Below are 48,540 nucleotides of genomic sequence, written 5' to 3' on the forward strand. Positions count from 1 at the left end.
GTGGGGCGACGAAACGGCCATCAAGCCGGAATGCCATTTTCGAAGAAGCTTCTCGCCCAAAGGAGTCACTCCAGTCGTACGCCAATCGGCCAAACGTTTCCATTCGAGCCTCATCAGCGCCATCAACAACCAAGGAAAAATGCAGTGGATGCCGCTGAAGGAGGCGATCAACTCCGAGACCTTCCTGAAGTTCCTCCGGCAACTGGTTAAGTTCAGGAAGCGTAAGATCATCCTGATCGTCGATAACCTGCGGGTCCACCACAGCAAGCCCGTCAAGGAGTGGTTGGAGCAAAACACCCATCGCATCGAACTCGTATTCCTTCCAGCCTACAGCCCCGAGCTCAACCCGGACGAATACCTGAACAACTACTTGAAGCAGACCGTGACCGCAGAAGAAAGGCTCACCGACAAAGTCGAACTCGATGCAACCGTGAAGGTGAAAATGTTCCTGCTCGGGATCAGAAAACATCTCGTAAAATCCTTCTTCCGTCATCCTGCGGTCCAATATGCAGGCCTATCACCTATTTGATTAGCCGAGTAATAAGCTGAACCGGGAACTCGAGAGATATAGATATCTTTTTACGATTTACGGTTAGGGTGACGACAAGCAGATCGTTTTCCCAAGGCATCATTCTTTGCGAAATTAGAGCCGATCGGCCAATGCTTCCGATGCCTTTCGACGTGCTCAAGATCTGAAACAAGCAAGGGATGAGTCTAACTTGAGGAAGAAGGTTCCGGGGGAATCCCTGCCACCACTCCAAAGGGACCTCCGTGCCTAGAGCACGAGCCGTAGCACTGCTTCTTCGACTGCCTCCACCGAAACATTCTTGAGATCGCCTTGCTCTCCCCGGATGGAGACATTCTCTGGTTTATCGAAGGGATATGGGCCGTAGAGTTTGGGGTCCGTCGGACCAAAGACGGCGATGACGTGACGATCCATGGCGGCGGCGAGATGCATTGGGCCACTATCGTTTGCCACGACGACTGCGGCCTCACGCATCACAGACGGCAGAGAGGCCAAGGGCACTTTCCCGCGGTAGTCGACGACTGTTTCCGGGAAATCTCCCTTTTCCGCCAGCGGTTCTTTCCCGGTGCCAAGCCAGCCGATCGTGCGATCTGGAAACCTTTTCGCCAGGGATTGAGCAAGGTCAGCAAAGCCCTGCCACTCTTTTTCCGCCCGTCGGCTTTCGGGGAACAAGAGGATAGATCCCGGAGGTGGACCCTCGGGCAGCTTCGGACTGTTTGGAAAACTCAGAGCTTCCGGATCCAAGTCGTAGAGGCCTAATGGGCGTTGGAACTGCCGGAGAATCTCTACCGCGTGGTATGGCGGTGGACCCGGCGGAATAGGCACCTTGACCCGATAGAAAAACTTCGATCCCTCACGGGCATCATAGCGCCCGATCTTCATCTTGGAACGCGAGAAAAAGGTCATGATCCCGCTCCGGGCCAAGCCCTGCATGTCCAGAGTGACGTCGTAAATCTCCTTCCGCATTTCCCGACAGACTCTAAGAAATCCGCCCGGACTCCGCTCGAAGCGAAGAACTTTCCGAGCCAGACCCGAGGCTTCGACCATTCCGGCAAAAATATCACGGGCGACCCAATCGATCTCCACATCCGGAATCTGGGTTCGAATTCGATCCACCACCAGCAGAGCGTGAACGATGTCGCCAAAAGAGGAGGGCTTAATAATGAGAATCCGCACGAACTTTCTCAATTTGAGGAGCACCCGGGGATTCGGCAACGAATAATATTCACAGCTTTGGCTCGGGGATCGAAGAACCTAAGCTGACCGTGCAATGAGGCTGCCCCTCCGACGAATGCCCAACTGTCAAAATTTAGGTTGGAGAGGCGGACGGGTTCAGGTTGGATAGCGACAATGTTTCTCCTCGTCCGAGTCTTATCTTTTCTTGTTCGCATTCTTCCTGATTTTATCCTTCAGGGGATCTGTCTGGGGCTCGGCATGTTCCTCTATCTCCTCAAATCGAAGAGGAGGATCGTCATGTCCAACTTGGCGCACATCTATCCGGATCTCTCGGAGAAGGAACTTCGCCGCCTGGCCCGAAAGAATTGCATTTTGACAATCGAGATGGGTCTCTTCGCCCTCGCCTCGCCCGGGTTCGACTCCACCAGCATCCACAAACGCTTGAAGTTCGGAGAGGACTTTGAGGAAAACTACCACCGAGTCGCCGGGACCTCACCGATGCTCATCCTCCTCCCCCACAACTATCTCAACGAGATGGTCATTTTCACCCCCAACATGCTGGGCTTGGAGAAAAAGAAAGCGGCCGCGATCTTCCGTCCCATGGATGATCCGAAGCTCGACGACTGGATCCGCCAGACCCGCGAACGGGGCGGACTGAAACTGCTCTCCCGTCGCGGCGGACTCGAAGCGGCAATTGGCCACCTCCGGGCCTGCGGCCACCTTGCGATTCTCGCCGACCAGAGCGCCGGCGATTCCGGCATTCTCGGGCGCGTCGGCGGCCGAACCGCTTCCCTCTCCCCTTTTCCCGATCTTCTGGTCCGGAAGTTTCCGGTTCAACTCGCTTTCGTCTACATTGAGCGCACTGGATTCTTCCGCGGAACCCTCCATATGGGGACTCCCAAGGATCGCGACCGTGAGCCTTCCGTTCTTTTCGCGGAATGGATGACCGAGAAACTTCAGAACTCCGAAGGCTGGGAAACGAACTGGCTCTGGATGCACCGTCGGTGGAAGACCCAGCGTAAACCCGAGAAACGGCTTCGCCTCGAGCAAAAGCGCGGCATCTCCTCCGACTTCTACCCAATCCCCGACGACCGCTCCCGCGCCGACCGTTTCTACCTTCGCCTACCCAACTGGCTGGGCGACATCGTTATGCTCACTCCGCTGATTCGGGCGATTCGCAAGGCCCGGCCCGATGTCCGACTCACCCTCGTCTACCGTCCTCAATTTGAATCCCTGATCGATCTTCTTCAAATTCCCTGCGACGATCGCCTCCCCGCCGACAGCCGCAATGCTGAAGGTCGCAAGCTCTTAAAAGACAGACGTCACGACTACCCCGATACGGCCATCCTTTTCACCAACTCATTCCGCGGAGACAAGGAAATGTGGACGACCCGCGCCGAACAGAGGTTTGGGATCAATCGTCCCGGCAAACCACGCCCTCTTCTCACTCACTCGTGGGAGATGCCGGCGGACCTCGACGAACAGTCAATCCATCAAACCGAACTCTGGAACCGCTTCCTGCAACACTTCGGTCTACTCGAAGAACCGGATACCCAACCGCTGAACGGCGACCCCGTTTCGCCAGACTCCTTCCGTATCGGTCTATTCTCCGGCTCGGAAAACTCGCCGGAGAAACGCTGGGCCCCTGAGAAATGGATCAGCCTCGTCGAGAAACTCCTTGCTGAATATCCATCCGCGGACATCGAACTCTACGGCACCCAGGGAGACCGTGAAATTACCGAAAAGATTCTCTCCGCAGCCAATAACCCACGGTTAACCGATTACGCCGGAAAGACGAACTTGGCCGAGCTCGGTGAACGGGTGAGAAACTGCCGTTTCGCCATCGGCAACGATTCCGGAGGCATGCACTTGGCCAATGCTTTGGGCTGCCCCGGTGTGGTCCTGTTCGGACCAACCAACCCCGTTCGTACACGCCCCGTTTTCGATGATCCCTTGGAGATTGTTCAGGCTCCCGATGCCTCTCCGACCGGGGGAGGGACCATGGAGGCCATTGAGGTCGGTGAAGTTCTGGCGGCGACGCGGAAGCTCGTGGACGTCCCGGGAAACTGAGAAATTTCTGCTTAGTGACGACGCACCTGCAAAAGGCAAAGAGCCGCCAACCCGAGAGGCAGCAAAATGCTAAAATTTGACACCGTCCAGGCCAAGGGAACCAAGATACAAATAAAGATGGTCCATTAATAAAGCTTATTCGCCCAAGACAGCAATCCCCTCCCACGCCTAACGACGGCCCCCTCTCCTTGTCTTTCGCCTATCTCAAGACCGAGTGGCAAGCAAAGGGAGGAGTCTGGTTTAAGATGCCCTCGGTACTCCGACTCCCATCCTTCCAAAGATAACCTTAAGCATATCTATCTAATTTCGATAAGAATGTACGGGAAAGGCTTTGCTGGAGCGCGGAATTGATTCATCTCCGCATGCCGCTCAGTTTTCTCACCTTGGGATCCGAAAAGGAGACCGTTCCAACGCAACCTTTCCAACGGGGCGGAATCAATTCCGCGCTCCATCTAAGACCCGCGTCAGCGGGGGGTTCGAATGCCCCCCAAATCTTCAAATCGACCCACTAAGAGCCGATCGCTCTCTAAAGCTCTTCGACGCTCACGTCGTGACTCGTGCCGTTGATCGCCACCTTCATGCGGGAGAACCGTCCAGAACCAACCGGAGTAGCCGGGGCAGGAGCGGCCCCTTGAGGAGCGGCTGCGGCCGCAGGCTTTGCGGCGGCCGCGGGAGCCTCCCCTTCAGCCTTTTTCTTATAAAGGTTCTCAATCCCCTGCGGGAACATGGCCCAGATGACGCAGTGCTCTTCGTCGTCCGGATACCCTTTTTCGCGGAGTTCGGCGGCGAGCTGTTCCATGCGTGGCTTCTGCAGATCTGCAGGACGGCAGGTGATCGGGTCTTTGCCGGTCTTCTTGGCGGCCAAGTCCCGAACCTCCTGATTCACGGGCGCAGGAGTCTGGCCGTAGTAACCAAGAGCGATATCCATGGCTTGCGGGGAGAAGTTCTTCCAGCGACCAAATTTAACGTTCAGCATGGCCTGCACCCCAACAATCTGAGACGTCGGTGTGACAAGGGGAATCCAGCCGAGCGCTTCGCGGACCACCGGGATCTCGGCAAAGACCTCGTCGAACTTGTCCTCCATCTTCTGCTCTTTGAGCTGATTGCGGAAGTTGCTGAGCATCCCCCCCGGAACTTGGTAGAGCAGCGTATCACTATCAACGACCTCATTTTTGTGAGCGGTGAAGTCGGAAAGCTCTCCGTACACAGTTTCGAAATATTTCCGAAGCTCGGTCAACTTCTCCATCTTTTCTTTGGAGTCATAGTCGGGCTTGCGATCAAAGCCGGCGAGAAGCGCCATCATCCGAACGGTATCGGGCTGCCCCGTTCCATTGGCGAAAGGAACGATCGAAGTATCGACCGCATCGACGCCTGCCTCAATGGCGGCCATGTAGGTCGAGGCGCCCAAGCCTGCGGTGTCGTGAGTGTGAATCCAAACCGGAATCTTTAGGCGCTTTTTCAGGCCGGAAACAATCTGACTGGTCACATGCGGAGGGATCAGACCCGCCATATCCTTGATGACAATGGCATCGCAGCCCATATCGGCCAACTCTTCCCCCAGGCGGATGAAGGCTTCAACATCATGGACGGGGCTGGTCGTGTAACAGATAGTCCCATGAGCCTGCTTGCCAGCACTCTTGGCGGCCTCAATCGCGCAACGCATGTTCCGGGGATCGTTCAGGGCGTCAAAGATGCGGAAAATATCCATCCCATGTTTCGCCGAGTTCTTGACGAAAGCCGTGACGACATCATCCGGGAAGTTCTGGTATTGGACAATGTTCTGCCCCCGCAAAAGCATCATGTGAGGGGTCTTCGGAGCCGCCTTCTTCACCGCGTCGAGGCGGTCAAAGGGGAACTCACCGAGGAAACGCAGCCCGGCATCAATTGTGGCTCCGCCCCAAGTCTCAAGCGCTCCGAATCCGAGAGAATCCAGTATCGGGGCGGCGGGCAGCATCTGCTCTGTGCGCATCCGGGTAGCCGCGAGCGATTGGTGACCATCCCGAAGAACAGTATTGTTGAAAATAACGGGTGTTTTGTTTGCCATAGTGAGTGGAATTTAGGGGAGATTATGCAATAAAGTCGGAATATATCTAGAAAAAAATCTTAACCCAAACTGATTTCAGCAGAAATTTTACTTATCATAGACACGCATCGCGGCGCTTAGCATGCGGGCCCATCTGAAGTCTATTAAGGCTAATTTGGACCTTGAAACCCTACAGGAAACGCCAACGATCATAACATCTAGAAAATGGAACGTAAAAACAACTCACTTCTCCCCTTTCGCCTCCCTCTTGGCCTCATTTCACTGGCCAGTTTATTTCTCCTTTGCTCTTGCGCCACCACGGCACCCAATGAGCCCGAGACGGCTCCCGGTCCAGACCGGGCTGAAATGGCCAAGCGTTCCGAAATCAAAAGTGAACTGAACAAGGTGTTTGAACCGATCGATGAAAAATCGGAACTCCTTGAATCTCGATAACCTCCTATTTCATCTCGCATGCGCAAAATTTTCCCATTCGCTCTTCTTCTCCTCACCCTCGCCTCCTCCGCTTTCGCGGCGGCCTCCGCTCAGGACATGCGCGATGCCCGCGAACGCATCATCGAGCGCCTGCCCGAGCTAGAGAACCTCTGGAACCGCGGCCTGACCGGTGAAAGCAACGAAGGCTACATCGTCGCCCGCTCATCCCTGAACAGCACCCAGATCGGGTGGATCCAGGCCGAAAACCGCGATAGGGTCATCCTCTACTCGTACGTTGCCGAACGAACCGGAAGCGATCTCTTTGAAGTCTCCCGCGAACGCGCCGCCCTGATTGCCGAAATGGCCAAAGGTGGCCTGTGGATCCAAGACGATTTCGGAAACTGGAAACGGAAGTAAGCGAGCTTTCGATTTTGCCACCGGGATTACACCGGACAAGGCTGCGATGCCGTTACTGGTGTAAACATACGGTGACCCCTCAAGAATATATCCCCCGCCACGCGGTAGGCTTCACTTCCGAGTCGAAAGGGTTCTAGTTGTTACACGGCTCACGCTTGTGGTTCAGCAACTATGGCAAGGGGTTCGGATTGACCGGAGGGGTAACCCGCCCCGCGAAGCGCCCCCCCTCCTACGAGCACATCCTTACGCACAAATTCCTAGACCAACGTTGTCCTGTAGGAGTATGCCAAAAATGGAGTGCGTTTTCGAGACCGTCCAGAGCCATAGGCTTGTGTGTAAGGATATGCCTGCGAGTAGGAGAGGAGTTTTCGATGAGCTGTTAAATCCTGACGAGCTATCCAACCTAAAACTCTTCCCCTGCTTGCAGGGGAAGTGCTTCCATCGGAAGCGGAGGGGTTCTGACCGCAACACGGGCTCTTCACTGAATTCAGCAACTATAGACTGTAAGTACAGACCTTCGGGGGGAACCTCCCCACCAGCTGACGCTGGTCCCCCCCCTCCTACTCGTAGGAGGGGAGTTTTCGATGGGCTGTTAAATCCTGACGAGCTATCCAACCTAAAACTCCTCCCCTGCTTGCAGGGGAAGTGCTTCCATCGGAAGCGGAGGGGTTCTGACCGCAACACGGGCTCTTCACTGAATTCAGCAACTATAGACTGTAAGTACAGACCTTCGGGGGGAACCTCCCCACCAGCTGACGCTGGTCCCCCCCTCCTACTCGTAGGAGGGGAGTTTTCGATGAGCTGTTAAATCCTGACGAGCAATCCAACCTAAAACTCCTCCCCTGCTTGCAGGGGAGGTGCTTCCATCGGAAGCGGAGGGGTTCTGACCGCAACACGGGCTCTTCACTGGATTCAGCAACTATGACTGTAAGTACAGACCTTCGGGGGGAACCTCCCCACCAGCTGACGCTGGTCCCCCCCTCCTACTTGCAGGAGGGAAGTTTTGGAAGGGAAAAGCAGAAAAACCCAGTCAGTCCAGACGGCAACGCAACTCCCATCTCCCAACTCCAATCTACCATTCTCCATATCCCATCCCCCATCTTCTATCTCCCATTCTCCCCTCTCGCCGAAAGGCTGATCCTAAAACAACCTGCCCCCCCAAAAAAAGAATGCCTCCCCTGCGAACAAGGGAGACATTCTCGGGAAAGTATAAAAAGCGGGTTTAGCGCGAACGACGGCCCTTGGCCAATCGTTGAGCGACCGCGAAACGGAGACTTCCTTGGATTTGGTCCAGCTCGTGTGGATCGAGATCGGGCTTTCCTTCGGCTTCAGCCAGGTAACGACGGGCGCGCTCTTCAGCCTTACTCACGGCTTCAAGATCGATTTCCTCGACGTCAATGGCCGCCTCGGTGAGAACGCGAATCTTGTCTTCGCTCACTTCAGCAAATCCCTTATCGACCGCCAGAAACTGCTTTTGCCCTTGATGCTCGACTTGAACATCACCGGCACGCAGGAGAGTCACCAGCGGAAGGTGTCCGGGAAGGATGCCGATCTCCCCTTCAACCGTGTTGAGAACGACTGAGTCGGCCTCGCCGTCGAAGGCGGTTCTTTCGGGGGTAATGATCGTCAGTTTCATGCGGAACTTTCCGTTCGAAGCTTACTTGGCCTTCTCGACAGACTCGAGGACCTCGTCAATGGAACCCTTGTAGGAGAAATCGTTCTCAGAAAGGTGATCGAGCTCGCCGTCGAGAATCATCTTGAACCCACGGATCGTCTCCGAGACGGCAACATATTTACCGGCAAATCCGGTAAACACCTCCGCCACGTGGAAGGGCTGGGAGAGATACTTCTGGATCTTACGAGCGCGGAAAACGGTCTTCTTGTCTTCTTCGGAAAGCTCATCAATCCCGAGAATGGCAATGATGTCCTGCAGGTCCTTGTAACGCTGAAGAACGTCCTGCACCCCACGGGCAACGCGGAAGTGCTCCTCTCCGACAATCGAAGGATCGAGCGCGTTCGAAGTCGAAGCGAGCGGGTCGACAGCCGGGTAGATCCCGAGCTCAGCGATCCGACGTTCGAGAACGATGGTCGAGTCAAGGTGGGCAAAGGTGTTGGCCGGAGCCGGGTCAGTCAAGTCATCCGCCGGGACGTAAACCGCCTGGAATGAAGTAATCGAACCTTGCTTGGTCGAAGTGATTCGCTCCTGCAGGTTCCCCATTTCTGCGGAAAGGGTTGGCTGGTAACCCACAGCGGAAGGTGCGCGGCCGAGAAGAGCCGAGACCTCAGAACCTGCTTGGGAGAAACGGAAGATGTTGTCGACGAAGAGCAACACGTCCTGATTTTCCTCATCACGGAAGTATTCCGCCATGGTCAAACCACTCAGACCGACGCGCATACGAGCGCCGGGAGGCTCATTCATCTGACCGTAAACGAGGGCAACCTTGGAGTTTTCGATGTTCTCCTGGTCGATAACCCCCGAATCGGACATTTCGTGGTAAAGGTCATTCCCCTCACGAGAGCGTTCCCCCACCCCGCAGAACACGGAGAAACCACCGTGCGCCTTGGCGATGTTGTTGATGAGCTCCATGATGACGACGGTCTTACCCACACCGGCACCCCCGAAGGCACCCACTTTACCCCCCTTAATGAAGGGGCAGATCAGGTCGATAACCTTGATCCCGGTTTCGAGAATGTTGGCTTCCACGTCTTGGTCGACCAATGCTGGCGGCTGACGGTGGATGGGGCTGCGCTTGGTATAAGTGACTTCGCCCCGCTCGTCGACTGGGTCACCGGTGACGTTAAAGATGCGACCGAGAACTCCACGTCCCACGGGAACCGTGATGGCGTCTCCGGTATCGACTGCGTCGAGCCCACGGACAAGGCCTTCCGTGGAGGACATAGCAACTGCTCGGACCACTCCTTCTCCGAGGTGCTGTTGCACTTCGAGAACAACCTTCTGTTTTTCGCCACCCACTTCGAATGAAGTGGACAGAGCTTGATAAATCTTCGGCACATTGTCTTCGTCAAACTTCACGTCGACGACAGGGCCGATCACTTGCACGATCTTTCCGATATTTTCCATGGGAGGGTCAGTGATTACTAATTTTAATTGAAGAAGGTAGCGGCGGAAATTTCGAGAATCTCCTGCGTAATGGCGGCCTGACGGGCCTTGTTGTATTCGAGAGTGAGGTCGTCGACGAGGCTCTTAGCGTTGTCCGTAGCCGACTTCATGGCGACCATCCGGGCACTGTGCTCGGAGGCCTTCGCGCCGAGGATCCGTTGGTAGATCGCCTTGCGAATGAAAAGATCGAGAATCGTCGAAACGACTTCTTCCGGGCTCGGCTCGAAAAGCATTTCCCGATCGTCCTTGGAAGGTTCTCCGAACTCACTTGCGTGCTCGGCGATGAACTCCCGAAGGCTGGTCAGGGGAACCAATGGAGTGAGCCGGGGCTCCTGCGCCAAGGTGTTGATGAACTGGGGAGCGAGGATCTCGATCGTATCGATCTCTCCCTTGCGGAATTGTTCATCCATGGCGTCGATGATCGGACGCACCTCTGCAAAAGTGGCGTTATCCGAAACGGTAAAATCAGCGGCGAGATCGCGTTGCGTGCGAGTCAGGAATTGGCGCCCTTTCCGCCCGATGTTGAACCAGCGAATCGGAGTCGTCTCGTCCAGAGTCAGAATCTTCCGGAAGAGGTTCGAATTGAGCGGGCCGCAAAGGCCGCGGTCCGAGGTGACGAGGAGAATCCCGCGTCGCTTAATTTCCCGATTTTCGAGATACGGGTGCCAGGATTGCTGCTCTTCAAATCGGGAGCACAGGTTGACCAGAACGGATAGAAGCCCCCGGCCGTAATCACGACCTTTGAGGGCCACGTCCTGGGCCTTTTTCATCTTGGACGCCGCGACAAGCTGCATCGCCCGTGTAATCTGGGCGGTGTTCTTGACACTCTTAATCCGGTTCCGGATGTCGCGCGTGTTAGCCATACCGATTTAGTTCTCGATCTCGAGGATTAGGTTCAAGCGAAAGTGCGTTTCCACTCTTCCACGGCAACTTTGAGCTCTGCCGTCACCTCGTCAGTGAGCTTCGCTTCCGTGCGGATTTTAGTGAGGACGTCGGCCTTCCGATCAGTAAGGTATTCCTCAAGGCTCGCGGTTCCTTCTTGGACCTTGTTGACCTCGACGTCGTCGAAGAAAGCGTTCTCCACCGACCAGAGGATCGCCACCTGCACTTCAATGGGCTTCGGCGAGAAGGCGGGCTGTTTAAAGACTTCCACCAAGCGGGCACCGCGGTCGAGCTGACTCTTGGTCTTGGCATCGAGGTCGGAACCAAACTGGGCAAAGGCTGCGAGTTCGCGATACTGGGCGAGTTGCAGCTTCACCTTACCAGCGACCTGCTTCGCCGCCTTGATCTGGGCTGCGGATCCCACACGGGAAACGGACAGACCGACCGAAATTGCGGGACGAACACCTTGATTAAAGAGGTCCGTTTCGAGAAAGACCTGACCGTCGGTGATGGAAATCACGTTGGTCGGGATGTAAGCCGAAACGTCACCGGCTTGGGTTTCAATGATTGGCAGAGCGGTCAACGAACCATTTCCGTATTTCTCTCCGAGACGAGCCGAACGCTCGAGGAGCCGGCTGTGGAGGTAGAAAACGTCACCCGGATACGCTTCACGACCGGAGGGGCGCTTCAGAATCAGAGACATCTGGCGATAAGCCACGGCGTGCTTGGAGAGGTCATCATAAACGATGAGCGCGTCCATGCCGTTCTGCATGAAGTATTCTCCCATTGCCGCGCCCGAGAAAGGAGCGAGGTATTGGTTGGCAGGGTTATCGCCAGCCGGAGCGGTAACGATGGTGGTGAACTCAAGAGCGCCAGCCTTTTCAAGGGCATTGATCGTGCGGGCCACGTTCGAGTTCTTCTGCCCGACCGCAACGTAAATCGAGTAAACGGGGCGGAAGTCGGGATCTCCGGATTCCATTCCCACGCGGTTGATGTTCGCCTGATTGATGATGGTATCGATGGCGATCGTGGTCTTCCCGGTCTGGCGGTCACCGATGATGAGCTCGCGCTGTCCACGACCGATCGGAATCATCGAGTCAATGGCCATGATCCCGGTCTGCAGCGGTTGGTCAACCGACTTACGGGAGATGATCCCAGGAGCGATCTTCTCAACCGGATAAGTCGTTTCAGATTCGATGTTGCCCTTGCCGTCGACCGGATTCCCGATGGCGTCGACTACGCGTCCCAGAAGAGCTTTGCCGACCGGGACGGAAAGAAGGCGCCCCGTCGTTTTGACGGTGTCCCCTTCACGGATGTTGGCCACATCCCCGAGGATGACGGCACCGACTTCATCTTCCTCCAAGTTCAACGCGATCCCGTAAATTCCGCCGGGGAATTCGATCATCTCGTTATACATCACCTTCGAGAGGCCGCTTACGCGGGCCACGCCGTCGGCGGTGGAGAGGACGGAACCGACGTTCGACTCCTGAGTCGAGGTTTCCAGATTGGAAATCTCTTTTTCGATCTGTTCGACAATGCTGCTCATGATGGGAAGTGGGAAAAATTGAAAAGGAGTGGTATTTACAAGGGCTCAGCTACCAACCGCTGCAAGCCTGGATGGAATGGAAATTTCGTAAACGTCGTCACCGACTTGAACACGGGTTCCGGCGATCATGGAAGGATCTTCATGATTTTCGACGGTAATCGATCGGCCGTATTTGGCCGAGAAACGGGAGCGGATGCTCTCGATCGAGCTTTCGCTCAACGCCTTCCCCGAAGTGACCCGGGCGGTCGATGCGGCAATCTCACGCTCGGCGAGGAAAGCCAGATAGTGGAGAACGTCGCGGTAATCCCGCGGCGGCTTGGCGTGCAGGGCAGCCAGCACTTCCCCTACCTTATCGGCAGACAAAAGCCCCTCGTCATCGCGGCAAATTGCCAACAACCGGGTCGCCAGTTTTCTCGCTCGAGGATTTTTGCGCATCGTTCGGAGTTATCGGAGAGATTCGGTAAGTTCGGAGGCGGCGCGATCGCTGAAGGAGGATTTCTCCGCGTCGGATAGTTCGCGGTCCAGCACCTTGCGGGTGGTTGCCACGACCAAGCGGGTCACTTCTTCGTGAACCTCGTCGAGCATCTTCTTGCGCTCGGCGGTGAGAGATTCCTCGCCACGGCGGATGATGTCTTCGGCCTTGGTGCGGGCTTCCTCGGTCTTGGTTTCGATGAGGGCCGCAGCCTGGGCCTTGGCTTCCTTCAAAATATTTTGTGCTTCAACCGATGCCTTACGAAGGGTCTCTTCGTGACTCTTTTCGGCTTCAGCGAGCTTCGCCTTCATCTCTTCCGAGTAGCGGAGGCCGTCTTCGATCTTCGTCTGGCGCTCGGAGACCGTGCGCAGGATCGGCCGGAATGCGAGGAAGTAAAGCAGCGCAGCGACGATCAGGAAGTTGATCGTCTGCCCAAAGAAAAAGCCAGTATCCAGGCCGAAGTGTTGGACGATCGTTTGGATCGGTCCACCGGATTCACCTTCGACAGCCGGTGCGGCGGCGAGGGTGAGCTGAGTCAGGAATTGGGTGAGCATGAGAGGAAAAGGGATGACGGCCGGACGAAGCCGAAGCAAGGTCCGACCGTCAAATTCGATTCAATCGTGTGTGACAGGGAGTTTAGCCCTGGTACAGGAACAACGAGTAGAAGGCAACCGCCTCAGCGAGCGCCATACCGATGATGCTCTGCACGAGGATCGCGGTGGCAGCACCTGGGTTACGGCCGACGGCTTCAACCGCCTTCGTTCCAACGAGACCCACACCGAGGGCTGCAGCGAAGCAACCTAATCCAGCGGTGAGGCCGGCTCCAAGATCGCCAGAGAGTTCTGCAAGGATGTTCAACATAGTATTTTTGGTTTTTTAGTTAGCGTTTTTCCCGACGCCCGGCACTCGGTGAGGATTGGTTACCTCTGGCACCGGTCCCGCCGGAGAAAGTGATGAGAGGATCAATGTCCGTGTTCTTCGTCTCCGTGGTTACAGATGAGGCCGATGTAGACGGCTACGAGAAGCGTGAAAACGAGGGCTTGGACGAATCCAATGATGACCTCAAGAAAGTAGAATGGGATCGGGAGGAGGAAGGCAAAGATCCCGTGCATGCTGGTGAGCAGGTTCTCTCCCCCGAACATGTTCCCGAAGAGACGGAAAGACAGTGAAACCGGACGGAAGAGGATCGAAATGATTTCGATAAACCCTACCCCGATAAAGATAATGGTCAGGAGATAATAGACCGGCATCGGAACATTCTCCTTATCCGCCTTGTTCCCGAAAATATCCTTCACGACGCCCCTGGGACCGACGTAAACGAAGATATAATAAAGCCACGCCACCATCGAGACCGCGGCAAGGGCGAAGGTCATGTTCAAATCCGCGTTGGCCGGACGAATCACATAGCGGAAGTGATCGTGGACCTGACCTTCCTTGCGCAATTCTTTGATCATGTCCTCCCGCTCCTCAGAACCTTCGGGGAGGCTGTTGAAAGCATTCTGCTGTTCAACCGAGTCGAAATGGATCTGGACCGTATCGTGACCGATGGTCCCGACGCCCGGAAGGAGTCCGCTCCAATTCGAAATGAGAATAAAGGTGAAGAGTCCACCGAGGAGCCAGAAAGTCGGTCCCACCATTCTCTTCCCGACGATCGGAGAGATCAAATCCCGCACACCGATGACAAGAGTCTCGATGACCACCTGCCCCTTCGAGGGAACCAGGGAGATTTTTCCAACCATCAAACGGATGACGAGGATGAGGATCAGGGAAATGACCCAACTGGTCACCATCGAATTGGTAATCGCGATCCCAAAGATTTCGCCGATCTCGTAAGCGTGAGGAGATACCGCGCCATCCGCCGCAGACGCCGCGGAAGCAGACGCCAATAGGCCAGTAGCAACGAGTAGATTTCGTAATTTCATCGAGAAGAGGAAGGGGGGAAAGGTCTAAGTTATCGGAAACCTTCGACAGTCGGGTCAACTCTCAAAGGCAAATAATTCAGAAACTTTGCCGATTCTAGGAATTTTCGTCGTCGCGGACGGGTTCTACGTTGCGAATGAAGAGATCTCGGAGCTGTTTCTCGCTGACCGGAGACGGCGAGCTAGCCATGAGATCCTGGCCTTTCTGCGTCTTCGGGAAGGCGATGACGTCGCGAATACTCGGGCGGTTGGCGAGGATCGCGGTAAGGCGGTCGAGTCCAAAGGCAATCCCCCCGTGCGGAGGCGCTCCGTAGGAAAAGGCTTCGAGCATGTAGCCAAAACGTTCCTGGACCACGTCCTTCGGCAAGCCGAGAACGTCTTCGAACACTTTCTTCTGCAAATCCGGTTGGTGGATACGAATGCTCCCTCCGCCGAGCTCCACCCCATTGAGGACGAGGTCGTAGTGCTGGCCACGGACGGCCTTGGGATCAGAATCGAGAAGTTCAAGGTCTTCGGGAACCGGAGAAGTAAACGGATGGTGAGCTGCCGTGTAACGACCGGCTTCTTCATCAAAGAGCATGAGCGGAAACTCGATGACCCAGAGGAACCGATAGTCCGCCGGATCGCGGGTGATCTTTCCGCGCTTTTCAAGCAGCTTGGCCGAATCCAGGCGCACACGTCCAAGAATCGTGCAGGCCGATTCCCATTCGCCAGCGGCAAAGAAGACGACGTCGCCGTCTTCGACATTCAAGCGCTCGCGCAAAGCCTGTTGCTCTTCCTCGGAGAGGAACTTGAGGATCGGTGACTTCCACTCCCCTTTCTCCGCCTTGATGAAGGCGAGCCCCTTGGCCCCGAGAGAACGGGCGGCTTCTTCCAGCCCCTTGAGTTCGCCCTGAGTCAGATCGGCGAGCCCCTTGGCGTTGATAGCCTTGACGACCCCACCATTGGCGATCGTGCCGGCAAACACCTTGAAGCCGGACTCGGCGAAGGTGTCGGAGAAGTCGGTGATCTCCATGTCAAACCGGGTGTCGGGCTTATCGCTGCCGAACCGGTTCATGACCTCATCGTAGGAAAGACGGGGGAACGGAGTCGGAACATCGACCCCGACCGCATCCTTCCAGACCCGCTTCATCAGGCCTTCGACCAAGGCATACATATCCTCACGGTCAATGAAGGACATCTCGAGGTCGATCTGGGTGAACTCGGGTTGACGGTCGGCACGCAGGTCCTCGTCGCGGAAGCAACGGGCGATCTGGAAATACTTCTCCACGCCGGCCACCATCAGCATTTGCTTATACTGCTGCGGAGACTGAACGAGTGCGTAATACTCATTGGGGTTCAGGCGACTCGGCACCAAAAACTCACGAGCCCCCTCCGGCGTACTCTTAAAAAGAGAGGGAGTTTCGATTTCGAGGAATCCAACTTCGTCGAGATATTGGCGCACGGCCTGCGTCGCACGGTGGCGCAAGCGGAGAACCTCCAGATTGCGCGGACGGCGCAAGTCCATGTAGCGAAAACGCAGGCGCAGGTCCTCGTTCACCTTGTCCGCCTTCTCATCGTCCATGGGGAACGGCGGGGTCTTCGAGCGGTTCAAGAGCTCGACCGAAGTCGCCGAGACCTCAATCTCACCGGTCTTCATCCGCGGGTTAATCGTTTCCGGCTCGCGGAGGACGACCTCCCCTTCCACCTCGAGGACGGACTCGGTCTTAAAATGGGCAAGAGCCTCGTCAATCGTCTGATTTCCCGGGTGTACGACGACTTGGGTCAACCCTTCGCGGTCCCGCAAATCGACAAAAAGAACTCCTCCGTGGTCACGGACCGAATCAATCCAGCCGGCGAGTACTACCTGGTTTCCGGCAGCCTCTTTTCTCAGCTCTCCGCAGTTGTGTGTGCGCTTCTTCATGGCAAAAAGGAAAAAGAAAACCTGACTGCCCACTACGGCACAAGCGCAAACCTCGAAAATGCGAGGATCGAGGACGGAAGATGGAAAATTCGGGCCGCTCCAACAAATTCTCGAGGCCGAGTCTACTCCAACCCATTGCCTCTCACAAAGAGCACAAAGCTCACAGAGGTTTTTCTTGAAATGTCCGAATGGGGCCCATCCGGAAACCGGAGGCCTCACCTCACCGATTTCCTCTACTAAAAACCAAGAACTCACCAGGAGCGCTGACCTTTAGGCGATTGGCACTAGATTAAGGGCGAACCCAAATTGGGAAATCGTAATTTTTGCGTAGCCACTTGGCAAAGCGAATAATCGCAGCTTTAACCTCAGGATCTCCTCTATGTCCGCAAATTCTTAGTCCCGATCGTCTCACCATTAAAATTTCCCATACGTAATGCAGGATCACGAAGTGAGTGGCAGCGAACGGATTTGGTCACTGCATCTGGAAAGATGCTCACTCGGCAAGGAGATCAGTGCGAATCTCACTCAGAGGCGTCGTCGGGGCATCGCCTTCCGAATTCTTGGCTTCTCTCAGATCTTTCAGATCCTCGTAATTCTCAAGATTCTCCTTCATCGCCAAAAACTCCTCATAAGGTAGCACGACAAATTCCTTTTTGCCTTCTTTTTCAATGACTTGTGGATGAATACTCATAAATATGCCTCCTTTCGATGTAATACACGGTAGACCACAATTTTCCCTTCTTCAATCTCGAATAATACTCGGTAATTGCCACTGCGCATCCGATATTCCGGGGGGTGATTCGTCAATTTTTTCACATCTCCCTCCAGATTGTCCTCTATCCGCTCGATGCGTCCCACAATTCTTTCCCGCTCCTTAAGCGGGATTGATTTGAGGTCTTTGATCGCCTTGGGCTTTAGCTCAGAGGTGTATTTCATTCGTTTGCATATCAGTTGGCATCTCCTTCTCTGAGTGAAGAGATCAACCATGTTCAAATTCAGCAATTTATTGGGGCTTCCGAGGCTAGGTCTTACAGAAGAATCTGAGGTTAGAAAAGAACTCACATACTGTTTCGGAGCAATCCGAATTTCCGGAAAAACATGCTCTGGTTAATTTAATGCCTGAATTGAGAGAGAGAAACCTCCGGGACTCCCCATCGAACCCCAGTACTAGGGTCCAATCCTGCCCATTGCCTCTCACAAAGAGCACAGAGCTCACGGAGAATATTTCACGGTGCATACTGAAGGGGGTCTGATCTGAAAACCAAAAGCCTTCCCTCGCCGATTTCTTCTACTAAAAACCAAGAACCCACCAAGAGCGCTGGCCTCTAGGCGAATGGCACTGGATTAAGGACGAACCCGAACTGCTGAACCTCCCCACCAGCTGGCGCTGGTCCTCCCCTCCTACGAGTAGGAGGGGAGGGAGTTATATTGATTGGTTTCAACTCCTCCCCTGCTTGTTTAAACCTTGAGCTTGTCGATAGGCGCGGGAGGGGTTCAGGTTCAGTCCTATTATCTGCAACCAAGCTTCGTAAGACGGCTCAAACCAATGTCATTCGACCTTTAGGCTGCGCCCACCCTGCCTTTCGGCAATCTTTGTGCCCCCTCTGAGGGAAGAATCTCCACACGGCGACTGAGGACCGTCGCCCTCCCACTCTATTCTGACCGATTTACGCAAACACCCAGACGAGGGCACCGGTGGAAATTAGCAGGAGCACCGACCAGAGCCGGTAACTCTGCCACCAAGGCATCTCGGCCAGCTCCCGACTCTCGGCCCGGTAGAACTCCTTGGTCCAGACTAGGGCTTGTTTTTCTTCTGTGGGTGGTGGGCCGCTGCGACTCACGATGACGAGCACGGCCATGGAGATGACAAAGAGGATCGGCCCCACGTAGAGGAAGTGCAGATCAATCCAACCCGTCACTCCCACGAATAGGAAAAGAACCAGACCAGCACCCGTGCCCCAAAGAACGCCCATCCAGGCGCCGCGCGCATTGGCCCCTTTCCAGAAGGCTCCGGCCACATAGGCGGCCACGATCGGCGGAACGGTATAGGAGAGCACCATCTGGAGGTACTGAAAAAGCGAGGCAAAGTTCTCGATCATCGGAGCCCAGAGGGCCGCCAGCACCATAAAGCCCCCGGTCACCCAGCGACCGACCTTCATCAAGGTTGCCCCGTCGAGGTCTGGCTTCCATCGGCGGACGAAATCCATGGTGACCAAGGTTGAAGCCGCATTGAGAGTCGAATCGATTTGCGACATCAAGGCCGCGACAAACCCAGCCATCACCAGCCCCAAAAGTCCGGCTGGCAGAAGCTCGAACATCAAGGTCGGATAAACGAGATTGGGGTCCGGCAAACCGGGAAAAAGATGAATCGCCATCGTCCCCGGCAAAACCATGAGGAAGAGAACCGGGAGTTTGAGAAAGGCGGCAAAAATCACCCCCCATCGTCCGTGATTCACGTTTTTTGCGCTCAGAACGCGCTGGGCCATGAATTGGTTCGTGCACCAAAAATAGAATCCCAACAACGGCACCCCGGTCAGCAATCCAAGCCAGGGCACCCCCGGATCTCCGAGAGGACGGATGAGGCTGAGCTGCGCCGAATCAATGCCCTCGGTCATCCCCGACCATCCACCCACCTCCTGGAAGGCGGTAACGGAAATAACCACCGCCCCAATGAGGAGGAGAATGGTTTGCAGCGCGTCGGTATAGATGACTGCCGCCAGTCCCCCGGCAATCGTATAGAGCCCGGCCACTACCGCGAGGACGGCTATGGTCACCGCAATATCGAGCTCGGGAAAAACCAGCTTCATCAGCAAGGCTCCCGCGAACAGGCTTCCGGCCGTATCGACAATGATGTTCAGGAAGAGAGTCAGCCCTGAAAAGTAGAGCCGCAGGCGTCCATCAAAACGCTTCTCCAGGAATTCCGGGAGAGTGAAGACTTGGGACCGCAGAATGAACGGAAGAATAAAAAAGGCGAAGATGACCAAGACCACCGAGGCCATCCACTCATAGTTAAAAACCGAAATTCCCTTGTCGTAGGCATCGCCGGCCAAGCCAATGAGGGTCGTCGAGGAAATATTGGAGGCGAAGAGCGAGACCCCGATCAACGGCCAGATCATCCCCCGCCCCGCCAAAAAATAATCCTCCGCCGAATGATTCTTCCCCGCCAACCGAATCCCGATGCCGAGAACAACGAGAAAATAAACGCCGATCAAAACCAGATCAATGGTCGCGAGCTCATAATGGGGTGGTTCGCTCATATAACTATAAGAGGCTCAAGCGATGGAAGATGGCAAAAGGTTTTTGAATGGGGAGAGCTACGTAGGTGGGTGAAGGGAGTTCGGGCTTGAATCAAAGGTGAACCTTTGTTCACTTAATCATGTTTACGATTCGATGGTTATGAGGATTCAAAACGGTTCTGATTGGATGCGCGTACCACAGGCTGCCAGCCTGTGCACCGATCCTACGCGAACAGGCAAGCTGCCTGTTCTACACTTCCGTTCAAACGTACCACAGGCAGCTAGCCTGTGCACCGATCCTGCGCGAACAGGCAAGCTGCCTGTTCTACATTCCCGTTCAAACGTACCACAGGCTGCCAGCCTGTGTTCTCCCATCAAAAACTCTCCCGCTCCAAAACCTCCACCTAACGACGGCTATTTCAATCCCCGCCAAGAGATTGCTGTTTCCCGGCGAAATTTGCCGCATTGGCGGCAGGAAGACTCTTGGTATTTTCTTACCTACTGTCTCGCCGATTCCCTTCCGCGACACGTTCTGTCTTCACTGAAAAGCCAACGGGAGCGCTGGCTGAAGGCACATCCGAGACCTTGGACCGCGGAAGAGGCCGCGGAATACGGAAATCGCTTCGGCAACCGAATCGATGAACTGCTCGATGCGGGTTCCGGTGCGTGCTGGCTGCGACGCAGCGAAATCCAATCCGTGATTGAGGAATCACTCCACTACTTTGAAAACCAGCGATACACCCTTGATCGCTGGGTAGTGATGCCCAACCACGTCCACGTTCTCGCCAAACCTCAGGGTCAATCCGAGATCGAAAAGATCCTCCACACCTGAAAGTCGTATACCGCGACACGGATCAACCAAATCCTTCGTCTTTCCGGACCTTTCTGGCAGGACGAAACCTACGACCACTTGGTGCGCAATCGCAGTGCGTTCTGGAGAATCCGGGAATACATTCGGCAGAACCCAGTCAAAGCCGGTTTGCGGGAAGGGGAATGCTTGACGTCTTCGGAGGGAGATTGAAGCGCAGATGCGGCCTTTCATGGCTAGAGGGGAAACAGGCTGGCAGCCTGTTCTACTTTTGCGGAATCCGCCCGTACCACATGCTGCTAGCCTGTGTGTCTTCGGTTTATGCAAGGGGAACGCACTTATCCAACGTGCAAACAGGCTGGCAGCCTGTTCTACTTTTACGGTATCCGCCTCGTACCACAGGCTGCCAGTCTGTGTGTCTTCCATTCGCACGCGAACCGCACTTGCCAAACGCGCAAACAGGCAAGCTGCCTGTTCTACACTTCCGCTCAAACGTACCACAGGCTGCTAGCCTGTGATTTTCCTCCTTTCCTGCCCTTCCCTCTATCCGGAGTTTCGGATTTTTCGGACTTGGTCGGTTAGGCGTTTTTGGTCGTTACTTTGCCTGACAGCCATGGCGTAGGCATCGGGGTCGCCGACGAAGAAGACTGCGCGCTTGCCCCGGGTCAGGGCGGTGTAGACTAGGTTTCTTCGCAGGAGAAGGAAGTGCTGTTTCATGAGGGGGAGGACGAGAACCGGGTACTCGCTCCCTTGGCTTTTGTGAACCGTGATCGCATAGGCCAATGAGAGGTCGCCGAGATGACCTTTGTCCACCGTGACCCGATTTCCAGTGAAATCGATTTCTAAGGCACCGTTGCCCAGATCGGTTCGGAGGACAATGCCGAGGTCTCCATTATAAATCCCGAGGTCGTAGTTATTACGGGTCTGGATCACTTTGTCGCCAACCGCAAACAAGCCGCCCTCCCCGGCCCGCTGGCCATTGAGACGCTCCTTGATCCGCTGATTTAGATTGGCCACTCCGATTGTGCCTTTGTGCAAGGGACAGATGACCTGAATGTCACGCACTGGATCGATTCCCGGCATGGCCTTGGGGATGTAATCCATCAAGCGCAAGACGCGGTCGAGGCAGGTATCCGGATCCTCGCCGAGCACCCACTGCACATCCCCATCGATCTCGGGGCGCGCAGGTGCGTTGCCCTTGGCGAAGGGAAAGGCCGGATTGCCGCCCAACACCTGATAGGCCAAATCGACGATTCGGCTTCCTCCCTCCTGGCGGAAGACCCGATTGAGCCGAACGACCGGGAAGCGCTCGGATTCGATCAGATTGCGCAAGACATCCCCGGGCCCGACGGAGGGCAATTGGTCCGCATCGCCCACGAGGAGAACGCTGGCCCCCGGCGCAATCGCGGCGAAGAGCGATGCGGCCAGACGCACATCGAGCATACTCACCTCATCGACGATGACAAAGTCCAACGGGAGCGTCTTCTTCTCGTGGTGAACGAAGCCTCCGGTGGCATGATCATGTTCGAGGAGGCGATGAATCGTCTTCGCGGGAGCTCCCGTTGCCTCACTCATCCGCTGGGCGGCACGGCCTGTCGGCGAAGCCAGCCCCACCCGGACTTTCTTGGCCTGGAGGATCGAGACAAGGGCACTGAGAATCGTGGTTTTTCCAGTCCCAGGACCGCCAGTGAGAATCGTCATTCTCCCTTTCAGCGCGGTCTTCAATGCTTCGACCTGCTCGGGGGCAAAGGCGAAGCCTGCACGTTCGGCGGCCCACTCGACCGCTTTCTCCACTTGGATTTTCGGCAGCGCCGAGTTGGCCCAGACCAGATTCAGAAGAGACTTCGACAAGCGAGCCTCCGCACGAAAGAGATCCGGACGTTGAATCAAAGTATCCGATTCGATCCCCACGAGTTGCTCATCTTTGAGCGCCCGCTGCAGGACCGGCTCTACCGAATCTCCGGGCAGGCCGAGGATTTCGGAAGATCGTGCGAGGAGATCTCCCCGGACCAAAACGGTATGCCCCTCCTCCGATGCCGCCTGGAGCGAATACGACAGGGCGGCCATAATGCGGTCCGGCCCGTCGCTCGGTAGGCCGAGATTGACCGCGATCTGATCGGCCGTGCGAAATCCGATGCCCTCGATCTCATCGGCAAGGCGATAAGGGTTGGCCCGAAGGATCTTCTCCGTGCTCTCTCCGTAGCGTTTGACGAGACGCAGACATTTCGCCGCCGACACGCCGTAGGTCTGGAGAAAAATCATCACCGAGCGAAAGGTGCGATGCTCCTCCCAGCCTTCTTTAATCTTCCGCGCCCGCTCCTTCCCAATGCCCGGCACCTCCCGCAAGCGCGAGGATTTCGTCGAGATCACGTCGAGGGTTTCCTTCCCAAAATGATCGACGATCTTCGCGGCGTAGGTCTTCCCAATACCGGGAATGAGACCACTGCCGAGATACTTTCGGATCCCATGGACTGACGAGGGCAGGTGCGATTGAAAATCCGAAACCCGAAACTGCTTCCCGTGCCGCGGGTGACTCACCCACTCTCCCCGCAGGATCAACGATTCGCCGCATTGCACTCCGGGCAAGACCCCGGTCACGGTCACCTTCTGTCGGCTGTCTTCCGGTGAAAATTCAGCGACCAGATACTGCTTCTCCTCATTCGAGAAGACGATGCGCTCAACGGTCCCCTTGAGCTGATCGGCCATTACGGAGAGGACGGGCCGGCCGCCATTTCCTCGCCAAACAATTCTCTGCCCAGAGCCGCCATATCGGTGAAGACCCAGTCTGCCGGGGTTTCCTGAAGCTGCTCACTCGTGTGACTCCCCGTCGCCACAACCGCGACCCAAAGGCCTCGCACTTTGCCCCCCTCGACGTCGAACGGCGAATCACCGATCATCAAAGTCTCTGCAGCCTCCGAACCGACCGTTTCCAATACGTGATCGGTGAACTCGGGCTCGGGCTTGCGAAAGGCTGTATCTCCCGCACCGACGATGGCCTGAAAATAGCGGGCCAGATCAATGTGCTCAAGAACCGCCCGGGCGTGCTCCCCTTTTTTATTTGTGAATACCGAGACCGGGACTCCCTGCGAAGTCAGGGCCTCCAGCAGATCCCGCACCCCCGGAAGGATGGAAACTTTCTCCAGCATCACTTCGGAAAAACGCTGGTCGAACAATTCCAGCGCCTTCTCGTAAGTTTCGTCAGAGGCATCGTCCCCGATCAATCGACGCATGGTCACCGGAACCGAGCCGCCCACCGTCGCCTTCACCTTTTCCAGACTCGCGGGCGGAAGCCCCAAGGTGTTCTGGGCAAAGTTGTAGGCTTCGTGAATCGCCTCAAAGTGATCGATGAGGGTTCCATCCAAATCGAACAGAATGTGGGAAAATGACTTCTTCATGTGGACTCGGTTTCGCTCTCGGATTCAGATTGGAAATGCGGAACTTCGTCCAGAAGCACCAACTCGTTGCGGTGGACCACTTCGTATTGCTTTCGGTCGGGAAGAAGCTCGCGGAGCTCCTCCGAGCGGCGGCCAGAGACCTGGTTCAACTCCTCGGGAGAGTAGGCAATGACTCCGTGGGCGAAGGTGTGGTCGTCCTCATCCCGGATTTCAATGACCGAGCCTTCTTCAAACTTTCCGCCGCAACTGGTCACCCCACTGGCGAGTAGACTCGTCCCCTTCTCACAAACAGCCTCGGTTGCCCCTGCATCGATCTGAATCCAGCCAGTGGGTCGATCAAAGAAAGCGAGCCAGCGCTTGCGGGAGGTCAGTGTTTCCTCCCCGGGGAGAAAGAGGGTCCCGGAAACGTCGGTCCCGGAGAAACGCCGGAGGAGCTTGGGGTTGGTCCCACTGCCGATAATCACGCCGCACCCGGAGCGATTGGCAATCCGGGCGGCCCGTATCTTGGTCACCATCCCGCCGACCGCAGTCGGGCTGTTCGTTCCGCGGGCCATCGCCTCAATTTCCGGAGTGATCGAACGGATGACCGGCTGCAATTCTCCGGTATCCAGATTCAGGAGACCCGGAGCCGTGGAGAGGATAAAAAGAAGATCGGCCTTGATGAGCGAGGAGACCAACGCACTGAGAACATCATTGTCCCCAAAGCGAATCTCTTCAGTGCTGAGGCAGTCGTTCTCGTTGACGATCGGAACCACACCGAGGGCGAATAACCGCTCCATCGTGTCCTTCACGGCCACGTGACGGCGACGGCCCCGGAGATCTTCCCGGGTGAGAAGGATCTGAGCCACCTTGTGCCCAAATGGATCCATGCACTCCTGCCAAGTCTGGGTCAGAATGCTCTGACCGACGGCCGCGCACGATTGCAACGTCGGCAGATCGGTAGGACGCCGTGAAAACCCCAAGTGCTTCATCCCGAGGCCAACGGCCCCGGAGCTCACCACGCAGACATCGACGCCGGCTTTCCGGGCATCGTCGACCTCACGGCAAATGGAGGAGATGCGGGCGCGATCTACCCCACCCTCGGCATCCGTCAAAATGCCGGTGCCGAGTTTGACGACGATTCTACGGAAGGACCGGGCGAGAAATTCCTCGGGCATATTCCGTGCGGGTCGCTCGCGGATCCTTAGACCCGGAGGAGCTCCTTTTCCTTGTGCGTAACGGCCTCGTTGATCTTCTCAACGAAATCGTCGGTCGTTTTCTGAATCTCCTTTTCCACGCGCTTCACGTCGTCTTCGGAGAGACTCTCTTCCTTCTCGGCAATCTTCAAAGCGTCCATCGCATTGCGGCGAGCCTGACGCACACTGATGCGGCCATCCTCTGCATGCTTGTGGGCGACCTTTACCAGTTCCTGACGACGCTCTTTACTGAGCTCGGGGATGTTGAGGCGGACTAGGGCTCCGTCGACCACCGGATTGATGCCGAGGTTCGCCTTCTGCAAGGCCTTCTCCACGTCCTTGATCACCGTTTTGTCCCACGGTTGAATCTGAATCGTGCGGGCATCCGGGGTGGTGATGGCGGCAATATCGCGGAGCGGCATCGAAGAGCCATATGACGAAACCTCAATGACGATCCCTTCGACCATGGCCGGAGACGCCTTCCCCGTGTGGAGGGAATTGAATTCCGCCAGAGTGTGTTCAAGGGCCTTTTGGGTTTCGGCAACCTGCTTCTTTTGAATCGTGTCGGTGTCCATGCCCAACAATGTAGCGCGGGTTTCCACGGACTGACGAGAGGTTTTTTTACAAAAGAACCTCTTCAAATCCCCCATTGCCAGAGCAGTATGGTTGCTGTAACTTATTTTTAGCAAGATGGCGAAATTCTCTACAACCCGCCTCGTTCGCGAAAATGGCCCCCTCCTTCTCGCTCTGGCCCTGAGCGCTGTCTTTTGGTTGATTACCTCACTATCGAAGGAAACATTTTATCAAAACGAGCAGGTACCTCCAGCCCTGCGAGTCGGGGGAATTGCCGCAATTTTATTTTTCGGAGTCATCCTCCAGGTCATCCTGCGGTCTCTGAGTCAGAGCAGAGCCGATCTCCGAGACGAACTCGGGTTTTTCAGCACTATTTTTGCGGAGGGCCCCACTCCCGGGCTGGTTATCGATGGAGAAAGCGGAAAGATCATCGACGCAAATCAAGCGGCGTCCCGTTTATACGGATGGTCGATCGAAAGTCTGCGGCAAAAAAACATGATGGACCTTGCCGTCGTCAACGAGGAGGCAGTCAAAAACCGGCTTCTCGAAATATCGCAGCATAGAAGCCTCCGATTCCGGACAAAAAATTATCTCCAAAGCGGGCGAATCTGCCCTGTTGAAATTGATGCAACCTTTCTGGATCTCAGTTCACGTAAAACTCTCGTATGCTTGGTTCGAGATTTAAGTACAGAAGAGGAGGTCCAACGTTCCCTTGAGGAGCAAAGGCTGATCACCGAAAGCCTCTTCGAATCGGCCCGGGTCGGTTACTGGGACTGGAATCTTACCACTCAACGAGTTTATCTCAGCCAACAGTTGCTGCAAATGATCGGCATCTCCGAGAACAGCGAGAAACCGCTCCCGGCCAACTGGGAAGACCTGGTCATGGAACAAGATCTACCCAAAATGATGTCCGAATACCAAAGCCACATCGATAGCCGGGGAGAATACCCGTTTTTCTGCGAGATTCGGTACCATCAAAAAAGTGGCAATCCGATTTGGATGATCTGCACGGGAAAAGTCATCGAGTGGGATACCGACGACCAGCCTGTTCGCATGGTCGGGTGCAACATAGACATCTCCGAGCGCAAGACCAACGAGCAGCACCTTTTTCTCGCGAACCGCGCTCTTAACTCAATTCGCGCGGGCGTCACCATTTCCAGGGCGGCGAACGACTACCCCATCCGATACATAAACCGATCCTTCGAAAACCTTACGGGCTATACTCATGATGAGGTTATCGGGAAAAATTGCCGCTTTCTCCTCCGGGATGACTACGACCAAGAGGCCTTGACAACGGTCAGAAAGGCTCTTCGGGAGAAAACCAACTGCCAGGTCGTTCTCAGAAACTATCGCAAGGACGGCTCCCTTTTCTGGAATCGCCTCACCATCTCACCGGTCTTCGACCACAATGGCGAATTGACCCACTTTGTAGGGACCCAAGAGGATGTCTCGAAAGAAATCGCGGCCCAACAAGAGCTCGTGCTAGCGAAAGAATCGGCCGAGCGCGCCAACCACGTCCGAGACGAGTTTTTGGCGATGATGAGCCATGAACTCCGCACGCCCTTGAATCCAATCATCGGGCTCGGTACTTTCCTACTCGATGAAACCGACGATCCCGATAAGAAGGACATGCTCAAGACGATCGTCGAATCGGGCTACCGCCAGCTCGGTTTGGTCGAAAACCTACTGTCCATCTCAGACCTCGCCAGCATGCGCCCGACGGAGAGACAACAGTCCCTCGACATTCAGGACCTGTTGGATGCGGTCATCGCGACAAACCATCGCAAGCTGAAGCCCGGAGTGAAGATCCAGACGGATATGGATCATTGCGATCCGGAGGTCTGGATCCGCGGCACCGAAAAACACCTCGAGCAGATGCTCGATCATCTGGTCGAAAACGCCTGCAAATTCAGCGAACACGGAGTCATCACCCTCCGGGCCTACACCGATCGACCCACCCAAGAGAATCGCAATCTGTATTTTGAAATCCAAGACCAGGGGGTCGGCATCTCGGAAGATGCCCTAGAGCGAATCTTTCGCCCCTTCGAGCAGGAGGACTCCTCCTCAAAACGAAAATTCCAAGGAGCGGGACTCGGCCTGGCGATCGCCAAAAAGATCGCCCTCATTCTCGGAGGAGACATCACCGTCTCCAGCGAAGTAGGAGCAGGATCCCGCTTTCTCTGCCGGATCCCACTGATTGAGAAGCCGACCGACGTCGCACCTCTGCCAGAGCCGATTCAGCCCAAGCCTCGGCCCAATTCAGCGGAGACGGGACGGCCCACCATTCTCATTGTCGAAGATCAGGAGTCCAATGCCTTTTTTGTCCAAAGCTTTTTGAAGCGGAAGGAAATGTCGACGATCCTCGCCGTCGACGGAGAGATGGCTGTCGCCGAGTTCGCGAAGAACGACTGTTCCGCAATCATTCTCGATCTTCACATCCCGGTGCTGGACGGATACGAAGTCCTCAAACGCATACGGGCCACCGAAAAAGGGGAAAACACCCCAGTCATCGTGGTCACTGCCGATGTGAATCCTGAGATCCCCGTCCGCTGCCGCGAACTCGGGGTCACCGCTTGTTTGACCAAACCGTTCGACATCAAGGAATTCTACAAAATTCTTCAGGATTCCCTCGGCGAACGACCCGATCAAAGCGAAACTCCGGAGCCCTCTCGTTCGCAACTCAAGGAGTAATCCGGCGCCCTACTTCTCTTGGGGAAGCAAGCCAAAGTGCCGGCACCCCTCTAGCACTCCGCTGGTGGCGAAAGCCTTCGCCGCATAAAACCGCTCTGAAGCCCCATTGGCCTTCATCTCTTGGGCAACCTTCTCCACCAGCTCGGAAGCGGCGTTTCCTACTGCAATCGACCGAAATCCAGCCACGAGCGCCGCATAATCATTCCCGGAATCCCCGGAAAAGACCAGCTCCTCCGGTCGAAAATCCGCGTGGGTCGCGAGCCAAATCAGGGCGTAGGCTTTCGAAACTCCAGCCGGGAGGAGATCGAGCAATCCATTCTGATTAAAAGGATCGACGCTTCCCATCGCCAAAAAGGGAAGCCCCTTTTCTTCGCAAGCGCGTCCCATTTCCCGAACCAACTCATCTACGCGCGAGTTGTCGGCAAAGTAGCTAATCTTAAAGGGACCTTGGCTTTCTGCCCCCTGCAACTCCAATCCATCGATCCCCGAAACCGCCTCCTCGACATCAGTGCGGTCGATCCCTCCCGACTTTTCGGAGAGGTGGTCGACATAGGGCTGGTAAAGCTCATAGCCGCCCCCCTTCGCCCGATAGATCGAAGTGCCGACATCGCAAATCAACCATTGAGGCTGCGGGAGGCCGAACTCCTCAATCGCCTCTAAAACCGACTCGAAATGGCGGCCGGTGGCAAAGACGACTTCTCTGCCCCCACTCTCGAGGCCCTTCTTCAGGATTTCCAGGTCTTCTCGATTCTCCGGACAATCCGGTAAAGGGATCAGAGTCCCGTCGAGGTCCGTGCCGAGAACTCGCACATCCAAATTAGATTCAAGGTTGAAAAGATTCATTCGACACAGAATAGTGAATGAGCGTTCCCTTCGGAACCTCTAAATTACCACTATGAGCCAGAAAAAAGGAATTCGAATCGCACTTCTCAGTCTCCACGGTCTGATCCGTGGCGAAAATCTCGAGCTGGGACGTGACGAGGACACCGGCGGCCAAACAAAATATGTTGTCGAGCTAGCCCGCGCTCTTGCCGAGCGCCCCGATGTTGCCCGGGTCGATCTGATCACCCGGCAGATCATAGACGATCGCGTCTCCGACGACTACGCCCAACCGGAGGAATCCATCGGGAACAATGCCTACATCATCCGGATTCCCTTTGGGCCCCGACGCTACCTCTACAAGACCAAGCTCTGGCCCTACATGGAGGTATTTGTCGACCAATGCCTCAACTACTTTCAGCGGAACCGCGCCGTTCCCGATATCATCCACGGTCACTACGCCGACGCAGGATACGGAGGAGCCCAACTGGCTAGACTTCTCGGCATTCCCTTCGTCTTCACCGGTCACTCTCTTGGCCGAGTCAAGAAAGAGCGCCTCATCGAAAGCGGAGTCGCGCAAAAGAAGATTGAATCGAACTATCGCATCACCCGCCGTATCGAGGCCGAAGAATTCGCTCTCGAAACCTGCTCGCTGATCATCACCAGCACCCACCAGGAAGTCCGGCAGCAATACGAGAAATATGACCACTACATTCCGGAACGGATGGAAGTGATCCCCCCCGGAGTGAATCTCGAATCGTTCCACCCGCCGCGGGAGGACGACGAGGAGCCCGAGATCGCCCAGAAGATCAATCTCTTCTTCGACGATCCCTCGAAGCCGATGATCGTCGCCATGGCCCGTCCCGACGAGCGTAAGAACCTCGAACGCCTCGTCCTCACCTACGGGGAATCTCCCCAACTTCAGAGGGAGGCCAATCTCGTTCTCATCATGGGAAGCCGGACGGACATCCGCGAGATGCCCTCCGGCCAGCGCGCGGTCCTGAACAACATTCTCACCCTCATCGACGTTTACGACCTTTACGGCAAGGTGGCCTATCCGAAGCACCACCGCTCAGATGACGTCCCAGAGATCTACCGGATGATCACCCGCAACCGCGGTGTCTTCATCAACCCGGCCATGACCGAGCCCTTCGGGCTGACGCTGCTCGAGGCGGCGGCCAGCGGTGTGCCCATCGTCGCTACCAACGATGGGGGTCCGAGCGACATCATTGCCAACTGTAAGAACGGGATCCTCATCGACCCATTCGATACAGATTCGATTGAGAAAGCCCTACTCCGCGCTCTCACCGAGCCGGAGACTTGGAACGAATGGTCGCGCACCGGTTACGACAACGTCCACAAATACTATTCCTGGCAGCGCCACGCCGAGCGATACATTCGCGACGTGAACGAGGTCCTTGACGTCTTCAAGAGCTCACCGTCGATCACCAACCGTAAGAAGACCCGCCCTCTGACCGGAGTGGACCGGATCGTAATCGCCGACATCGACAACACCCTCACCGGCAACGATGAGGCGATGCGCGAGTTCTTCGACCTTCTCGAAAACACCGAGACCGGCGTCGGATTCGGAATCGCGACGGGCCGCCGCTTCGAAGAAGTGATGCGCCTAATGGACGAGCACCACCTGCCACAGCCGGAGGTCATCATCACCTCCGTCGGCACCGAGATGTATTACGGGAAAAACCTGACGCCGGACGCCAGCTGGCGGAAGCACATCGACTTCCGCTGGGAACCGGAAAAGGTCCGAGCTGCTCTCGATTCGATCAAGGGACTATACCCGCAAGAGGAGCACGAACAATCCACCTACAAGATTAGCTACGGAATCGATTTCTCCGAATCTCCGAGCGTTGCCACAATCCGCCGAATCCTTCGTGAAAACGGAATCCGGGTGAAGGTCATCGTCTCGCTGGGCATGTTCCTCGACATCATTCCCGCCCGAGCTGGCAGTGGACTCTGCATCCGGCACATGGCCTTTAAGTGGGGCTTCCCCCTCGAGCATATCCTCGTCGCCGGAGACTCGGGCAACGACGAAGAAATGCTCGCCGGAAACACCCTGGGCGTGGTCGTGGGGAACTACAGCAAGGAGCTGGAGAAACTTCGCAAGTATCCACGCATCTTCTTCGCCGAGAAAGAGCATGCAGCCGGTATCGTGGAAGGCATTGAATACTACAACTTCCTCGACAAGATCCAGATTCCCAACGACCGCAACGTCGAACCGGAACAGTCAGAGTAATCCAAACTGATTGGATCATCGCCCACGCACAAGCGAAGCATTACGAACCGCTAAAGAAATAGACTGCCGGTGAATTTGATGGAAGAAAGCCGTCTCGAGTACGAGGCGACCCGTTCCCTTCGACGTATCCGTCCCAAGATCACGAGACGCATTGAGGAAGAAACTCAAAGCGATCTTGAGAGGGCGCGATTGCACGAGACGATCGACTATCGTCTCGACGAGCACTGGCTCACCCTATTCCGCCTCCTCTACCAGCTCTACGGACATCACTACGATTTCTTCTACTACTTGGAAGATATCGCGCTGACGGCCGTCGACTCTTGGCTCGCACGCCCGCGAGATCTGAAGGAGCTGGATCAGCGGCGTGAGAACGATCCGGGATGGTATCTTTCCGAACGAATGGTCGGAGGATCCCTCTACGTCGACCTCTTCAGTGGAGATTTGGTCAAATTGCGCGATGCGATTCCCTACTTGCGGGACTTGGGCCTGACCTACCTTCACCTCATGCCTCTCTTCGCCTCCCGCCCAGGAAATAGCGATGGGGGCTATGCCATCAGTGATTACCGAGCCGTCGACCCACGGTTGGGCACGATTGAAGATCTTCAAGCTCTCGCCAACGATCTTCGGGAAGTCGGCATCTCTCTGGTTCTCGACTTCGTATTCAATCACACCGCTGACGACCACTTGTGGGCGATCCGTGCGCAGGAGGGTGAACAGGAGTTTCTCGACTATTACCGGACCTTTCCCGACCACTCGATCCCGAGCCAATACGAGAGGACTCTACGCGAGATCTTCCCATCCGTGCGTCGGGGTAACTTCACGTGGGATGAAACCTTGAAGCGTTGGGTTTGGACGACTTTCAATAGCTTCCAGTGGGATCTCAATTACGACAACCCGGAGGTCTTCCGCGCCATGGCCTCCGAGATGCTCTTCCTGGCCAACACCGGAGTCGAAATTCTCCGCCTCGACGCGGTCGCCTTCATCTGGAAACAGATGGGCACCACCTGCGAAAACCTTCCCGAGGCGCACCTTTTGATCCAAGCGTTCAATGCGGTCTGTCGGATCGCCGCCCCGGGGCTCGTCTTCAAATCAGAGGCAATCGTCCACCCGGACGAGGTCGTCAAATACATCGACGCCAAAGAGTGTCAGATCTCCTATAACCCGACCTTTATGGCCCTCCTCTGGGAGGCCATGGCTACCCGTGAGACCAAACTTCTCGAACGCTCGATCTCACACCGCTTTCAGCTGCCCCCGGGCACGACTTGGCTCAATTACCTCCGCAGTCACGATGACATCGGATGGTCCTTTGACAACGGAGACTGCTGGGAGGTAGGGATCAATCCCGACGGGCATCGCGACTTCCTCAACCGGTTCTACACCGCCCGCTTCCCGGGAAGTTTTGCCCGCGGAGTCCCATTCCAGCACAACGTCGATACGGGGGACATGCGCATCTGCGGCACCATGTCCTCCCTCGCCGGCCTTGAAGAAGCGATTACGGAAAAGGATCCGGCCCTCCTGGATATGGCCGTGCGCCGTATGCGCATGGTTTACGGCGTCCTCTGTGCCGCCACGGGCATCCCCCTGATTTTCATGGGCGAGGAATGGGGCCTCCTCAATGACTACGACTTTGAGAAAGACCCGGACAAAGGGGACGACAGCCGCTGGGTTCACCGAGTCAAGATGGACTGGAGCCTCACACGCGAACTGAAGAAAAAGAAGTCCGTCCCCAAAGAGGTCTTCCTCACTCTTCAGCAACTGTTCTCCACGCGAAAAGAGATCCCGGCCTTCCGCGGCAATCGGATGCGTTTGCTCTACATGGTCAATCCTCATGTTCTCGGCTTCATCCGTTGGCACGACGCCAGCTTTGCCGCCATCCTCGCCAATTTTTCCGAGAAACCGCAGGAGATCGATCTTTCCGAACTCCGCACGATCGGCATGGGTCACTTCGTGAAGGACGCCCTCTCCGACCGCGAATTCAGTACGCGTAAGCTCGCCAAACTCGAGCCCTACGACCTTCTCTGGCTCGGAGAAGAATAAGCCACTCCGAAAGAAGCGAATGCTTTTCGGAGGGTTCAAAGAAACTTCTATCGAAGTTCCTCTACGAAAAATACCTCTCTACAAGCACACCCTCGCCTAAGAAGCCTAATTTCTCACCTCTCGACCCGTTTTTCCCAAAAAACCGATCAAGACAAAGATGAAGAAATACGCCAGCGGTACGAGGTAGAAGGCGGTGGCCAGACTCCCCGCAAGGTCTCCCCAGAATCCCATCAAATAGGTAAAGACCCCGCACCCGGGGACTCCTGCGCAGGATAGCAGAATAAGGAGCATGGTCTCATCCAATTCCGGCAAACGCTCAGCGGCGTGACTCTGGATACTGGGCCAGAAGGGAGCGGTCGCCAGACCCGAGAGAAAGAGGAGCAGATAGAATTGATAAAGCTCCGTGACCCAAGGCAAAAAGACGGTCACCCCGGTTCCGAAAACGGCCGCAATCAGGATCATCTTCCTCAGTTTTGCCTGGGGGACAAAGTAGCCCGCGCCCAGTCTCCCGATAACCATCGCCAAGGCAAAAATGGCGACACCGATTCCTCCGCCCCAAGCCGTTTCTCCGAAATGCAGCTGGATGTGGCTCGCACTCCAAAAGGTCAGACAAAACTCGCCTCCTCCGGCCAAAAACATCGCCCCGTAGAAGACCCAGAACCTCCGGCTCCGCGCGATTTTTCGGATCCGCTGCCAGATTTCGCGAACATCGGCCCGCTCCGCACTCTCTGCAGAATGCATCCCCGCGGGAGTTGGCCATAGGATCAGCAATGCAGCGAATGCCCCGACCCCGGAAACCACTGCGGTCAAGACTCTCCACGAATAACCGGCGGCCAGCATCCAACCTGCCACGACCACCGTGACCAGGATCCCCACCGACCAGAAGGCGTGGGAAATGTTGACGTATCGGCCCGGCTCACGCGGATGTAGGTTTTGCACAAAGGGAGTCGCCAGCCCCTCAATGACCCCTTCCCCGAGACCAGCGAAAAGCATAGCGAGAAACAAAAGGCCATATCCAGGCGACAAAGCGCAAAGCAGAATCCCCACGCTCATCAACAGCACCGAAGTTCCGAGGGTCCGGCGTGTTCCCCAGCGCCCGGCCACAAAACCGACGAGGAGCATTGCGACGACCATCGTGACCGTCCGGCCAAAGTGGAGTCCTCCCCCCGCCGTCATCCCGCCCGAAGCCAGATCAAAGTTCAACTCACGCGCGAGCTCGATCAGACAGACCGGGACCACGACTGACCCCGCTGCATAAGCAAAAAACGTCAGGTAGGCCGCGAAATCATAGCGGCCCAGGGAAAGCTTTCGCCCAGCCGACACGGTCTCACCAATTTACGTGGCAGGTGCCTCCGTTGAGCTGAAGACTCTCTGCGGTGTATTCGTGCAGCTCAATCTGGACCCCACTGGGATCGGTAAGCCAAGCCTGCCAAGAATGGTCTGCCCCCATCTTCTTCTCTCCCACTTCGTATCCGGCCGCTTTCACCCGCTCCAGGACGGCATCGATGCTCGAAACCTCGAGCGCAAAATGACCGATATTGCCCGGCTCTCCCGATTTTCCAGAAAAGACTTCGATGAAGGTGTTCCCTCCAAATTTGAGATAAAAACCAAATAGCTCCCCGTCGCGGATAAACTCAAAGCCCTTCTCCAACCCGAGACCCTCTTGATAGAAACGCAAGGTCTCAGACAAGCTTTCCGAATGGATGCAGATATGGGCCAAATGTTTGATCATGAATGTCAAAGATGGAGATAGGACATCCTCAAGCAAACGTATTGATCAATCTCGGATAAACAATCGTCGACTCGTCTCTCGACGGATCAACCGACTTTCCGAATCGGGTATGGCTTCAGCCTTACCCACGCATCATCGTCCGGACATCCGAATCCTTCCCGTAACCTCTCGACAAATCCCTCCCTCGCAAATCCGGCCCTTGCTCTGGGTTGAACGATTGAATGACATCCTTTCATAGGTCGGCGGCCTTATTCAACGCGCCCGCGGATAAATCGATCAGCGAATATGGTCGCTGAAAGTCCTACCTCAAATGGAATGGCAAGAAGTGAACGCTCTGAAGCACACCTTCAGCCGACCCCCAAAAAACTCTTCCTAGAGAACCTTCAGAACGCTCCCCTCGGTGCCATTTGCCAGCTTGAAGGCAGCGCCCGCGGTTTTCCCCGCGACGGCCGCTCCCAAGGGAGACTTTGCCGTAACAATCGAAATCTCCTCACCGTCAAAATCCAATGTCTCCCCTCCTCCGACCGGAGAGAGATAGAACCACTCGCGGAAGCCGCCGAGATCACATTCAAACAAGGCTCCCCGCATCACCCGATCACGGGGCACGATCATTTCTTCCTGAACAGATCCCAGGGTGGCAATTGCATCTGCCAGGGAATTGGCCATCGTCGCCTGGCCCGCTGCCAAATAGGAAGCCTCAAGCCCTTGCGTGTCGTACTTGGACTCCGCCCTCGCCTCCTCGTTCGTAGCATACTCCGCGGCATCCCGCGACGCCCCCACCGCAGTGTTCAATTCCTGCTGAAGCTTCTCCCGAAGAGCGTCGAATACCTGAGCTTTATCCATCCCCCTATTGAATCCGATGCGTGGAAATGCGAAAGCTCAAAATTTCGGGATCCGCGGCAGACACAGACTCTACCGAGATCAACTTGATCGGAGAGGTCCTGCCATCAACCAACCTTTCACCGGATTCTTCAATTCGATTGCTTTCATGCTAAGTACACGCAACCTCTCGGACACCCCCTCTCTCACACTCACTCAATCCTCAAAGAAAGGACAGAAAAGCTCCATGTACACGGAAGTAAAAGACGCCGAAGGCCGCATCACCGCGATTCAAACCGATGAGCCCGCAAGAGACATTCTCGACAACCCCTTGATCAACAAAGGAACGGCATTCAACGCTGAAGAACGCAAGGCGCTAGGCCTCTACGGGCACCTGCCCACTCGGGTCGAAAGCATGCAGTCGCAGGTGCAACGGGTTTATCGCCAATTCCAAAGCAAGAATTGTCCGATCGAGAAAAACATTTTTCTGAATACCCTCCACGACAGCAACACGACGCTTTTCTACAAGTTCTGCAGTCAGCACGTAGATGAAGTTCTCCCCATCGTCTACACGCCGACGGTCGGTGATGCCGTGGAAGCCTATTCCACTGATTTTCGCCGTCCATCCGGAGTCTACCTCTCCTACAACAACCGCGAATACATGGACGAAGTCCTGTCGTCGTTCACCACTCGTCAAATCGATTTCATCATCGTCACCGACGGGGAAGCGGTTCTCGGGATCGGCGACTGGGGGGTCGGCGGAATGGACATCAGCATCGGAAAGCTGATGGTCTACATCATCTGCGCGGGCATCAACCCGGCCCGGGTGTTGCCCATCCAACTGGATGTCGGCACCAACAACCCGAAGCTTCTGGATGATCCACTCTATCTGGGCTCACAACATAAGCGAGTCGACGGCGAAGAATATGACGCTTACATCGAACAATTTGTGAAGTGTGTCGAAAAGAACTTCCCCAACGTTTATCTACACTGGGAAGATTTTGGCCGCGGCCATGCCCGCAGCATTCTCGAAAAATATCGTCCGCAGTTATGCACCTTCAATGACGATATGCAGGGCACGGGCATCGTCGCCACTGCCAACGTCATCGCTGCGATTGAAGCCACCAAAACGCAATTCAGGGATCATCGGGTCGTCATGTTCGGCGCGGGCACCGCGGGCTGTGGCATCATGGACCAAATTCTCGACGCCTTTGTCGACAGCGGCATGAGTCGCGAGGAGGCATTGGAACGATTCTACATCATCGACCGAAATGGTTTGATCGTCGACGACATGGAAGACCTTCCCGACTTCCAGAAAAAATTCGCCCGCAACCGCGGAGAGCTTGCGGACTGGGAAGTCTCGGACACGGCCAACATCACTCTTACCGAGGTCGTCGCAAACTCCGGGGCAACGATCCTCATCGGATGCTCAACGGTCAAAGGAGCCTTCACCAATGAAATCCTTCGACAGATGGGGAAGAACACCCGTTTCCCGGTCATCATGCCACTCTCCAACCCGACTGCAAATTCGGAAGCGGAGCCCAAAGACGTGATTGAACAGACCGAAGGGCGGGCAATCATGGCCGCAGGCAGCCCCTTCGATCCGGTCGAATACCAAGGCAAGACCTACCAGATTTCACAGGGAAACAATGCCTTCATCTTTCCGGGCTTGGGTCTCGGTGCGATTGCCGTCAAAGCCACCGCCGTCAGCGACGGAATGATCCGAGCCGCCTCGCAAACGCTGAGCAGCTTCTCCCCGCTCCACGACTCACCGGACAATCCCGTTCTGCCTCCAATCCACGACGCTCCCAAGGTCAGCAAGGCCGTGGCGATCGCGGTCGGTCAGCAGGCGGTCAAAGAAGGACTCTCCTCGATGAAGGCCGAAGTCGATGACGTTGAAAAACTCGTCGAACTCGCCCAATGGCAACCGAACTACATCCCCGTTCGCCGCTAACCGGAAATTCATCCGACGATGTCAGAACAAACCACTGCCGAACTCCTTGTCCGGTGCCTCGAAGCGCATGAGGTCGAATTCGTCTTCGGGATCCCCGGAGCCAAGATCGACAAAGTCTTCGACGCGTTGGAAGACTCCCCCATCCGGGTCATCCTCTGCCGACACGAGCAAAATGCCGCCTTCATGGCCGCTGCTTACGGACGGCAAACCGGGAAGCCCGGGGTGGTGCTCGTCACCTCCGGACCCGGCGTGGCCAACCTTGCCACTGGTCTCCTGACCGCAACCACCGAGGGTGACCCGATCGTCGCCCTCGGCGGCAACGTCCCGCAGAACATGAAGTTCAAGGAGTCGCACCAAAACACGGACAACGCCAAGCTCCTCGAATGCGTGACCAAATCGAGTATCGAAGTCACCGCCCCGGAAGTCGTCCCCGAGAGTCTCGCGAATGCCTTCCGCCTCGCCACAGCCCCCCGCGCGGGTGCCTGCTTCATCAGTCTGCCCCAAAATATCATGCTGGCGGATGCGTCGCACTTGGGCAGCTACACCGCTCCCCCCATCACCTTTGGGCGAGCCCGTTCTTCAGTCCTCGCCGATGCATCCCGGCGACTCTCTGATGCAAAATCTCCAATCCTTCTCCTCGGCGAGGAAGCCAGCCGCCCCGAGAATCTCGCGGCAATCAACTCCTTCCTAGAGAAACACCCCATTCCGGCGATCAACACGTACCAAGCCGCAGGCGTCATTTCCCAGGAAAATATGCATTGCTTCTATGGAAGGGCCGGACTGTTCCGCAACCAACCGGCTGACCGTGTTCTGAATCAGTCAGACCTCGTCATTTGCGTAGGCTTCAATCCAGTCGAGTATGATCCCGAGATCTGGAACGCCGACATCTCAAAAGAAATCCTCCACATCGACTACACCTGCGCGAACGTCCATTCCCAATATCGCCCGGAGTGCGAGCTTCTCGGGGAGATCAAAACCAACCTAGGCCTTCTCACCGAGGGAACGGATCCCGTTAAAGCACCCAGTTATCCTGACATTCAACGGGAACTCTTCTCCATCGTCGAAGGAGCGGGAAACAAGACGGGCCGCCCCGGCACGATCCACCCTCTTCGATTCGTCCACGAATTATCCCAGATTCTCGATGACGACACCGTCGTCTGCTGCGACATCGGCTCCGTGTATATGTGGCTCGCTCGCTACCTGTTTTCCCACCGGCCCCACCAAATCCTCTTCAGCAATGGACAACAAACACTCGGCGTCGGCCTCCCCTGGGGCATGGCTACGAAGCTCGCGTATCCGGATAAGAAAGTGATCTCTATCTCTGGCGACGGAGGATTCCTCTTTTCAGCGATGGAGCTCGAAACGGCCGTACGGGAGGGACTGCAATTTACCCACATTGTTTGGCGGGATGGCTCCTACGACATGGTCAAGGAACAACAAGTGATGAAGTATCACCGCGAGGCTTCCGTCGAGCTGGGCAAGGTCGACCTCCGCAGCTTTGCCGAAGCCTTCGGCGCAAAAGGCTTCCAAATCGACGATCCCGAACAAATCCTCCCCACCCTGATCGAGGCACGCGGAGTTGCCGGCCCGACCCTCATCAATGTCGAGATCGACTACTCCGACAATCAGCAGCTCTTCACCGACGCCCACCATGAAGACGTGGGCAACTGACCGGTCCGGGAATCAGAACTTCCGTTTTTCCCGAAGCCACCCACCTTCGACGATCCGATAAACCACGAACCCAGAGAAAAAATGAGTGACCGCTACGAACGAGGCTTGAAAGTCATGCGCGAGCATCTTGGCAAAGCCGCTGACGAATACGTCGAAAACATCCGCGAAGTCTCCCCTCTCTTTGCGAAAGTCAACGTGGAGTTTGCCTTCGGCGATATCTACGGCGACAAGAGCAATGTCCTCGAACCCAAGATTCAAGAGCTGATCACCCTCTCCGCATTAACGGTGATGGGTGACTGCCTCCCCCAGCTCGAACTGCACATTCACTGCGCTCTGAATGAGGGAGCAACCAAGGAGGAGATCGCCGAAACGATCACCCAGATGATCGCCTACTGCGGCTTCCCCTCCGCCACCAACGCCATTCTCACTGCCAAAAAGGTTTTTAAGGAAAGAGGCATTCTCGAGTAACGGGCCGACTACGTGTCCCCGCCTGTAGACCCAACCCCATTTTGGATGGTGGAGCCGAACGGGATCGAACCGTCGACCTCTTGCATGCCATGCAAGCGCTCTTCCAACTGAGCTACGGCCCCATTTCCAGATGAGGAAAGCGAAGACAAAACCGCGATCTGGTCAGGCGGTCAATTCTTTTTCTAATTTTTCCAAGGCTTGGCCTCGGTGACTGATCCGATTCTTTTCCTCCGGATCAATCTCGGCGAAGGATTGGCGGGATCCGCTGGGAGCGAAGACGGGATCGTAGCCGAACCCACCCTCTCCCTTCGACTGTCGAAGGATTCTCCCTTCGCACTCGCCGCGAAAGAACTGGATCGATCCTTTGCCTTTCCAAAGAGCGAGCACGCAGACAAAACGAGCGGTACGGCGACGCGGTTGGGCGACTTTGCGCATGCGCTCGATGAGGAGCTCCCGGTTCTGCTGATCGTCGGCCCCTTCCCCGGCAAACCGGGCGGAAAACACCCCTGGAGCACCGTCGAGAGCATCGACCTCGAGTCCACTGTCATCCGCCAGGATCCACGTCTGCGGCGAGACCCGTTTTTGGAGAAATTCGACTTTGATCCGGGCGTTGCCTTCGAAATCGGTCGCGGTCTCTTCGCAGCCTTTCATCCCACCGAAGTGACTGGCAGTCAGGACGCTTACAGAGTGACCCCTTTCCCGCAGCCAAGCTTGAATTTCCTCGGCCTTATGGGCATTTCCGGAGGCGAGGACGATATCGACAGAGGTTTCGGTAATCATGATCGTTCCTTCCCTACAGGATAACAAATCCTGCCTCGAAGCAACTGATCGGAACCAAAAATCTCGTGCCGGCAGTCCTCCAAGGTGATCGCTTCGGAGGGGTCTTCCAAGTAGCGACCTCCCGCGACCGGCCTCGCCCGATCATCGAGGAAAAGTTTCGGCGCCCGATAGGCAAAAAGGTAATCCACTGCCTGCTCGGCAAAAAGCCGACTATGAAGCACGCTCCCGCCCTCCACATAGATCCCGTGCAGGCCCTCATTGGCCAACCAGCCGAGCAAGAAATCACGGATTTCCCCTTCTCCAGGGCAACGAACCACCCGGACCTCATCGGAAACGACTTTCCTCACCTTGTCATAGGCTTCGTCGGAAACAAAGATCACGGTCTTGTCCCGAAATTTATCGGTCAGGACCCGCAGGTTGGGGAAATTCACCAGCCGTCCGGTGCGATCAAAAATGATCCGGACCGGGCAAAAGTCCTTCGGCCCCAGTCTGGAGGTCAGGGAGGGGTCGTCCGCAATTGCGGTGCGGGCCCCCACCGCAATCGCTGGGAAATAACGGCGCCATTGGTGGACGTTGGCCCGCGACTTTTCTCCGGTGATCCATTTCGAAGCCCCTCCCTCGACAGCTGTGCGGCCGTCGATGGTTGTGGCGACTTTGGCCGCGATCATCGCCCGACCCGTCCGGTGAAAAAAATGAAAGATCAAATTCAGATCCTCGCAATCCTGCTCCAGAACGCCAGCGGTGGCCGCAATCCCCGCACTCCGCAGGATTTCCAGGCCTTTCCCGCGATGGCGGGCATCGTCATCGAGCGCACCGACGACCACCCGTTTGATTCCCGCATCGATGATCGCCTGCGTACAGGCTGGCGTTCGCCCGACTGTGGAACAGGGCTCCAAGGTCACATACAAGGTAGCGGAATCGGGAACCACGCCTTCCCATTGTCGGAGGGCCTGCACTTCGGCATGCGGGCCGCCAGCCACTTCGTGGTAACCTTCGGCCAGGATCTGTTCTCGATCGGCCAACACGGCCCCTACCAAAGGATTTGGATGAGTCGTCCCCCACCCTTTGCGGGCCACCTCGATGGCCCTCCGCATCCAGCGTTCGTCAACTTCCGGGCTCATGGAAATCAATGAATTTAGGAGATTGCCCGAACAAACGGATTACGCCTCTTTTCTTCCCGCACGGAAGTGATCGGCCCGTGTCCCGGATAGATTTCCGTATCGTCCGGCAAGGTAAAAACGCGTTTCTGAATCGATTTCTCCAGAACCGCAAAGTCGCCACCGGGCAAATCGGCGCGCCCGACACTTCCGGCGAAGATCACGTCTCCACTGAAACAGGCGGCCTCGTCCTCAAAATAAAAGAGGATGTTTCCCGGACAATGCCCGGGAACGTGGCGCACCTCGACGGATTCTCCCAAGAATTCCAGCTGAGACCCTTCATCGACCCAATGATCAATCTGAACGGGCTCCATCGGCACGCCGGGCAAGCCGTAGGAAGACATCGTGCGCGGATTTTCGTAAAGCTCTTGGTCGTCCCGATGACCGTAGAGGGGGATCCCGTCCTTCTGGAAGAGATACGCGTCCGTGGTGTGATCCCAATGGGCGTGCGTCAGCAAGAGCGCATCCAGGGTCAGCCCCTTTTCCTCCAGCAAGGCGGTCACGGCATCGTGCGCCCCCATGGGTGCGTCGATAAGCACGGCGTGTCCGTCCTTCGCGAGGAAGTAAGCGTTCGTCTGTATAGGTCCGAGGGGAAGGATTTTGACTTCCATTCGGCGTTTGTATCTGTCCCGTAACAGAGAGACGAGGAGAAACTTTTTCTCCCTCGACTTCTCGGCTTCGATTGGCGGTTATGGAGCAGCCTATCCAGCCATTGTCATGACCCGGAATCGCGCTCCTCTCTTCTCTCTCTTTCTCATCTACCTTCGTCTCGGTTTGACTTCTTTCGGAGGTCCGGTCGCCCACTTAGGCTACTTCCGCGATGAATTTGTCGGCCGCAAAAAATGGCTGACCGATGAAGCCTACGCCGATCTCGTCGCCCTCTGCCAATTTCTCCCCGGCCCGGCCAGCAGCCAAGTGAGCTATGCTATCGGCTACCTCCGGCACGGATGGGCGGGCGGCATCCTCGCTTGGTGCGGATTTACGCTTCCCTCAGCCATTGCTCTTATCCTCTTTGCCTATGGCTTGGCCGCGATTGGGGATGCATCGGGGGCGGGATGGGTCTTGGGGCTCAAGCTCGCTGCAGTTGCGGTCGTGGCCAAAGCCGTCTGGGGAATGGCGACGAAACTGTGTCGCAACCGAACTACGGTCACTTTCGCCCTCGTTGCCGGAGCAGTGGTCCTCCTCTTCCCGACCGTCTGGGCTCAGATCGGCGTCATCCTCTGCGGGGCAATCGGCGGATGGATTCTGCTCTCCCCACCCGACACCAAGTGGAGCCGAACGGAGCCGAACCCCAACCTCTCGCACCGGACGGGCCTTCTCTGCCTGATCTCTTTCGCCGTCCTCCTCGTGGGCTTCTGGATCGCGGGCAGCCTCCTTTCCTCTTCCTACATCCAATACTTTGACGCCTTCTACCGTTCTGGATCTCTGGTATTTGGCGGGGGCCATGTCGTCCTCCCTCTACTCGAAGAAGCCGTCGTCCAAACCGGATGGGTAGACCAGAGCACCTTCCTCGCCGGATATGGTGCCACTCAGGCCGTTCCGGGGCCCCTCTTCACCTTCTCCGCCTTTCTGGGAGCTTCGATGAACCAATCCCCGGCCGGATGGTTTGGAGGACTCTATTGCCTCGTGGCCATCTACGTCCCCTCGATCCTCCTGGTTTCCGGCCTCCTCCCCTTTTGGGATCGCATCCGCACCAACCGCTCTGCGAAACGCGCCCTCGCCGGAACCAATGCCGCGGTCGTCGGCCTTCTCCTCGCCGCCTTCTACAATCCGGTCTGGATCAGTGCTGTGATTTCTCCCGGCGCGGCGGCCTTCGCCCTCTTTGCCTTCCTCCTCCTCCAATTCTGGAAGATGCCTCCCTGGGCTCTGGTCATCCTCAGCGGCCTGGCTGGCTGGGCCGTATTCTAAAAAACCCTGACTCTGCCCTAGAGGACCTCGAGGCGCAATAGCGTCACCAGCAGATCGCCACACCCGGGTCACTTTCTCGCGAAATTTGACTCAAACGGATACCTCCCATAGACTGCATAGTGATATTGTAAGGAACAAACCGATACATATTCCTCATACCACTCTCCCCATTGCACACCCTAGAAACTATGAAGTCATTTATAAATAACCCCGAAGATGCCGTTAACGAATCGATCGAAGGCCTCTTGACCAATCCTTTACTCACCAAGCTAGACTCTTTCCCCGAAATAAGAGTCGTTCTCCGAAAAGAAATCGATCCCCAAAAAGTAGCCATCGTCTCCGGCGGCGGCTCAGGACACGAACCAATGCACGCCGGATTTGTCGGCAAAGGAATGCTCACAGCCGCCGTTTGTGGCGATATTTTCGCATCGCCATCCGTTGATGCCGTTCTCGCGGCAATCCTCGCGGTCAGCGGTGAGGCCGGCACCCTTCTGGTCGTCAAGAACTACACTGGCGATCGACTCAATTTCGGATTGGCAGCGGAACAGGCCCGGGCGCTCGGCCACCGGGTCGAGATGGTAATCGTCGGAGACGACATTGCCCTGGGCGAGGATACGGCCCAACGGGGACTCGCCGGAACCCTTTTCGTCCACAAAGTAGCCGGTAAGCTAGCAGAAGAAGGAAAGTCGCTGGAGGATGTGACCGAAGCGGCAAAGGGTGTAGCGAATGATGCGATTTCAATCGGCCTTTCTTTGACCGAGGGCCAGAAATATCAAAATCCAGAAAAATCGAGACTCTCCCAATCCGAGGCAGAGCTCGGTCTCGGAATCCACGGCGAACCCGGTGCTCAAGTCATCCAAATGGAAAAAGCCCGTTCCTTGGTCGAGCAAGCCGTGAAAGAGCTCAACAAATATCTCCCGAAGAAGAGCGGTGAATTCGCCCTGCTCTTCAACAACCTCGGAAGCGTCACTCCGCTCGAGATGAACCTCCTCGTCCATTGCTTCGATCAGACGGACTTGTCCTCCAAGGTGAAGTATTTGATCGGCCCCACGGCAATGACGACTTCGCTCAACATGAACGGGTTTTCCCTATCACTCCTGCCTTTGGATTCAGAGACCGAAGAGGCTCTACTCGAAACCACGGAGACACCGGAATGGAGGATCCGCCCCTACTCGCAACCGACAAGCATTCAGAGCCCACAATTACCCGAGACCCTCCAATTCGAAGCATCCAACGACGATCAGACAAAGAGAGTGGTGCAGGAAATCGCCTCTCTCCTCATCGAGATCGAAGGAGAGATGAATGATTTGGACGAAAAAGTCGGCGACGGCGACGCCGGATCGACCTTTTCAGGCGCAGGCCAACGATTCAAAAACCTCTCGGAAAAGCTCCCCTACGCCTCTCCTCCCGAACTTCTGACTACGATCGGCCGCGTCCTCTCCCGCGAGTCCGGCGGATCCAGTGGCGTCCTGCTCTCCCTTCTGTTCACCAAATCAGGGAGCCAGATGAAAGAAGGCGCAAACCTCGGAGAGGCACTGAAACAGGGCTTGGATAGAATGAAATCATTCGGCGGAGCCGAACAGGGCGACCGAACGATGATCGATGCCATGGAGCCTGCCTTCGAAGCCCTGGCCGCGGGAAAATCGCTGCAAGAGGCTGCAGAGGCCGCTCGGAAGGGAGCGGATCAGACCCGCGAAATCACCGAAACGAGTGCGGGTCGGTCATCCTACCTCTCAGAGTCCAATCTAAAAGGCATCCCCGATCCCGGCGCTGAAATGGTGGCCCGAGTCTTCGAGAAGCTGGCCGGTCTAGACCTCTGACCGGACCAGGACCTTCGCAGGTCCCCAACCCTTCTCGACAAAGGCATCGAAACAGAAGGCTCCTCGACAGCACGCAAGCCAAACCGCGAGTCCTGAAGCCCTTACTCAACGCGAACCGACTGAGACGTAGTTGGACCGCCTGGGATCCGCAACTCCGGTCGACATCTGGGTTTCCGAATCAAAGAAAATCCCATTCACTCCACCGAAGTAATATTCGTCCCGTGAGACGAAGTGTACATCCCAGCCCAACGCAGTCATCTCGTCCCTCCAGTCTTCTCCCATTTCCGGCTCCACCTCGACATACTGATCAGGTTCGCTTCGCTTCCGGGGACGTCGTAGGTGATAACGAGGCGCGTTCACCGCGTCTTCCAAACTCTCATCCTGCTGCAGGACTGCCGAAATCACCTGAACGATCGCCGTGGGAATCCGTTGTCCGCCCGGAGCCCCTAGGGCCAAACGGGGCTGATCATCTTCAAATATGATGGTAGGAGCAATCGTACTGCGGGGGCGCTTCCCTTCGCCGATATAATTCGGAGACTTCGAGTAGTGGATGGCGAAGTTCTTCATCGAATTATTGAGGAGGAAGCCAGTCCCCGGCGCGATGAGCCCCGCGCCGAAGCGACTGCTCAACGATTGAGTCACCGAGGCCACGTTTCCCTCCTGATCGACGATCACAAAATGAGTGGTGCAGCGCAACCCACCCTCTTCCTCTTGCTCCGGCGAAAAATGATTCATCGAAACGGACTTGAGCAGAGGAACGGACGCCTCCTTCTTGAGATTCCGCAGATTTTTGGAGCTAAAAGCGTCTACACGCTGATCGGCAAAAGACTCATCGTCTCCAAATGATCGATATACTCTGGGAAACGTGGCGCGGAGCGTTCTCCCCATCAGGTCCAAGCGTTCGACCGCCCCCTGATTGAGCTCCCGAGTATTCCCCTCCAGTCCCTTGAGAGCCATTAATATTGTCGCTCCCCCCGCCGTAGGAGAAGGAGAAGTGAGAACATCGTAGCCATTCCATGAGATCGACAACGGCTCTTCCACGTACGCTTGATACTCGGCCAAATCCTCCAAGGAGATCCATCCTCCTCCCTCCTGGATTCCTCTTACAAGCATCCTCGCCGTCGCCCCGGTGCGAAACTCGTCGATTCCATTGATTGCCAAACGCTCCATCGTCGCAGCTAGAACCGGATTCGGAAGAAAACTCCCCAAAACCGGAGGCCGTCCGTCAACTGTGTAGAGCTGTCTGACTTGGGGATTCTCCCTCAGCCGAGAAATATTTCTGCGAAAAATTGCTGCGGAGTGTTCATCGAGCTCAAATCCTCTCTCCGCGAGACGGGCTGAGGGGAGCACATCCTCGGCCCATGGCTTTCTTCCGAATCGTTGGTGAAGCTCCCACAGTCCGGGGATCAATCCAGGAGTACAAACAGCGAGAAATGATCGGCTTCTTTCTTGGTACGAAGCATCTTGATACTCTTCGACCGGAAAGTCCAAAGGAGACTGTCCCATCCCATTGATGAAGACGGTTTCACCACTGGCTTTATCGAAATAAAGCATCGCCAGCTTCCCGCCCGGCCCCGAGCCAAACGGCTCAGAGACACCAAGCGCAAGCGAAACAGCGACTACCGCATCTGCCGCAGACCCACCTGTTTCCAGAATTTGGATACCGATCTGAGAAGACTCCTGACTCCCCGAGACGACGACTGCCGTCGAAGAGCCAAAAACCCCGGCAGCGAAAAAAGATGAAAGGACAAAGAAGAACGAGAAGCGCATGGGATATTGGATTAAATTGAGGGGGCAAGAAAAACCGCATCTAGTTTCTAGAAGGGTAAGCCCCTTCTTCGATAAACTCGACATGGCCATCAAAGAAAGCGTAGTTCCGTCCCCCCCACGGCGTTTTCACTTCGTCACCGACCGAAAATTTACCCCCGCCCGTAGCAGCACTCCCATAGTTCGCCCCATCGAGATTGGTAATCATCCATATCTGGGGAAGAGGCTCATTCTCCACATCATCTGCGGCCTGATTCGAACGGATCTGATAGATATTCAGCGGAGGCGAGACCTTCGACTCATCGGAACTGCGTCGACCGAAGAAATTCGAGGGGCTGGAATGGATGGTATTATTCAACAGATATCCATGGCCGCTCTCCTCAATCCCATAATCCACAGCTGGAGCAAAAAAATCGTCGTCATCTGGAAGAAACCCCTGATCGGCCATTGAGGTGGAAAACCAATTTCCTCGAGAGCCCTCAGAGATCGAACTCGGAATTCGAACCGCCCTATAGAAACGCCCTGGGAGATGACCCTCTACTGAATTGTATAGTATAACGGCTTGGGCCATTCCTCTGATGGTTGCCACATCATCCGATTTGGCAGCCTGGTTTTTCGTAGCCGAAATGACCGGCAACAAAATCCCAGCCAAGACACCAAGCACCGCCAAAACGACAAGTAGCTCAATCAACGAAAACCCACGTGTTCCCCTTTTTTCAGGTTCATCGTCGATTGGCGGGAAAGAAGTAGCAAAGAAGCGGAATCGAAGTTAACTGATGTTGTAACTACACTAACATCAATCACTTCAAAACCGCTTCAACATGAAGTCTGTACTATGTTCCCTGTTTTGGGAAGGCTACACTTTGTATAAACACAAGCATCTGGGAAAAGGGCATTTGTTGTTCATCCTAGAGGCCCTAAACGATCCGGTCTGTGGAGGTTGTGGGCAGAGTTGCCGGAGGATTCACGACCAGTCGCTGCGCCGTATT

The 48,540-nt window shown here is 55.9% G+C and carries 40 protein-coding genes, 1 tRNA gene and 1 pseudogene; 13 read left to right on the forward strand and 29 right to left on the reverse strand.

The features are described from left to right. Nucleotides 1–529, forward strand: a 529-nt coding sequence (locus H5P30_RS00530; RefSeq protein WP_185690989.1) for an IS630 family transposase, incomplete at its 5' end; no start/stop codon positions are given. Between the two features lie 246 nt (nucleotides 530–775). On the opposite strand, the gene H5P30_RS00535 is transcribed toward H5P30_RS00530, so the two are convergent. Next, entirely contained in the window at nucleotides 776–1,702 is a 927-nt protein-coding gene (locus H5P30_RS00535) for a glycosyltransferase family 9 protein (protein ID WP_185691016.1), read from the reverse strand. Between the two features lie 138 nt (nucleotides 1,703–1,840). Between H5P30_RS00535 and H5P30_RS00540 the strand changes: the two genes are divergently transcribed. Continuing rightward, nucleotides 1,841–3,772 carry an LpxL/LpxP family acyltransferase gene (locus tag H5P30_RS00540; RefSeq protein ID WP_281387959.1) on the forward strand — a complete coding sequence of 644 codons (1,932 nt, stop codon included), beginning with the start codon at nucleotides 1,841–1,843 and terminating at the stop codon, nucleotides 3,770–3,772. 526 nt (nucleotides 3,773–4,298) lie between these two features. Here the strand turns inward: H5P30_RS00540 and H5P30_RS00545 are convergent. After that, complete coding sequence (locus H5P30_RS00545) at nucleotides 4,299–5,816, reverse strand: pyruvate carboxylase subunit B (protein ID WP_185691018.1); 1,518 nt, start codon at nucleotides 5,814–5,816, stop codon at nucleotides 4,299–4,301. 204 nt (nucleotides 5,817–6,020) lie between these two features. On the opposite strand from H5P30_RS00545, the gene H5P30_RS00550 reads away from it, so the two are divergent. After that, nucleotides 6,021–6,248, forward strand: a complete 228-nt coding sequence (locus tag H5P30_RS00550) for a hypothetical protein (RefSeq protein WP_185691019.1) — start codon at nucleotides 6,021–6,023, stop codon at nucleotides 6,246–6,248. A gap of 18 nt (nucleotides 6,249–6,266) precedes the next feature. Beyond that, nucleotides 6,267–6,644 carry a DUF1318 domain-containing protein gene (locus tag H5P30_RS00555; protein ID WP_185691020.1) on the forward strand — a complete coding sequence of 126 codons (378 nt, stop codon included), beginning with the start codon at nucleotides 6,267–6,269 and terminating at the stop codon, nucleotides 6,642–6,644. Nucleotides 6,645–7,866: 1,222 nt separating this feature from the next. On the opposite strand, the gene atpC is transcribed toward H5P30_RS00555, so the two are convergent. The 12 genes from atpC to H5P30_RS00615 all read right to left on the reverse strand — a co-directional run bounded on the left by atpC (nucleotide 7,867) and on the right by H5P30_RS00615 (nucleotide 19,744). Next, complete coding sequence (atpC, locus tag H5P30_RS00560) at nucleotides 7,867–8,280, reverse strand: ATP synthase F1 subunit epsilon (protein WP_185691021.1); 414 nt, start codon at nucleotides 8,278–8,280, stop codon at nucleotides 7,867–7,869. 21 nt (nucleotides 8,281–8,301) lie between these two features. After that, complete coding sequence (atpD, locus tag H5P30_RS00565; RefSeq protein WP_185691022.1) at nucleotides 8,302–9,726, reverse strand: F0F1 ATP synthase subunit beta; 1,425 nt, start codon at nucleotides 9,724–9,726, stop codon at nucleotides 8,302–8,304. 23 nt (nucleotides 9,727–9,749) lie between these two features. Continuing rightward, complete coding sequence (gene atpG / locus H5P30_RS00570) at nucleotides 9,750–10,628, reverse strand: ATP synthase F1 subunit gamma (RefSeq protein ID WP_185691023.1); 879 nt, start codon at nucleotides 10,626–10,628, stop codon at nucleotides 9,750–9,752. Nucleotides 10,629–10,660: 32 nt separating this feature from the next. Beyond that, on the reverse strand, nucleotides 10,661–12,193 hold the full coding sequence (gene atpA, locus H5P30_RS00575) for a F0F1 ATP synthase subunit alpha (RefSeq protein WP_185691024.1): 1,533 nt from the start codon (nucleotides 12,191–12,193) through the stop codon (nucleotides 10,661–10,663). A gap of 45 nt (nucleotides 12,194–12,238) precedes the next feature. Next, nucleotides 12,239–12,628 carry a F0F1 ATP synthase subunit delta gene (locus H5P30_RS00580; RefSeq protein ID WP_185691025.1) on the reverse strand — a complete coding sequence of 130 codons (390 nt, stop codon included), beginning with the start codon at nucleotides 12,626–12,628 and terminating at the stop codon, nucleotides 12,239–12,241. 9 nt (nucleotides 12,629–12,637) lie between these two features. Continuing rightward, entirely contained in the window at nucleotides 12,638–13,219 is a 582-nt protein-coding gene (gene atpF, locus H5P30_RS00585) for a F0F1 ATP synthase subunit B (RefSeq protein WP_185691026.1), read from the reverse strand. 82 nt (nucleotides 13,220–13,301) lie between these two features. Then, nucleotides 13,302–13,526, reverse strand: a complete 225-nt coding sequence (locus H5P30_RS00590) for an ATP synthase F0 subunit C (protein ID WP_185691027.1) — start codon at nucleotides 13,524–13,526, stop codon at nucleotides 13,302–13,304. A 101-nt stretch (nucleotides 13,527–13,627) separates the two neighbouring features. Beyond that, nucleotides 13,628–14,587, reverse strand: a complete 960-nt coding sequence (gene atpB / locus H5P30_RS00595; protein ID WP_185691028.1) for a F0F1 ATP synthase subunit A — start codon at nucleotides 14,585–14,587, stop codon at nucleotides 13,628–13,630. Between the two features lie 94 nt (nucleotides 14,588–14,681). After that, entirely contained in the window at nucleotides 14,682–16,487 is a 1,806-nt protein-coding gene (gene aspS, locus H5P30_RS00600; protein WP_185691029.1) for an aspartate--tRNA ligase, read from the reverse strand. Between the two features lie 493 nt (nucleotides 16,488–16,980). After that, the gene (locus tag H5P30_RS00605) at nucleotides 16,981–17,178 is read right to left on the reverse strand and encodes a type II toxin-antitoxin system Phd/YefM family antitoxin (protein WP_185691030.1); all 198 of its coding nucleotides are present in this window, start codon (nucleotides 17,176–17,178) and stop codon (nucleotides 16,981–16,983) included. Beyond that, a complete protein-coding gene (locus H5P30_RS00610) occupies nucleotides 17,175–17,423 on the reverse strand; it encodes a type II toxin-antitoxin system RelE family toxin (protein WP_185691031.1) in 249 nt (82 codons plus the stop codon). The genes H5P30_RS00605 and H5P30_RS00610 overlap by 4 nt, the downstream gene beginning before the upstream one ends. A gap of 731 nt (nucleotides 17,424–18,154) precedes the next feature. Further along, complete coding sequence (locus tag H5P30_RS00615) at nucleotides 18,155–19,744, reverse strand: sodium:solute symporter (RefSeq protein WP_185691032.1); 1,590 nt, start codon at nucleotides 19,742–19,744, stop codon at nucleotides 18,155–18,157. Nucleotides 19,745–20,180: 436 nt separating this feature from the next. On the opposite strand from H5P30_RS00615, the gene H5P30_RS00620 reads away from it, so the two are divergent. Further along, a complete protein-coding gene (locus H5P30_RS00620) occupies nucleotides 20,181–20,555 on the forward strand; it encodes a hypothetical protein (RefSeq protein WP_185691033.1) in 375 nt (124 codons plus the stop codon). Between the two features lie 519 nt (nucleotides 20,556–21,074). Here the strand turns inward: H5P30_RS00620 and recD2 are convergent. Genes recD2 through frr form a run of 4 tightly spaced genes read right to left on the reverse strand, consistent with a single transcriptional unit; the run spans nucleotide 21,075 to nucleotide 25,703 of the window. Further along, nucleotides 21,075–23,237 carry an SF1B family DNA helicase RecD2 gene (gene recD2 / locus H5P30_RS00625; RefSeq protein WP_185691034.1) on the reverse strand — a complete coding sequence of 721 codons (2,163 nt, stop codon included), beginning with the start codon at nucleotides 23,235–23,237 and terminating at the stop codon, nucleotides 21,075–21,077. After that, nucleotides 23,237–23,926: an HAD family hydrolase gene (locus tag H5P30_RS00630; RefSeq protein WP_185691035.1), complete on the reverse strand. Its 690-nt coding sequence runs from the start codon at nucleotides 23,924–23,926 to the stop codon at nucleotides 23,237–23,239. The genes recD2 and H5P30_RS00630 overlap by 1 nt, the downstream gene beginning before the upstream one ends. Then, nucleotides 23,923–25,083: a glutamate 5-kinase gene (proB, locus tag H5P30_RS00635; protein ID WP_185691036.1), complete on the reverse strand. Its 1,161-nt coding sequence runs from the start codon at nucleotides 25,081–25,083 to the stop codon at nucleotides 23,923–23,925. The genes H5P30_RS00630 and proB overlap by 4 nt, the downstream gene beginning before the upstream one ends. Before the next feature lie 26 nt (nucleotides 25,084–25,109). Next, nucleotides 25,110–25,703, reverse strand: coding sequence for a ribosome recycling factor (frr, locus tag H5P30_RS00640; protein WP_343075419.1), 594 nt, complete (start codon nucleotides 25,701–25,703; stop codon nucleotides 25,110–25,112). Between the two features lie 88 nt (nucleotides 25,704–25,791). On the opposite strand from frr, the gene H5P30_RS00645 reads away from it, so the two are divergent. After that, a complete protein-coding gene (locus H5P30_RS00645; RefSeq protein ID WP_185691037.1) occupies nucleotides 25,792–28,365 on the forward strand; it encodes a hybrid sensor histidine kinase/response regulator in 2,574 nt (857 codons plus the stop codon). A gap of 9 nt (nucleotides 28,366–28,374) precedes the next feature. Here H5P30_RS00645 and H5P30_RS00650 read toward each other — a convergent pair whose 3' ends face one another. Beyond that, entirely contained in the window at nucleotides 28,375–29,208 is an 834-nt protein-coding gene (locus tag H5P30_RS00650) for an HAD-IIB family hydrolase (protein WP_185691038.1), read from the reverse strand. Nucleotides 29,209–29,260: 52 nt separating this feature from the next. Between H5P30_RS00650 and H5P30_RS00655 the strand changes: the two genes are divergently transcribed. Together H5P30_RS00655 and H5P30_RS00660 are read left to right on the forward strand one after the other, a co-directional pair. After that, entirely contained in the window at nucleotides 29,261–31,438 is a 2,178-nt protein-coding gene (locus tag H5P30_RS00655; protein ID WP_185691039.1) for an HAD-IIB family hydrolase, read from the forward strand. 78 nt (nucleotides 31,439–31,516) lie between these two features. Further along, complete coding sequence (locus H5P30_RS00660; protein ID WP_185691040.1) at nucleotides 31,517–33,475, forward strand: alpha-amylase family glycosyl hydrolase; 1,959 nt, start codon at nucleotides 31,517–31,519, stop codon at nucleotides 33,473–33,475. 105 nt (nucleotides 33,476–33,580) lie between these two features. On the opposite strand, the gene H5P30_RS00665 is transcribed toward H5P30_RS00660, so the two are convergent. The 3 genes from H5P30_RS00665 to H5P30_RS00675 all read right to left on the reverse strand — a co-directional run bounded on the left by H5P30_RS00665 (nucleotide 33,581) and on the right by H5P30_RS00675 (nucleotide 36,050). Continuing rightward, nucleotides 33,581–34,798 (reverse strand): MFS transporter, encoded by a 1,218-nt coding sequence (locus H5P30_RS00665; RefSeq protein WP_185691041.1) that lies wholly within the window; start codon nucleotides 34,796–34,798, stop codon nucleotides 33,581–33,583. A 4-nt stretch (nucleotides 34,799–34,802) separates the two neighbouring features. Then, on the reverse strand, nucleotides 34,803–35,207 hold the full coding sequence (locus H5P30_RS00670; RefSeq protein ID WP_185691042.1) for a VOC family protein: 405 nt from the start codon (nucleotides 35,205–35,207) through the stop codon (nucleotides 34,803–34,805). Nucleotides 35,208–35,579: 372 nt separating this feature from the next. Next, on the reverse strand, nucleotides 35,580–36,050 hold the full coding sequence (locus H5P30_RS00675; RefSeq protein ID WP_185691043.1) for a hypothetical protein: 471 nt from the start codon (nucleotides 36,048–36,050) through the stop codon (nucleotides 35,580–35,582). A gap of 223 nt (nucleotides 36,051–36,273) precedes the next feature. Between H5P30_RS00675 and H5P30_RS00680 the strand changes: the two genes are divergently transcribed. The 3 genes from H5P30_RS00680 to H5P30_RS00690 all read left to right on the forward strand — a co-directional run bounded on the left by H5P30_RS00680 (nucleotide 36,274) and on the right by H5P30_RS00690 (nucleotide 40,119). Continuing rightward, nucleotides 36,274–37,980 carry an NAD-dependent malic enzyme gene (locus tag H5P30_RS00680; protein ID WP_185691044.1) on the forward strand — a complete coding sequence of 569 codons (1,707 nt, stop codon included), beginning with the start codon at nucleotides 36,274–36,276 and terminating at the stop codon, nucleotides 37,978–37,980. Nucleotides 37,981–37,998: 18 nt separating this feature from the next. Further along, nucleotides 37,999–39,651, forward strand: coding sequence for an acetolactate synthase AlsS (gene alsS / locus H5P30_RS00685; protein WP_185691045.1), 1,653 nt, complete (start codon nucleotides 37,999–38,001; stop codon nucleotides 39,649–39,651). 81 nt (nucleotides 39,652–39,732) lie between these two features. Beyond that, nucleotides 39,733–40,119, forward strand: a complete 387-nt coding sequence (locus H5P30_RS00690) for a carboxymuconolactone decarboxylase family protein (protein ID WP_185691046.1) — start codon at nucleotides 39,733–39,735, stop codon at nucleotides 40,117–40,119. A gap of 46 nt (nucleotides 40,120–40,165) precedes the next feature. Here the strand turns inward: H5P30_RS00690 and H5P30_RS00695 are convergent. From H5P30_RS00695 to H5P30_RS00710, 4 genes are all read right to left on the reverse strand, one after another. Then, a tRNA-Ala gene (locus tag H5P30_RS00695) sits at nucleotides 40,166–40,241 on the reverse strand. Between the two features lie 40 nt (nucleotides 40,242–40,281). After that, on the reverse strand, nucleotides 40,282–40,899 hold the full coding sequence (gene rdgB, locus H5P30_RS00700) for an RdgB/HAM1 family non-canonical purine NTP pyrophosphatase (protein ID WP_185691047.1): 618 nt from the start codon (nucleotides 40,897–40,899) through the stop codon (nucleotides 40,282–40,284). Continuing rightward, nucleotides 40,896–42,020, reverse strand: a complete 1,125-nt coding sequence (ribD, locus tag H5P30_RS00705; RefSeq protein WP_185691048.1) for a bifunctional diaminohydroxyphosphoribosylaminopyrimidine deaminase/5-amino-6-(5-phosphoribosylamino)uracil reductase RibD — start codon at nucleotides 42,018–42,020, stop codon at nucleotides 40,896–40,898. Before ribD ends, rdgB begins: the two co-directional genes overlap by 4 nt. Nucleotides 42,021–42,034: 14 nt before the next feature. Continuing rightward, nucleotides 42,035–42,667, reverse strand: coding sequence for an MBL fold metallo-hydrolase (locus H5P30_RS00710; protein WP_185691049.1), 633 nt, complete (start codon nucleotides 42,665–42,667; stop codon nucleotides 42,035–42,037). Nucleotides 42,668–42,773: 106 nt separating this feature from the next. Here H5P30_RS00710 and chrA point away from each other — a divergent pair, with 106 nt between their 5' ends. Then, a complete protein-coding gene (chrA, locus tag H5P30_RS00715; RefSeq protein ID WP_185691050.1) occupies nucleotides 42,774–43,964 on the forward strand; it encodes a chromate efflux transporter in 1,191 nt (396 codons plus the stop codon). A gap of 188 nt (nucleotides 43,965–44,152) precedes the next feature. Next, a complete protein-coding gene (locus H5P30_RS00720) occupies nucleotides 44,153–45,784 on the forward strand; it encodes a dihydroxyacetone kinase subunit DhaK (protein WP_185691051.1) in 1,632 nt (543 codons plus the stop codon). Between the two features lie 105 nt (nucleotides 45,785–45,889). On the opposite strand, the gene H5P30_RS00725 is transcribed toward H5P30_RS00720, so the two are convergent. From H5P30_RS00725 to H5P30_RS22600, 3 genes and pseudogenes are all read right to left on the reverse strand, one after another. After that, on the reverse strand, nucleotides 45,890–47,554 hold the full coding sequence (locus H5P30_RS00725; RefSeq protein WP_185691052.1) for a gamma-glutamyltransferase family protein: 1,665 nt from the start codon (nucleotides 47,552–47,554) through the stop codon (nucleotides 45,890–45,892). A 40-nt stretch (nucleotides 47,555–47,594) separates the two neighbouring features. Beyond that, a complete protein-coding gene (locus H5P30_RS21830; RefSeq protein WP_221774245.1) occupies nucleotides 47,595–47,999 on the reverse strand; it encodes a hypothetical protein in 405 nt (134 codons plus the stop codon). A gap of 192 nt (nucleotides 48,000–48,191) precedes the next feature. Further along, nucleotides 48,192–48,284: pseudogene (locus H5P30_RS22600) on the reverse strand (prepilin-type N-terminal cleavage/methylation domain-containing protein); the annotation flags it as partial. Nucleotides 48,285–48,540: the final 256 nt, after the last annotated feature.

It is taken from the genome of Puniceicoccus vermicola (assembly GCF_014230055.1).
Classification (GTDB): domain Bacteria; phylum Verrucomicrobiota; class Verrucomicrobiia; order Opitutales; family Puniceicoccaceae; genus Puniceicoccus; species Puniceicoccus vermicola.

Bases quoted from the DNA above. Each gene is read 5' to 3' on its own strand.
- H5P30_RS00670 (WP_185691042.1), bottom strand. From the start codon at position 35,207: ATGATCAAACATTTGGCCCATATCTGCATCCATTCGGAAAGCTTGTCT.
- H5P30_RS00710 (WP_185691049.1), bottom strand. From the start codon at position 42,667: ATGGAAGTCAAAATCCTTCCCCTCGGACCTATACAGACGAACGCTTAC.
- H5P30_RS00720 (WP_185691051.1), top strand. From the start codon at position 44,153: ATGAAGTCATTTATAAATAACCCCGAAGATGCCGTTAACGAATCGATC.
- recD2 (WP_185691034.1), bottom strand. From the start codon at position 23,237: ATGGCCGATCAGCTCAAGGGGACCGTTGAGCGCATCGTCTTCTCGAAT.
- H5P30_RS00580 (WP_185691025.1), bottom strand. From the start codon at position 12,628: ATGCGCAAAAATCCTCGAGCGAGAAAACTGGCGACCCGGTTGTTGGCA.
- H5P30_RS00690 (WP_185691046.1), top strand. From the start codon at position 39,733: ATGAGTGACCGCTACGAACGAGGCTTGAAAGTCATGCGCGAGCATCTT.
- H5P30_RS00590 (WP_185691027.1), bottom strand. From the start codon at position 13,526: ATGTTGAACATCCTTGCAGAACTCTCTGGCGATCTTGGAGCCGGCCTC.
- atpB (WP_185691028.1), bottom strand. From the start codon at position 14,587: ATGAAATTACGAAATCTACTCGTTGCTACTGGCCTATTGGCGTCTGCT.
- H5P30_RS00545 (WP_185691018.1), bottom strand. From the start codon at position 5,816: ATGGCAAACAAAACACCCGTTATTTTCAACAATACTGTTCTTCGGGAT.
- H5P30_RS00630 (WP_185691035.1), bottom strand. From the start codon at position 23,926: ATGAAGAAGTCATTTTCCCACATTCTGTTCGATTTGGATGGAACCCTC.
- H5P30_RS00645 (WP_185691037.1), top strand. From the start codon at position 25,792: ATGGCGAAATTCTCTACAACCCGCCTCGTTCGCGAAAATGGCCCCCTC.
- rdgB (WP_185691047.1), bottom strand. From the start codon at position 40,899: ATGATTACCGAAACCTCTGTCGATATCGTCCTCGCCTCCGGAAATGCC.
- H5P30_RS00675 (WP_185691043.1), bottom strand. From the start codon at position 36,050: ATGGATAAAGCTCAGGTATTCGACGCTCTTCGGGAGAAGCTTCAGCAG.
- H5P30_RS00660 (WP_185691040.1), top strand. From the start codon at position 31,517: ATGGAAGAAAGCCGTCTCGAGTACGAGGCGACCCGTTCCCTTCGACGT.
- H5P30_RS00555 (WP_185691020.1), top strand. From the start codon at position 6,267: ATGCGCAAAATTTTCCCATTCGCTCTTCTTCTCCTCACCCTCGCCTCC.
- H5P30_RS00650 (WP_185691038.1), bottom strand. From the start codon at position 29,208: ATGAATCTTTTCAACCTTGAATCTAATTTGGATGTGCGAGTTCTCGGC.
- H5P30_RS00680 (WP_185691044.1), top strand. From the start codon at position 36,274: ATGTACACGGAAGTAAAAGACGCCGAAGGCCGCATCACCGCGATTCAA.
- H5P30_RS21830 (WP_221774245.1), bottom strand. From the start codon at position 47,999: ATGGCCGATCAGGGGTTTCTTCCAGATGACGACGATTTTTTTGCTCCA.
- H5P30_RS00655 (WP_185691039.1), top strand. From the start codon at position 29,261: ATGAGCCAGAAAAAAGGAATTCGAATCGCACTTCTCAGTCTCCACGGT.
- H5P30_RS00725 (WP_185691052.1), bottom strand. From the start codon at position 47,554: ATGCGCTTCTCGTTCTTCTTTGTCCTTTCATCTTTTTTCGCTGCCGGG.
- chrA (WP_185691050.1), top strand. From the start codon at position 42,774: ATGACCCGGAATCGCGCTCCTCTCTTCTCTCTCTTTCTCATCTACCTT.
- atpF (WP_185691026.1), bottom strand. From the start codon at position 13,219: ATGCTCACCCAATTCCTGACTCAGCTCACCCTCGCCGCCGCACCGGCT.
- H5P30_RS00610 (WP_185691031.1), bottom strand. From the start codon at position 17,423: ATGAAATACACCTCTGAGCTAAAGCCCAAGGCGATCAAAGACCTCAAA.
- H5P30_RS00615 (WP_185691032.1), bottom strand. From the start codon at position 19,744: ATGAGCGAACCACCCCATTATGAGCTCGCGACCATTGATCTGGTTTTG.
- atpG (WP_185691023.1), bottom strand. From the start codon at position 10,628: ATGGCTAACACGCGCGACATCCGGAACCGGATTAAGAGTGTCAAGAAC.
- atpC (WP_185691021.1), bottom strand. From the start codon at position 8,280: ATGAAACTGACGATCATTACCCCCGAAAGAACCGCCTTCGACGGCGAG.
- H5P30_RS00605 (WP_185691030.1), bottom strand. From the start codon at position 17,178: ATGAGTATTCATCCACAAGTCATTGAAAAAGAAGGCAAAAAGGAATTT.
- ribD (WP_185691048.1), bottom strand. From the start codon at position 42,020: ATGAGCCCGGAAGTTGACGAACGCTGGATGCGGAGGGCCATCGAGGTG.
- atpA (WP_185691024.1), bottom strand. From the start codon at position 12,193: ATGAGCAGCATTGTCGAACAGATCGAAAAAGAGATTTCCAATCTGGAA.
- proB (WP_185691036.1), bottom strand. From the start codon at position 25,083: ATGCCCGAGGAATTTCTCGCCCGGTCCTTCCGTAGAATCGTCGTCAAA.
- H5P30_RS00550 (WP_185691019.1), top strand. From the start codon at position 6,021: ATGGAACGTAAAAACAACTCACTTCTCCCCTTTCGCCTCCCTCTTGGC.
- atpD (WP_185691022.1), bottom strand. From the start codon at position 9,726: ATGGAAAATATCGGAAAGATCGTGCAAGTGATCGGCCCTGTCGTCGAC.
- alsS (WP_185691045.1), top strand. From the start codon at position 37,999: ATGTCAGAACAAACCACTGCCGAACTCCTTGTCCGGTGCCTCGAAGCG.
- aspS (WP_185691029.1), bottom strand. From the start codon at position 16,487: ATGAAGAAGCGCACACACAACTGCGGAGAGCTGAGAAAAGAGGCTGCC.